Raw genomic sequence first — 57,671 nt, forward strand, 5'->3', positions numbered from 1 at the left:
AATCTAACTTTGCAGAATAGCGGGAAGCTCTAATAATTCTAGTAGGGTCTTCTAAAACACTTGATTCATGCAAAAAGTCCATTTCCATATTTTCAATTGCATCTGAACCTGAAAATAAATCTATTAGTCTATTATCTTTGAGTTCAATTGCCATCGCATTTATATTAAAATCTCTTCTTATTAGATCTTTTTTTATTGTTGATATTTCGACTATTGGATTTTCTCCAGGCATGGGATAAGTCTCTGCACGGGCAGTCGCAATATCAACTTTTAAGCCATTAATTATTACTTCTGAGGTTTTATAAGTTGCATTATCACGTATGACTTTTACTCTTTCTGCCCCAAGAACTTTTTGTAATTCTTTTACATAGATAGATGTCTCCCCTTCAATGATTAAATCTAGATCATTGAAGATAATTGCATAATCTTGATTTTTAGATTTTGTTATTAAGTCTCTTACAACCCCTCCAACTATCGCAATAGAGGTTATTTTAACTGAGATAGCTGCATCTAAAAGAATAGTGAGAATACCAATAGGTAATTCTTTTATCTCTTTTTCAATTGTCGATTTATCAAATAATTTCATTAGAAATATGATTTTAGTTAATTAATATTTTTTTAGATTAAATTTTACTCATTAATTAATTTTAATGGAGCTAGTCGTGGGTCTAAAATTTTTGGTCCCATTCCTGAGAATTTTACAGCTAGAGAGATTTTCTCTCCTGAACCAAAAACATGTGTGATTTGTCCTTCGCCAAATGAAGAATGCTCAACTTTATCGTTAACTGCCCATCTCTTCCCTGGGGAAGGACCAGAATATGTTTTTCTTAATGCATTTTCAGCTTCACTAGGAAAAGACTTTTTATTAGTTTGGCGATCAACTCTAGTCAGTCTATCTAGATTTTTTTCTCTTCTCAATGTCGCCCCACCAGATAATGGGATATCGCCTTTGACAAGTTCTTCTGGTATCTCGGATAGGAATATAGATGCGATAGCAGGTTCTCTCATTCCTCCCCACATTCTTCTCTCAGATGCATGAAAGAGAAATAGTTTTTCTTTCGCTCTAGTAAGACCTACGTAACAAAGTCGCCTTTCTTCCTCAAGTGAAGATGGATCATCAAGTGATCTATAGCTTGGAAATAAGCCTTGCTCCAGTCCCACAAGGCAAACAACAGGAAATTCCAAACCTTTACTGCTGTGAAGAGTCATTAATGTGACTCGATTTGACGCAGTATCTTTATTATCTGCATCACTTGATAAAGCAGCAGTTGATAAAAAACCTTCTAAATTTGCATCTTCACTTTCTTCCTGATATTGCAAAGCGGCATTAACTAATTCTTGAAGATTGCGTCTTCTTTCTTCTGCTTCATCTGTTCCTGTTGCTATTAATTCATTTAAGTAGCCACTTTTTTCTAAAACTAATTGAACTAACTCGGCCGGGCTTGAAGAAAGAAGATGACTTTGTAATTCATTGATAAGCTCACTAAAAATCAAAAGACCTTTAGCTGATCTTCCAGCTAGAGATCTGACAGCTTCGGGGTCATTTACAACTTCCCAAAGAGGAATTTTTAATTGACTAGCAGCATCACTCAATCTTTGAACTGTTGTTTTACCAATACCTCTTTTAGGGACATTTAAAACTCTTAGAAGACTGACACTGTCAGATGGATTAATTAAAAGTCTTAAATAAGCAAGTAGATCTTTAATCTCTCTTCGATCATAAAAACGTAATCCTCCAACCACAATGTATGGAATACTCCAGCGGACCAATGAGTCCTCAATTGCTCTTGATTGAGCATTAGTTCTATAAAGAATAGCCATATCTCCCCAATTTAATTCTGGATTTGAGGCATCTAAAATTCTTAGCCTATGAATAACTGCCTCTGCCTCTGCTATCTCATCGTCACACCTAGTTAATTTAATAGGCTCACCTTCTCCTCTAGTTGCTCTAAGAACTTTATCTATTCTTTCTTTATTGTTGGAAATTAGTGAATTAGCTGCTTCGAGGATGGTAGAGGTAGACCGATAATTTTCTTCAAGTTTTACGAGCGTAGAATCATTTGTATTGTCTTGGCTTTTCTTCCCAAAGTCCTCTTGAAAGCCCATTAGTATCCTAAAGTCCGCTGCTCTAAAGCTGTAAATACTTTGATCTGCATCGCCAACAACAAAAACTGATCGATTATTCCAATCTTTAAAAGAAGATGGATCTTTGCCATTGGTAACTAATTGTTTAATTAATTCGTATTGTGTCCAATTAGTATCTTGATATTCATCGACTAAAACATGTTTGAAACGATTGTGCCAATAAGTCCTAATCTTTTCATTTTGTTGTAGTAATTGAACAGGTATCAATAGTAGATCATCAAAATCTAATGCATTATTAGCTGCTAAAGCTTTTCTATAAAGTCTATAAGTTTCACCAACTAATTTACCTCTCTGACCCTCTTGACTCTTTGACAAATCATCAGGAAGTAAGCATTGATTTTTAGCATTACTGATTGCCCAACGGACTTTTTTGGGCTCAAATCTTTTAGGGTCTAATTGTAGGTCTTGTGTAACTATTTCTTTGATAAGACTTTGTGCATCTGTCTCATCGTATATTGAAAACTGTCTAGTCCAAGTTAACCCTTCAGGGTCTTTGAACTTGTCAATATCAAAGCGTAATAATCTTGCAAATAAAGCGTGAAAAGTTCCTATCCATAATTCACGACTGATTTCACGATATATACGATTACGAATTTGTCTTTGCTCTGCTATTTGTAATGCAGACCAAGGCTTACTGTAACTTACATTTGCCAACCTTTTTGCTAGAAGTAATTCAAGTCTATCTTTCATTTCTCTTGCAGCTTTATTGGTAAAAGTGACTGCAAGAATAGAGCTTGGATCAACTTTATATTCAATAATTAAATGCGCGATACGATGAGTAAGTGCTCTAGTTTTTCCACTTCCTGCACCTGCTATAACTAATAATGGACCATGAAAATGATCCACTGCTTGAGACTGAGCTTGGTTTAATCCATTTAAAAATATATTGTTTGACTTTTTCATTTTAGAGATTGAAAATACATTGATTTAAATTCAGTTTGTTAATATTAATAGAGATCATTTTATGTTGTTTAGGTAGATAAAATAAAGTTATGGTATTAAACTAGAAGTCACATTCTTTTTTTTGTTTAGTTAGTTTGGAAAGTATTATTTTAATTTGATTAAGTTCTGAATGCGAATTAATAATTGCGTTGATTTTTTTTTGAGGCATTTTTAACTTGTTTGAAATAGTTACCACCTCTTTTTCTAAACGATTTTTGTACTCGGTTAGTTCCTTTATTGATTCTTCTAACTCTTCTTCTATAGGACTTTGCATTTTTTTAATTCAACAATAGCTCAAATTAGTGATATCCCCTTTTCTTATAAGCTTTTTGAGATAACTCTATGAATGATTTTAGTAAAAATTCTTTTTACAGTTAAGAAGCATTGCGTTCTATAGGTCTCTTTCAATGAAACTTGACTGTAAGTCTTAAGTTAAATAGGTAATGACTAGAAAATCATTACCTATTTAATTTTTTACTTACAAAACCTAGGTAGTTAAAAGATGCTTGATGCGTTCTCAAGAACAGTTGTAAGTGCTGATGCCAAAGGTGCAGCAATTGGAAGTGAGGATCTAGCTGATTTAAGAAAGTACGTAGCAGATGCAAATAAAAGAATTGATGCAACCCTTGCAATAACTCAAAATGTTTCTTGCATCGCTGCAGATGCAGTTGCAGGAATGGTTTGTGAAAATACTGGACTTACTCAGCCAGGAGGACATTGTTATCCAACACGTCGAATGGCAGCTTGTTTAAGGGATGGAGAAATTATTTTGAGATATGTAAGCTACGCACTTCTTGCTGGGGATGCTTCTGTTCTTCAAGATAGATGCCTAAATGGTTTGAAAGAAACTTATTTGGCTCTTGGAGTACCCACTTCTAATGCGATTCGGGCAGTTGAAATAATGAAAATTGCCACAATTGCAATTATGACTGAAACAAATACAGGAAGAAAAATGTTTAAGGGAATTAATTCTGGCTCAGGAGCACAATGTCAAGATATCGCGTCGGAGGCAGCATCTTATTTTGATCTTGTGATAGAGGCTTTGAGTTGAATATTCAACTTTAATTTTAATTCCTCTTCTCAAATTACTTTAAACTAACTCTTATTTATTCACTATGAAATCTGCAGTTACAACCGTTGTTAGCGCAGCTGATGCAGCTGGAAGATTTCCTAGCATGAGCGATTTTGAGTCAGTGAAAGGTTCGTTTGATAGGGCAAAAGCTCGTTTGGAGGCTGCAGAAAAACTTGCTTCTTGTCTTGAAAAATTTACCAATCTTGCAGTAGATGCTGTGTATCAAAATGGCTCATATGAGCAGGCTAATAAAGATAAGTGCGTGAGAGATATTCATCATTACTTGCGTCTTATTAATTATTGCTTAGTAACTGGCGGCACAGGTCCTTTAGATGAATGGGGAATATCAGGTATGAGAGAAATTATTCGTATACAGCTATTACCAACAGCTGCATATATAGAAGCATTTATTTTTATTCGAGATGAAATTAAAATCAATGATGTTATGAGTCAGCAAGCTGAAACTGAATTCAAAGGACTATTGGATTATTTAATAAACGCACTTGCATAAAAATAAATAAATTTAATTAAAATATTTTTAAGCATTATAAATAATAATTTGAAATTATAATGAGTAATTCTTTAGATTTAAATAAATATATAGAACTTTATCAAGATTTTTTGCATCCAAATCCAAATATTAATTCTAAAGCATTTTTCATTTTAAAAAAAGAATTTGAGCTTAAATTTATGAATAATCTTTTGGCTAATCTCAAGGAAGAAGATATATTTGTAAGAAGAAAATCAATATTAGCCTTGGGTAGATTTGGAGAGAAAGCTTTACACTCAATCGTTCCATTATATATAGATACTAATAATACAATTGTTAAAGTTAGCTGCCTAAAAACGATGATCCAAGTTGTCGTTAATTTTAATTTAGAAGAATTAGATCAAGAGGAGATGTTAGTAGTTTATTTAGCACTGAAAGATAGCTCTCCTGAGATAATATTGACTGTTATTTCTCTTTTGAGGCAATTAGGGAAAACTGGTCGAAATATTTTGATCAAAACTTGTAGAGATAAAGACTTATTAAGAGCGAAAGCTTCTGTTAGCGCTCTTCTGGAAATGAAAGATCAGATTGTGGATAGCTTATTTGATGAATTGTTAAATGATAAATATATTGATAAAATGATAAAAGAAGATATTTTAAGAGACAGAAATATGTGATATTTTAGATTATTCTAAGTCTTTTAATTATTGAATTTTTTTATAGCTAATTTAATTATTGTTCTAACATTAGTATCCTCTTCAATCTTAAGGACTTCTTTAAGGGGATTTATAGCTTCGCTAATATTAAGTTGCATCAACGACAATACGGAAGCTTTTCGAATATCTGGACTTTTATTTTTTAATTTTAATATTAAGGTTGGAATTAAAGAATCTATTCTAGATAATTTACCAACTAATTTAATAGCTTCAATCTGAACATTTTCAGCAGTATCATTAATAGCACTTTCTACTAATTGAATTGCTTCTTGATCTTTTGACTGTCTAATGTGTTCCTCAAGTGCTGAAATTGCAGCTGATTTTACATTGGTGTTTTTTGATTTGGCTGCTTTTTTTATTGCAGTAGGGGCTTTAGCGCCAATAAATTCTAAGCACCAGGCTGCAAGACCATATTGCATTTCTGTATATTCTTGATTCTCTAAGACCATGATTAGATGATTAACAGCATCCTCTCCAAAAATTGCAATTGCACCAGCTGCGGAGAATTGCACTACATAATCTGAATCATTGGTAAGTGCTTTTATTAAATGAGGTAAAGCTTTTGGATCCTCAACTAACTTTAAAGTCTTAGCTGCCGCCCTTCTCTGGATTACGTTTTTACTACTCAGAAGAGCTTTAATTAACTCAGGTAATGCTTCAGCGCCAACCTGGGCTAATGCTTCCGAATGACTTCTTCTAATTAATCCATTCTCATCACTAAGGCCTTTGATTAACAACTTGATTTCGCTTTGATTTCTTTTTTTCTTACTCTTTATTTTTTTTTTAGCTCCCTTGTTTTTTTCTCTTCTTTCTTCAGTTGTTAGTTCTTTTTTTAAGTAATTATCCACTTTTTGCTATCCACTTGAAATCTTATTATATAGGCTAGATTAAAGTATTAGCTAGAATCTTATTACATGTATTTTCATAAATAATATCCTTTTATATTCAGCATGAATTTTATGCTGAATATAATTCTCTCATCTTATGTACTAAATACTGATCCTTATATTAAAAGTGCAATCCATCCCATTTAATAATCTACCGAAAATTAATAAAGTAGAAGCTATCAATATTCTTAGAAAACCAATTTCTGAGCTTAATCTTTTAGCAGATTACTACAAAGCTGTATTCCACTTAGCAAATTTTCCTTGTGAAGAATCAGAAATGACACTTCTTGACTTTATTAAATATGACTATGAACAACTTGAGTACAAGATAGCAAAAAGAAAAGCCATAGAGATACTGGCTATTTTCGATTGTCAAAAAGCCATACCAGTTATTGCAGACTTTCTTCATAATGATAATAGTGATCATTACCTTATTGAGACGGCTATTTGGTCATTAGGTAAGCTTAAATGTAATGATATTGATATTATAAATAAGATTTGTTCAATACTATATAAGCAATTTAGTAATAAAAGATTAGTAATACAAACCTTAACTAATTTAGGGGTTAGCAAAGAGATAGATAAGATCAGATCATTATCAAGAGATAAGCAATCATCCAATGGAGTTAAAGGAGCCTCTTTCGCGGCATTAATCAAAATTGCTGGTGAAGAAGATAAACTGAATGACTTGAAGTATTTCTTGAGGTTATCTAATCAAAATGATAGACATTGTGCAGTTCAGGATATTATAAATGCTGGTCATTTATCAGTTTTACCTGTTTTAATTAAGGCGCCAATTTCTCCATCATTTAAATTACAGGCAATAGACTCTCTTTGGATTAATGAAGTATTATTCTGGGAAAATATAAATCTACTTAATTGTATAGACTCAGTCATTGTTGATGATCCAAGGAAGATAGATACTTTAGAAATTAATAATTTTAATAATGATTTGATTTTTTTTATTGAGCAACTTTTTCATACAGACTTTAATAGATGTTATCAGTCAATCAATGAGTTGCTTAAATTCCCGGCAGATAAAGTTTTATATTATCTAAATAATAATTGGGATAGAGCTAAATCAGATTATGGAGCGATATACTTTTTTATTACTATGTATAAATTGCTATTAGATCAGCAATTATATGATGAATTGATTTTAGATAAAGTAGATTTTCTATTATCTGATAATTGGTCTAATTATATGAAATTTAAATCTTCAGCTATACAAATATTGGGTTTTGTGAATGAAACTAAATTTTATAATAATATAAATGAGTTTTCAGACGAGAGGCGTACACCTTATTGGAAAAATAGATATACAGCCTTGCTTGTATTAGAAAATAAGCAAATTCATATAAAGAAAGATTTTGCTAAGTTATTTTTGAAAGATAGTCATAGATTTGTAAGATTAAAGGCAAAAGAAATTAGTTCTTAGTTAATTTACTTTTCTAAAGATAAATTTAATTTCTATTCCCAGTTATCGTCAATAAAGGAATCAAAATTATCAATTTTCTTAAATATTAATGGCCCAAATTCTGATCCCCAAATTTTTTTATCAGTTTCTAATTCATATCCACAATCTTCAGTAATAAGAGTATTTTTATTAACTTTGACTTTACTTGTTACATAAGTCTTATCTTCCCCATATTGTATATAGCATTTACAACCTGATTCTATAGTCCCTGAATAATCTCCTGGGTTTCTTTCTTTAAAATGCATAGAACATCCAGACTTTTTATATAATTTATATTTAGATATATTCTCTAGAAGTGATATATCTAAAGCACCACCAGTGAATCTTTCTTGATTATCAATCTTATGATTACTTAAAATAAAACTTTCTTTTTCGTAGGATAATTTATTTATAGACTGTCTATATGGATTCCATATATCGTGTTGATATCTCTGCTCTGAGTAGAACGCAAAACATTTATAGGTTTTAAAAAATAACGGCCTAATATGTATTTGAATATGGGCAAAGTTTCTTGGATTATTTAAAGCTTGTTCCTTATTGCTAAATATCCCCGAAATTACCTTTGCAAATTCTAGTAGAATTTTTTTTCTCATCTTTTAGATATAATTTATTTGTTTAGAGAACGAATTTCCGATGCATAAGAGGTTTGTAATATAGCTGAAGAATCTATTGCTCTTGTTACAGAAGATCTACTCCTTAAATTGTTTGAAACAAACCATATTCTTTCTTCTGTAAAAGTATAGCTATAGTTTGAATAAATAATTAGTGTTCCATCTTCAAGAATTTTATATAATGATTCTACTTGTACTGCTTCAGCGTATCCAACGCTCCTAATTATCTTTCCTTCTGTTTTAGATATCTCTATTGGAACGATTATACTTTCGCCAGAAGATTTTTCTTTTTGATTCTCCTCACCCCATTCATTTTTTGCTTCCCAAGTAATTAAAAATGCTTTATTTACAGCTTTAGAATCAATTAAATTATCTTTTAAAAATTTAATCACTCTAGAATCGTTGCTCTTAGAAGGAACTATTTTTATTTTACTTCTTATTTCATCAAACTCTTGAAATGCAAGTGAATGTCCGCTTCTCATAGAGTTCCATTCCCCAACGCTTTTTAAGAAAAATTCTTCAATATTCATATACTTTATTTAAATTTGGATGAATTTATTTTTAGACAATTAAATAATTTGACAGATGTCACTTGTAGCAAAAGATTTTGTTATGGATGAACTTTCTAGAAAAACTTTTGTTTTAAAACCAATTGGAGAATTCCATGATCTCATGTATGGAACTATATCCTCGCCAAAAACATTATTATATTCATCAGAATCAATAAGAAAATCAATATGAGCTTCAAAGCCTTGCTTATTTATAATGTTAGTACTCTCAATTACTTCCCTTTGACTTTTGATGGGCCTACCAAGAATGTGTTTATATCTTAGCTTGATAGATTTATATTGGCTAATACTATCAAAGTAGAAATTTCGATAAGACCTTGATTTACAAATTCTCCTTGTAAATTCTTTTATAGTGAGGTCACCATTCCTAAGCCGCCTTTCAATATCAATTGGACGCTCTGATTGCATTAAATATAAGTTCCCATAGATATTTTTATATAATGCATTTATTGCTACAAGTAATGCATCATCATCATTTGGCACAAATTCATTGATTTGAGATATATTTATTTCATCACTGGTTTTATTTTTTGTTTTATAGTTATAACTTTTGATTTTATCTTGTTTGTAACGGCTCATGATTGTATTATTTAGTAAGTTTTCGAATTGCTTAGGCTTTGTTTTAGATGTGGTTGTGAATTTTTCTATTTCACCTGGCATAGATGCTCCTCTTATATGTAAATTATATGTTATATTTGTACTTCTAGATATTCTACTTTTATTATACTTGACTGGATTTTTATTAATAGTTTCTGCTCCTAGCTTGAGAGCTTTAAATGGAATAGTTAGCATACCAATATTTAGTACTAAGTAAGTTTAACAATATAAAGAGAGGATATAAAAAATTTTTCTTTTTAGTTATCTATATTATTTAATTTCTTAATATTAGTATCAAATGCATTAGCTTTTCTCTTGTTTTGCAGAGACTCTTTTCTTATTAAAACCAGCTATCGTTGCCAGTGCAAACATTCCAAGTAAAGCGGCGCCAAGCATTAGTCCAGCGCCCTGACTTACTCCTGCACCAACAGCAACAATAATTGAATCACTTATCAATAAACTGATTATTAAAGCAGGTGTAAAGACTCTCCAACGTGTTCCCCCTATACCTAGTGCGTAGCTTAAAAAATCAAACAGTCCAGTCATTAGAAGTCCAGTCATTAGAAAGAAATTTCCCTCTAGTTGATTTTGATTGAAACCTTCAATTCTTTTCATTGCTTTTACTCCAACTAATTTCCGAACAGGAACACGCCCGAAATTTCTTGCTATAAAAAATGCTATCTGACAAAAAATCAGGTCAGATATAAATATAGTTAAATAGCCCGTTTTAAAACCAAGTAATGATCCAGCTAAAAGTGAATAAACAGAACTAGGCAACGCTGGAAGAATCACACTGATTCCTCGAAGTATAAGAATTCCCAGAGGTGCCCAAATCCCCATTTCCTTAACGGCACTTCTTAATGGTTCAAGTCCATAGGTTTGAATCAGGAAGACAAGTAAGATGAAAGCACCTATGAAAAATGCAATAAGAAGGGACTTCTTTAATTTTTCTTTTTTCAAATCGAACTCCTTGCTATAGAGGATAAGCTCATAAAACTTTCCTAATTTAATTATCCTATTTGAAATGTGTTTATTGGAGTTAATGAATAAAGATTTACGTAAAATATAATCATCAATTTTATGACTTTTTGCAAGTTACAAAAGGAAATTATTAATGTTTAATTTAATTTGCATAATAAGAGTTAAATCGGATAACCCAAAATAATGTTCAATTAAGGATTAACAGTACGGGAGAGAATATTCTAATAAGAAAATAGCTTTTGAAAAAAATAAATACAGTAATTAACTAGTATGGATTTAAAAAGCTAATCAATTTAATGCTATAATGGTATTGAAAATATTTGTTTTTGTAAATTATAATAAAATCATGAATTCAAAGATAAATATTGATACAATACTTGTAACAGGTGCTGCAGGTTTTATTGGCTCAGCTTTAGTAAAAGCGCTTCTTGAATTGAATTTAAAAGTTATTGGTATTGATAACTTAAATGATTATTATTGTACTTCTTTAAAAAGATCTAGACTAACTGAAATTGAGAAAGTTTCTATAAACAATGGAGAATGGTTTTTTTATGAGATTTCGATAGAAGATAATAAATTATTGTTAGATATCATCAATACATACAATCCACAAGTGCTTATTCATCTTGCTGCACAAGCTGGTGTTCGTTATTCAATCACCAATCCTTCTGCTTACATACAAAGTAATTTAGTCGGTTTTGCAAATGTACTTGAAGGATGTAGGCAGAATAAGGTTCCTCATTTAATTTATGCATCAAGCAGCTCTGTTTATGGTGGTAATACAAATCTCCCTTTCTCTGAAGAACAAGCAGTCAATCATCCAGTTAGTTTATATGCAGCGACTAAGAAATCTAATGAATTAATGGCTCATACCTATAGCCATTTATATGATTTACCAACGACTGGACTTCGATTCTTTACAGTTTATGGTCCATGGGGAAGGCCAGATATGGCTCCTATGATTTTTGCAAGATCAATTTTAAATAATGAGCCAATTAAAGTATTTAATCAAGGTGAAATGCAGAGAGATTTCACTTACATTGATGATGTGGTGGAAGGTATAATTCGTTGTTGTTTCAAGAAAGCAAGTATTGATGATGACTTTAATCCGCTGATTCCAAACCCTTCAACTTCATCCGCACCTTTTCGGATTTTTAATTTAGGTAACTCCCATCCAATTCATCTTACATATTTTATAGAGCTATTAGAGATGAATTTAGGAAAGAAAGCAATAAAGAATTTGCTACCTATTCAGCCAGGAGACGTGGTTTCAACAGCTGCAAGGATGGACTTACTTAATTCATGGGTAGAATATAAACCCACAACATCTATTGAAAATGGTATTAAATTATTTTCTGAATGGTATTTAGATTATTTTAAAAATACTTTTTAAAGAAGGACTATGATTTTTTTGATTATTTAAAACTTAGGCAAGTCCTAATAACTTAATTCTAAATAGAGCAATTTTTTTTGATTGTATTGGATTTTCCATTAGAAAAGGGTGAGTTTTAATCTTCTCAAAAGTTATTCCAATTTTTTCATCTATTTTTAAATCTTTGTCATTTCCTAGATCATAATCCTTCCAGGCCGCATCAAATGCCATTGCAAAACTATCAGCATTATTATATAAATTTTCATTAGCTGCTTCTAAATTCATAAGAATAAAATCAAATTTTTAAGTAATTTTAACTCCTGAATGGGAGGTTGAAAAAGACTAAGTCTTTTAAATTTATTTAAGCATTGTTTGATTTGGTCGATAAAGCCTCTTAAAGTAGAATCTCTGATATGAAAGCTAAATAATTAAATTAGAGATAAATAATATGAAATCCAACATAAATTATGATTATTGTTTAAGATATGTCTGGTTAGCAATTATCGACTTTGCCAGATATTAACGATCTTTTAGTCTTACTTATTATTATTTTCATATTAATTGTCAACTTCTTTCGAAGAACTCGAGATTAGGATATTAAAATACTTGTTAAAAATTTTAAAATATTATTATCTTAGTATTTGGGAAATCTCAACACGAGTACAAGAAGTTAATATTTAACTTCTTGTACAGATGGAAACTATGAGTCTCTAAGAGTTGTTCCAAGTCTCAAAGCTAAAACCCCAGCAAAAATAACCATTAAAAATGATATCCCAGCAAGATCAGGCGAATTTATACCTAGGCCTGAGGAGAAATCTACTTTGGATAGATCAAATGTACTTGGAACTCCGAATAAAAAGTTCATAATCTCATGACTACTAATTTCATTTATGCTAACCCAAGATTGAAATGATCTTTTGGTTTTTGAGATTCTAGTATTAACTCTTATGCAGTTTTGTAATAATTAAAATTAGCTTTCTTACTTCTTACCTTGATCATGATTCAAGCATCTGCAAGAGATTTCACCGGTTTTGCGCAGTAACAGTAATTTACAGGAATTTTTTTGCCTCCTATTTGCAAGTGTGATGGCAGAAGTTCTTGAGTTCCTATAGGCAAAGTGATGCCAGAGAAGAGTCCGCAATTGCATATAGAATGAGGGGAGTATTGAGAAGCACTAAAGAATAGAAGAGAAAAAAATAGACCTACTGAAAAATTTGACAATCAAGAACAGAAGGGATGATAAGAAATAGTCTTACTAAAGGAGATTTTTCAAAGAAAAGCAACCAGTTAAATCATGAGCCTTGGAGTTTTTGCGTAAAGATTCAAATCAATAGATTTTTAAGCAACTTCATCACATCAACCAATTTCAAGTATACGCTTTATTTAAGTAGTAAAATCAGATCAAACTCAAGAGAGAAAAGATAAGAGAAGATGGATGGTTCTAGTCAAGAAGGAGAAGTAAAGCAAAAAGTCACTGAAGTAAAAACATACCCAGTTCCATATGCTTTAGAAGCAAACAAAGAAAATATTACTGTTAATACCAATACTCCTGCCACACCCTCTAAAGAGCAAATAATTAATCAAGCATTTAGGTTTCATTCACAAGGAAACATTTCAGAAGCAGCAAAATGTTATCAGCATTGTATAAATAAAGGTTTTAATGATCACCGAGTTTTTTCTAATTATGCAGGAATTTTACAAGGTATTGGCAAATTAGAAGAAGCAGAAATCTCATTACGAAAAGCAATTGAAATCAAACCTGATTACGCAGAGGCGCATTCCAATCTGGGAAACATATTGAAAGATATTGGCAAATTAGAAGAAGCAGAAATCTCATTACGAAAAGCAATTGAAATCAAACCTGATTACGCAGAGGCGCATTCCAACTTGGGAAACATATTGAAAGATATTGGCAAATCAAAAGAAGCAGAATTGTTATACCGTAAAGCAATTGAAATCAAACCTGATTACGCAGAGGCGCATTCCAACCTGGGAAACATATTGAAAGATATTGGCAAATCAAAAGAAGCAGAATTGTTATACCGTAAAGCAATTGAAATCAAATCTGATTTTGCAGAGGCGTATTACAATCTGGGAAACATATTGAAAGATATTGGCAAATCAAAAGAAGCAGAATTGTTATACCGTAAAGCAATTGAACTTAAATCAGATTTCGCAGATGCGCATTACAATCTGGGAAACATATTGAAAGATATTGGCAAATCAAAAGAAGCAGAATTGTTATACCGTAAAGCAATTGAACTTAAATCAGATTTCGCAGAGGCGCATGCTAATTTAGGCGGCATATTGATTAATCTGGGGAACTTAAAAGAAGCAAGATTATGTTCAGAAAAAATTATGTCTTTAAGGTCATGGTCAATTTCCGGTTCATATGGTTTTAATTATGAGATGAGATTAGATTGATTTCATAATTCATAATTGGACAGACTTGGAAGATCACAGGTTGAGGTGATTAACCGTTTACATGAACTTCAAGCACAAGGAATAAATGTCCGTACTTTGGACGGTCTGGTCAATACATCTGCTTTGGCTAAGTTCGCTCCTGTATTGATTGGTCTTTTATTTGGACTGGCAGAAGTGGAAAGATCGCTGATAAAGGAACGCGCAAAAGAATCTGTTGAATACAGAAGAGCAACAGGTGGAAACTTAGGTGGACGACCAAAGACTTCTGACAAGAAGGAGAAACTTGTTTTGCGACTACGTGAAGAAGGTGATTCGTTAAGAACCATTAGAGATCAGACAGGTCTCGCCGTTGCCAGCATTCGCAAGGTCATTGATCGCAATAAAGTCCCTGCATGATTTATCTGATACGAATTCAATAGCACAAAGATTCAATTGCAATAAAAAATTGCAGGAAGTGAAAGAAAGACATCCTCAACTAGGAGGTGTGGTTGATAAATGTTTAGAAAGTTACTGCAATTAAAGCGATCTTGGTTCTTCATTTCTTTGATCTTTAGTCGCTAGGTATTGGTTGATAATGGTCTGAAAATTATGGCACTAAAAATATATCTTGCTTACCGACTAATTCCGTTGATTTGGTTGTGGTGTCCATGCACTAAAAAACCCTTGTATTAACAAGGGTTTTAGAGATATCAATTGTTGAAATTGATGGTGCCAGGACCCAGATTTGAACTGGGGACACGGCGATTTTCAGTCGCCTGCTCTACCAACTGAGCTATCCCGGCTTTATCCTCTAATAATCTACCAATTCGTAAGTACCTTATTGAAAAACAAATTGAAATCGCCTTAATTTTTTTTGCCCAATCGCTAAGGCGACTTGAAAATCAATAGAGCGCTAGATTAATATTGATTTTCTTGGAGCCAAATTTCATAATGCAGGAATAGCTTTAGTCATCCTTACCAATGTTTTATGAGCATCTGAACAGTCTTTGAGAATATGATCAAATTTTATTTCTACTGTCTGTTCATCAATTTTAAGCTGAATAGATACTGGAGATAAGCTAATCATTTTTGCTGATTTAAAAGCTTTAATTTTTCCATAATATTTGGCATATGCAATGACTGCATCCTTATGATCTTGGTTCATATGATTACAAATTCTTGTACTTGACTCTTGTGTGATTGGCTCGGGATTCATAAAATTTTTTAAGGTAGTGACTTTAGAATCTAATGAATAAGTTAGTTCGAGTTTAAGAAATTTAGATTAACAAATTCACACAGAATTTAATGCTTTACTTTTATAATCCTTGCAAAGCGATACTTGCGACTCCTGCTGCGGGGGGACTGTTGCAAATTTTTATTGGTATACCGATTTCTCTTTCTCTTATTTTTTTCCAAGTAATATTTTTTGCACCTCCTCCAATAGTAATTATTTGGCTAGGTAAATCAGCTCCTAATTTATTAAGTTTTTGCCAGCCTCTTGCTTCTATTTTTGCCAACCCTTCAAATAATGCATGAAGATAAAGAGAATCACTAACTGGTCTTGGTTCAAGTATAGGTTTTAAATTGGGATCATCTATTGGAAATCTTTCTCCTTGATTGGATAGTGGAAGAAGATTTAATCCTGTCGATTTATTAGGATTTATTTGTTTGCTTAATTCTTCAATATATTCAAGATTAAATAAATCTAATAGTATTGCAGCCCCTGCATTGGATGCTCCACCAGATAGCCAATTTCCTAATAATCTATGATTAGAGATGCCTTTACCTGAAAGGGCATTATTAACAAATTTCTTAATTACAATTGTGCTGCCAAGGATTGTTACCCCATCATTTTTTTTAGGGAAAGTTGCTAAAACCCCAGCATTTGAGTCTGTAGTTCCTGCTATGACTTGAAGGTCTTTTGGTAAATTTAATTCATTGGCTTTTTTTGTACATATAATTCCCATTATTTCACCTGAAGGAATTATTTTAGGAAGACATTTTAACCATTTTAAATTTTTAAAATTTTCTGGCCATGAACTATTTGATATTTCCCAACCCATCCTAATATTATTACCTTCTTCACCATACTCCCAATTATTTATAAGCCACCCACTTATCCAATCTGCTTGATGCCTTAAGATTATTTCATGACCGTATAAAGCTAAAAGTCTTAGTGCTCTTCCAACACTTCCACTTATGCTTGAGCCAGCACAATCATTTCTAAATAGCTTTTCAATTTCGAAAGAATATTCCGAACATGATAAAAAATAAGGTAAAGCTTTTCCTAAAGGTGCTCCATTTTTCTTGCATGCTAAAAGTGTTCCAGATGTACCCGCTACTGCACAAGAAACCAACTTTTCTTTTAGATCTTTTGGAATTTCTTGTATTAAGGTTTTGAGACTATTTGTCCAGTCTTCTGATATCTCAAGACCTTTAGAGTATCTGCTTGAGGATGTGAAGAGGAGTTTTTTTTTAGTATTAATGATTGCAATTCTTACGCCTGATGTACCAAGATCTATGCCAAGTACAAGAGAATTATTTAACATTTTTTTGATTAAAATCTTTTCATACAAGAAAACTTAGTTCTTTTGCTTTTTGAGATACGTCTTCCCATGGAAGAGCAATATCAGTTCTTCCAAAATGACCATAAGCAGCAATATCTCTATAAAAACGTCCTCCTCGTAGTCTAGGTAGTTCTTGCAGGTTAAAAGATTTAATAATTGCGCCTGGTCTTAAATCAAAGTGTTCTTGAACAATTTGGGTTAATTCAACGTCTGAGACTTTACCGGTGCCATAAGACTCAACAAGTATTGATACTGGTTTGGCTACGCCAATTGCATAACTTAGTTGAACTTCAACTTTTTTTGCAAGTTTTGCTTCAACCAAAGCTTTCGCCACAAATCTTGCTGCATAAGCTGCGGATCTATCAACTTTTGTAGGATCTTTGCCAGAAAAAGCCCCACCACCATGGCGAGCATATCCACCATATGTATCTACGATAATTTTTCGACCTGTGAGTCCTGCATCTCCTTGAGGTCCTCCAATGACAAATTTCCCTGTTGGATTAACTAGAAAACGTGTGGTTTCTAATGAAGGTTTTAAGGCTAGATCCTCTGTGGCTGGCTCAACAACTAGTCTCCATAGGTCTTTCGCAATTCTTTTTTGGATTTCCCCTTCATGAGTTATTCCGTCGATTTCTGATTTGTGCTGAGTAGAAATCAGTATCGTGTCTATGGAGCAGGGGACTCCGTTTTCGTATGAGACACTTACTTGAGTTTTTCCATCAGGCAAAAGATAATCAATTGATTTTTGATGCCTAACTAATGCTAATTGTCTGGCTAATCGATGCGCAAGACTAATAGGTAATGGCATTAGTTCTGGAGTCTCATCACAAGCAAATCCAAACATAATTCCTTGATCACCAGCACCAACTTGATCTAGTGGATCTGTTGAATGGTCCTCAGCTTCATTTACTCCTTGAGCAATATCTGAAGATTGTTGATCAAGTGCAACTAGTACTGCGCAACTATTAGCATCAAAGCCACCCGCACTTGCACTTTCATAGCCAATGCTTTTTATGACTTCTCTAACAAGCTTATTGAAATCAACCTCCGCTTTAGAAGTTATTTCTCCAGTTATTAGACATAAGCCAGTATTGACTACTGCTTCACACGCGACTCTACTTGTTGGATCTTCAGTTAAGAGAGCATCTAAAACAGCATCACTTATTTGATCGCAAATTTTATCAGGATGTCCTTCTGTTACCGATTCAGAGGTGAAAACGTATCTACTCATTGGAAATCTGAATTGAATACTACTTTAGGTGTTTATCTGAATATTTAATTCATTTAATTTTTTGATAATGAATTGTTTTTCAGTAAGACTTGGAGGATTTTTCCATCCACCAGTAAAGCCTATTATTATTGCTATATCAGCTTTTTTGGCCATTTTTAAATCAGTATCCGCATCTGAAATGAGTGCGCATTCTGAAGGATTTATCTTCATTCTTTTGCAAAGTTCTATAACTGCTTTTGGGTTAGGTTTTGACGGTTTATTCTCAGCACTCCATAGATAATCAAATAAACCTTCCAATTTATTGCTGTTAATAAATTCTTCTATTCCGGCTTGGGTATCATTTGTCATTAATGCAATACTTACTCCATTGTTTTTTAGAGCAAGTAATAGTTCCAATGCCCCTGAAATTAAAGTCCTTTTTTTTTGTATATTGTCTTGATGATTAGAAATGTAAATATCTACTTCTTCGAAGATTGTTTGACTTATTGAAAGTGATTTAGACCAATCCAAACCAAATAACGTGAATATTGTTGCTGTAGATATTATATTTTGCTCTTTCGAAGCTATAGCTAGACATGCGTTAGCCGAAAGAGTGTGATTTTTAATTCCATAAACAGAATTAAGCAATTTCCTTAACAAAAAAATTTTAAAATTGTTTATATTTAATTTTTTAAATTTAGCAACCGCATAATCTACTCTGAATTTCGCCAGTTCTAATAAGTATTCCTCACTATTGGATAATGTTCCATCCTTATCAAATATTATTGCCTTAATAAAACCAACAGAACTATTTTTTATTAACAGCTCTGCCATTTCTAAAAAAGTAAATAATCAAATAGTCATTACTGCAATAGGATCTTCGCCTTCTTCGGCTTGTTCTAGGAGCATTTGTTTATACCTGGCTGCCATCTCTTCAGCTTTATCAAAAACTTTTTGAGGGTCAGTCAGCATATCTCCAGGTTCTGGTTCAAGTGCTTTTGTAGAAAGGGAAATTCTTCCTCTTTCAGCATCTAGGTCTATTATCATGACCTTCATTTGGTCATTGACGTTTAAAACTGAGTGAGGAGTTTCAATATGCTCATGACTTATTTCGGAAATGTGAAGCAGTCCACTGACACCCCCGATATCAATAAACGCTCCATAAGGTTTAATTCCTCTTACAGCTCCTACAACAACTTCCCCAACTTCAAGACGATTCATTTTCCTTTCAACCAGAGCCCTTCGATGACTGAGAACCAGCCTATTCCTTTCTTCGTCAACTTCTAAGAATTTTAAAGGTAGGAAATCAGCAACTAGCTCTTCTTTGGCCTTTCTAGTGCTTATATGGGATCCAGGGATAAAGCCTCTAAGCCCCTCAACTCGAACAAGTGCACCACCTCTATTCGTTGCAAAAACCTCTGAATAAATTGTGGCATCTTCTTTTTGTAATTGTCTAACTCTTTCCCAAGCTCGTTGGTATTCAATTCTTCTGATTGATAAGGATAATTGACCATCCTCATTCTCTTCAGTCATTATAAAAAACTCTCTAATTTCAGAAGGCTGTAAAACATCACTCAGGCCTTCAACTCTATTTATTGATACTTCTTGCATTGGCATAAAAGCAGCTGTTTTGGCACCAATGTCAATCATTGCTCCTTTGGATTCAAGGGCAAAAACAGTACCATTGACTATATCGCCAGGTTTAAAGTTGTAGTCATATTTGCTTAGTAAAGATGCAAATTCATCAAGAGTGAAACCTGCACTTTCAAGATCACTCTTATTAATTCTGCTTGAAGAGTTATCAGCAGAAGGAATATTTTTTGGAATATCTTCTTCTTTTAATCCATCAATGGAATTCTCCTCAAATTCTGCATTTACGGAATTTGAGATGTTTTCTTCAGATATTGATGTTTCTTTTTCAGGATTCTTTTCTTGAACTTTGCTCGCTGGATTTTCAGACATGCTTGAATGGCGGTCTGCCTTTTGAGGACAGTGCGATAGAAACTCAATATGGCCCGCCGACCATATTGAGTTTAGATTCTACTTTACTGATAGGTCTTTCTAGTTAAACAACTGAGGCCAATTGTTCTTTTTTTATTGGTTGAAGGGATTCAAGGGTTTTCATGAAATCATTTATTCCATCAAATTGTCTATAAACAGAGGCAAATCTTATATATGCAACTTCATTAATATCTTTTAAATGTGTAAGAACCATTTCTCCAATTTCATTCGCTTTTACTTCTTTGCGAATTCCTTGATGGAGTTCTACTTCTATTTCATTTACAATAAATTCAATTTTTGATCCATTTATAAGTGTTTTTTCACATGCTCTGCTTAAACCATTAATTATTTTACTTCGATTAAATAATTCTTTTGCTCCGCTTCGTTTTAAAACAATAATTGGTGTCGTTTCAACTCTTTCATAAGTAGTAAATCGGAAGTCGCAATTTAAGCACTCCCTTCTTCTTCTTACGCTTCTTCCAGAATCTGCGGAACGAGATTCAAGAACTCGACTGTCTGTATTTTGACAAGATGGGCACTGCATGCAGCCCTTTTCAATGATTTAACTAACTTTAAACATTTATTTGGCTTCTGAGAAGGGGTAGATTAAATAAAAATACTTTTTACTTATAAAAAATTATATTTTTATTGAAGACTAAATTAATAAATTTTTTTAAATTAAGGTCCAGACATAAAAAAAAGCCCTGATATTTCAGGGCTTTTTTTATGTTTTTTACTTATCGTATTTCGGAGGATCACGAAATGCGACAGCAAAGAAGAGCGTTACAAGTGCCAAAGTAAGGATTAGCACGTAGGAGAAAGCTTCCATCTAAGTTCTCGGAATAAGGGGGTAAAGAATCCTGATTTAGGCTCGACCAGGAACTCGGCGGGTTGATTCGTCTCCAAGTTTTTTGAAGAGACCAAACTCAACCTGATCCCCAAGCTCTGGATCGATACCTGAGAATCTGTCGCCAAAGAGAGTTCTTGCGGCGTGCCACCAGTGCCCGAAGAGGAATAACAAGCCAAAGCATAAGTGTGCATAGGTGAACCATGCTCTTGGAGAGCTTCTGAATACACCATCTGACTTGTAGCGATCTCTATCAAACTTGAAGGCTTCTCCAAGTTGAGACTTTCTAGCTAGACGTTTTACTATTACTGGATCAGTAAATGTTTGTCCATTTAATTCGCCACCATAAACAGTAGCTGTGACTCCAGTTTGTTCTATGGAGTACTTAGCTTCGGCACGACGGAAAGGAATGTCAGCTTTAACGTTCCCATCTTTGTCTTCAAGAATGACAGGGAAGTTTTCAAAGAAATTTGGAATTCTTCTTACTTCTAAGTCATTACCATCGCTATCAGTAAATGAAATGTGACCTTGCCATCCACTTGGAACTCCATCGCCATTAACCATTGCTCCTACTCTGAAGAGACCTCCTTTCGCAGGACTATTTCCAACATAGTCATAGAAAGCTAGTTGTTCAGGAATAGCTCCATATGCATCAGCTTTTGAGGCACCATCGTTCATTGATTCTTGAACTCTGCGGTTGATTTCAGTTTTGAAATACCCAGAATCCCATTGATATCTAGTAGGACCAAATAACTCAACTGGTGTTGTTGCTGATCCATACCACATGGTTCCAGCGACTACGAAAGATACAAAAAGAACAGCAGCTAGAGCACTTGCAAGAACGCCTTCCAGGCTACCTAGCTTTAAAGCTCTATAAAGCCTTTCTCCAGGTCTATTGGTGATATGGAATATTCCACCAATTATTCCTAAAAGTCCTGCCCCAATGTGATTAGCGACAATTCCTCCAGCATTGAATGGATTAAATCCTTCTGCACCCCAAACTGGAGCAACTTTTTCTACATGACCAGTTAAGCCGTATGGGTCAGAAACCCATATGCCAACGGTTGAGCAATGAAATGCGCCAAACCCAAAGCATGTCAAGCCAGCTAAGAAAAGATGGATACCAAAGATTCTTGGAAGATCTAAAGCTGGTTCTCCAGTGCGGGAATCTTCCCACAATTCAAGGTCCCAGTATGTCCAGTGCCATACAGCAGCGAGCATCAAGAGACCACTGAAAACTATATGAGCTGCAGCAACACCTTCGAAGCTCCAGAAACCGGGGTCAACTCCGGTTGCACCGGTGATATCCCATCCGTTCCAGCTGCCTGTGATTCCAAGGCGGGCCATGAAGGGCATGACATACATGCCTTGGCGCCACATTGGATTAAGTACTGGATCCGAAGGATCAAAAATGGCCAATTCATATAAGGCCATAGAGCCGGCCCAGCCGGCTAACAAAGCAGTATGCATGAGGTGCACGGCCAAGAGGCGGCCAGGGTCGTTAATAACGACTGTGTGCACCCGATACCAGGGCAATCCCATGGGTCAGGTTCGTATAACGAAGCTGCTTAATGCAGCAAGACTCGCATGATCGTAAATGGTATTGCTTGAGTTAATCCACAAGATGTAGAGACCTGAAATGACTTTTGACACTCTTGGATAACATTTGGCTCGTTTTCGGCGGCTTGAATTGGCAAAAATACAGTGGTGCACAAGAAAAAATAAAAAAAAAAAGAAAAAAAAGAATTTTTCAAATTTCAATCGATTTTGTAATTTTTCAGTTTTTTTTATCTAAGCAGTTAAAAAAAAACGAAAATTTATGGATTAAATTCACTTCACATCGATACTTTTATAAATTTTTCAAAACTATTCAAATTCGAATAATTAAAAAAGACGAATTCAATTGATTATTTTTCGGCAAATTACAAAATCTCAGACTCTGTGATTTAAATCTCGGTTTTTCTGCTGAAGGGATATATAGTTTGTTTCAGTAAAATTTGTTCTGAGTAAAAATCTCGGTTATGGAAACCACTAGTTTTGGCTTTGCCGCAAGTCTTTTATTTGTTGGAGTACCAACGATCTTTCTGATTGGTTTATTTGTTTCTACCAGTGAGGGTGAGAAATCAAGCTTTTATTCAGATTCCAGCAAGGGTAGATTGAGTCCTGAGCCTAAAAAGTAATTTAGGACTTTTTCTAATCAAAGATCTCAAGAAATACTTGAGATCTAAATTACTAATGAGGTTTTATCTTAGAAAGGTATTACTTCAAAACTTTTTTATTCAATTAAAGAATTAAGATATTTGGTCATTATTTCTGATGAGCTCAATAAATAATCATTGGAAATTAATAAAAACGGTTCTTCCACAGCACACTGATCATGCTGGTGTTATGTGGCATGGTTCTTATTTGAGCTTTTTAGAAGAGGGTAGAATTGATGCCTTGGATAAAGTTGGACTTTCATATTCAAAATTATCAAAAAATGGTTTTGAAATACCAGTGATTTCAGTCCAACTTAAATATAAAAAATCTTTTATTCATGGAGAAAAAGTTTTTTTAATGAGTCAATTTAAGCTTGAAAATAAAATACGAATTATATGTAAAACTTTATTTTTAAAATCAAATGGTGATGTTGGCGCAGAAGCACAAATTGAACTTGTTGTTGTAAAAAAAATAAATGACTCAATAAAGTTAGTAAGAGAATTACCAGTACAAATTGAAAATATATTATTAATGCTAGAAGAAGGCCCAAAGATTTAAGAAATTGAATAATTTATGATTTTTAAATCCATTACTGGTGAGGCTTTTCTTCAATGGAGAAAAAAAATGATATTAAAAGGCGGAAGGAAAGTTGATTTTGATTGGCTTTTAGATATGGCGGCTGGAGTTTCTTGGGCTGAATTGCAAAGCATTATTTTGAACCCTAAGAATTTTATCTCCTTAGCAATCTCAACTGAAGAATTAGAAGTTATTTGGGAATCTCATTTAAAAGATCAAACCCCACTTCAATATTTGATTTCTAAGTGCCCCTGGAGAGATATTGAGTTAGAGGTTTCAGCAGATGCTCTGATTCCTAGACAAGAAACAGAATTTTTGATTGATTTTGCTTTGAAAAAAGTGACTAATATTGATTTTGGAAGATGGGCTGATCTAGGTACAGGCTCTGGACCTATTGCAATATCTTTGGCTAAATCTCTTCCTGATTGGAACGGACATGCATCTGATATTAGTAAGGAAGCATTAGAAATAGCAAAAAGAAATTTAAAATCTATTGTGCCAAATGCGAATGTGATATTTTCTTTGGGTGATTGGTGGGGACCTTTGAAAAGATGGAGGGGAAGCTTTGATTTGGTTTTAAGTAATCCTCCTTATATACCCTCCAATTTAATTGAAGAGCTAGACCCAGTTGTTAAAAATCATGAGCCACTTATTGCTTTGGATGGCGGAGCGGATGGAATGAATGCTTCTAGGAAAATCATCCTTGGGGCATTAGATGGACTTGCCAAAGGAGGTTGGTTAATTCTTGAACATCATTATGATCAAAGTGAAAGGATAATTAGTTTTATGAAGAATATTGGAATGAAAGACGTTTCTTTTGAAAAAGATTTAAGTGGAATCAAGCGCTATGCAATTTGTCGAAGAAATTGAAATGATCTCCAATCAATTTGGAATTTCTGACTTGGCTTTAAAGTTGAAAAAGGGATCTTTAGCTTTGTTCCCTACTGATACTTTGCCAGCACTTTGTTCATACCAAAAATACTCAAAAAAAATATGGACTATTAAGAAAAGGCCTTTAAGTAAGCCACTTATATTAATGGGAGGTTGCTTGGATGATTTGTTTGAATTTGTTCATCCTTGTGCTGTGGAAGAAGGCTTGAAATTGGCAAAAATCTATTGGCCTGGAGCTTTAACAATGGTTTTGCCAACAATAGGAAATTTTTCTGAGCATTTGAATTGTAATTCTAATTCTGTGGGTTTTAGAGTCCCCGCGCTAAGACTTGCAAGAGATTTGCTTATTAAAACTGGTCCTCTTGCAACTACAAGTGCAAACATTTCTGGAGAAGAACCTGTTAAAGATGCGATAGAAGCTTCGATGAAATTCCCTGGGATTCCAATACTTTCTCCTGTCCCTTGGCCAAAGGCCTCTGGTCTCGCAAGCACAGTTGTTGAATGGAAGGACGGGGAATGGAATTTGTTAAGAGCAGGTTCAGTTGTGGTGAATTAAAAGCAACGAATGATTTATCTTTTTGTAATCGTTTTATTAGTGCAGTCTATTTTTTGGTGGATTTTTCGATTTCCCATAATTGGTTTTGATTGGATGTATCAATTAAAATTTTTCAACCTCTTAGTTATTGCGTTTTTAATTTGGGTTATCTCTGGTGAATCTAGATAGATTTGTCTGATTAGGATTTTTAAAATGCCGGCTAACAGATTTGAACTGATGACCTTCGCTTTACAAAAGCGCTGCTCTACCGCTGAGCTAAGCCGGCAATTTTTCTATATTACCTAAGAAAGTAAACTAAAAGTTAATCCATATTAAAAATTTGTTGAAAATACTTTTAATCTCATAAAACAAATTAATTCCATCTTTCGATTGATTAAGAATTTTGATCTGTGCCTTCAGTTTCTTGAGAATTTTCTTCTGACTGATTCTTAGGCTCTTTCAGTTTAATTTGACCAGTCATAGTTCTTTTTATTGGGAGGTTTGCCACTAATGCAGTCATGCGATCTTCTGTCTCAAGACTTACTGCACCTTCATCGACATCTATCTCTACATACTTTGCTACTACCTCAAGTATTTCTTTTCTCATTTGATCTAAAAGTTCTGTACTGAGATCTGATCGGTCATGAGCCAAAACAAGTTGCAATCTCTCTCTCGCAGTGCTAGCACTAGCCCTCTGTCTACGAAGTAACTTGTTGATAATGTCCCTAAGTGTCATTGCCATTGGTTTAGAAAATTTTTGTTTGCATTAGTCTTCTAAATTTTGCACCAAATCCCGAACTCTCCTCTGCGGGATCAATAAGCGGAATATCTTCTCCTTGTAATCTCTTGGCAATATTTAGATAACATTTAGCTGCTGGGGAATTAAGGCTATTTAAAGTTAGAGGTTCACCTCGGTTTGTACTGACAATTACCTGCTCATCCTCTAGCACAAGACCAAGTAAAGGTAAGGCTAAAATATCAGTAACATCATCGATAGACAACATTTCTTGGTTGGCCATCATCTTTGGCCTAACTCTATTAAGAACTAACTGGACTGGTTTGATAGCATTTGTATTAAGCAAACCAATAACTCTGTCTGCATCTCTTACTGCCGATACCTCAGGATTGGTAACTACTATCGCTTCTTGAGAGGCTGCCATAGCATTCTTAAATCCATCTTCAACACCTGCAGGACAATCAATTAAAACGTAATTGAACTGTTCTTTTAACATCTCAACTATGCGCTTCATATCATCCGGTTTTAACCAATCAAGCATTCTTGGATTCCCCGCAGGCAGTAAAGATAGATTCGATTCTTGCTTGTGCTTCACTAAGGCCTGATCAAGTCTGCATTCCTCCTCAAGAACTTCTTGTGCCGTATAAACAATTCGATTTTCAAGACCTAATAGTAAATCCAAATTTCTCAGACCAAAGTCTGCGTCTAAAACAGCAGTGTTTAAACCCTGTCTTGCCAGTGAAATGCCAAGATTTGCTGTAAGGGTTGTCTTGCCGACACCGCCCTTCCCTGAGCAAATAAGAATGACACGGGTATCTGTCGCCACGGACCTCCTTGGATTCGACAAACTTTAGTTCGATTTTGATGAAGAAAAAAGCTTTATTGCTAGATCGGTTGAATTGGGTTTGCTTTTGAAGACATCTCTTAAGTTTTAAATAGTAATTTCTTCTTGCTTTTCATTTGAAAACCCTATTTAGTTTGACTTCTCGAACTATGTTCTATGTTGTCTCCAGTGGGGAAATTATAATTTCTTCAGAATCTATTCTTGCTTGTTCTGCAATACAAAGTTGAGGTTTCTCCTTAGGCCCTCTAGCAACTTTTTTAGCGATTCTTAGTTGAACAGGTCTAAGTTGAAGTGCGGATATAGTTGCTTTAGAATTGCCTTCACTTCCTGCATGAGCAATTCCAAGAAGTCTACCCCAGATAATTATATTTCCCGCTGCACTAACTTTTGCACCTGGATTAACATCTCCAAGGATTAGTAAATCCCCAGAGCTCTCAAGATACTCTCCTGACCGGACAGTTCCTTGATGAAAGTGAGTTTTTGAAAAAGGTGAATTTTTATCATTAACCTTGAAGGTATTTTTTGAAGAATTTTCAATAGTAAATTGAGATTTAATTCCTAGTGATTGAGAACTTACTATCGTCTTTAAAGATGTTGAGCAAAAACTGATTATTTTACAATTATATTGATCTGCAATTGTTATTATTTCTGATATTTCTGTACATGAAAGGCCGATGTTATTAGCATTGATTTCTATATTGCTTGACTCCAGAATTTTTAATTTGTTTTTTAAACACAATTTCCAATTTAGATATTCACTATCCTCGAGATCGATTATTGTTTTTTGATTATTAAAATACATTTTTAGTTATCTTTAATTTTTAGTTTTTCAATCTCTATTTTTAATTCAATCTCTATTTCTTTTGGATAAATTAACCATGAAGATTGATTAGGCTCTGTTAATCTCTCTACTAATGGTGAAACTTTCTCTAGAGCTTGTAATCTTTCCCCATCCCATAAACGAAGACCATATTTGTAAGGATGATAACTTTTAACTATTTGTTCTCTTAAGCCGCAGGAGATATCTGGCTCAATGCAATATTTTTCTGATAATATTCTGGCTTTTGCTAGGGCTTCTAGTCTTATCTCTAATGACAATGAGGATATGTTTAATGCTTTTAATAAATTTCTATGGATAAAACGTCTGCATAGATTAGATAACTCTTGAGAATTAGAGTCTTGCCATTGATGAATATGGTATCCAGTTACTATGTCATCATTGGATAGAAAACTTTCAAGACTCATTTCTTTGTGATTCCATAGCCATTCAGACATGTTTTTATCTGCCCATATTTTTTTGGGACCAATCTTTCTTGCTGTGCTTATAATTTGCTCTAACAACCAATTGCAAACTTCATTTAATCGATGGTTATATACGCTTCTATACATTAGATTTCTTATTACTAAATAATGCTCGACTGCCGTTAATCCCTTAGGGTGTATTGCTAAATCTCCATCTGGCGCAATTGTCATTGCCGATATTATTCTATCAATATCTAACTGCCCATATCTAGCCCCTGTTGTATAACTATCTCTCATTAGGTAATCAAGTCGATCGCAATCAAGCTGACTACTAATTAAAGAAATTATAAATTTTTCGGGAGCTTTCCTTGAATGAATTAAATCTGAAATAGATTTTGAATTTCCTTTGCCATATTTATTAAGGATCTTAGTGATTTCTTTATTTGAATTTATTAATTTTCCTGTCCATATTTCATGATTTATTTTGAAAATTTCTTCACTTGTATGACTTAATGGACCATGACCCAAATCATGTAAAAGAGCAGCTCCATAGAGAATGAATTTGTACTTTTTTAATCTAGAATCGAACTCAGATAAATGATTTATCGCTCTTCTTGTTATGTGAAATACACCAATAGAATGAGTGAATCTGCTTGATTCAGCACCATGAAAAGTTAAATATGCAGGACCTAATTGTTTGATTCTTCTTAATCTTTGAAATGGGGATGAATCTATTAATTCCATCACCATTTTTTCCTCGGGCTTTGAGCTGTTTAGTGTGATTGATTTATGCAGAGGGTCATAATAAGTTCTTGTTGACATGACTTACTAAATTTAATTGCTAATAGATTGTTCTTCTTTTTCTTGAACTTCTTTTGATGATTTCTCTGAAACTTCTTCTTTATCCAAAGTGGCTTGCATGATCAGCTCTGCATCTAAAAGCCATCTGTCTTCATCGGAACCTGGATTGAGTGGCTCTGGCATTTCTAAGAGGCGATCAGGAACTATTCCAAGATTCTGTATGTCTCTTCCATTTGGAGTTAAATAGCTAGCAACAGTGACTGCTAAACCACTGCCATCACTTAAATTCGTCAAGGATTGAATTAGACCTTTCCCAAATGTGTTATTACCTATAAGCTCAGATCTCTGATTGTCCTGTAAAGCTCCGGCAAGAATTTCACTAGCGCTTGCTGTTCCAGCATTTACAAGCGTAACCATGGGTCCATCATAAAGAGTTTCTATACCAGAGCTGATCGGATCATTTATAGAATCTCTTTTTTTTGTTTCTACAATGGGCATATTGCTGAGGAAGTCATCGGCAACTGCAAGTCCGGAACTTACTAGACCTCCAGAGTTATTTCTTAGGTCCAAAATCAGTCCATCAATATCTTTCCCCGATAATTCTTGCAATGCTTCCTTGACTTGATCAGGAACTCCCTCGCTAAATTGTGTGATTCTCAAGTAACCAAATGTATGAGATTCATTTCTTATTCTCTTTGTCCTAACTGGTCTTAAATCAACACTTCTTCTTTCTAGAGAAATTTCTTTAATTTCATTGTCAGGTTGTTCTATCTCAACAATTACTTGAGTTCCGGTTTGTCCTCTCAATTTAGCTGCTGTTGCTTCAAGTCCCAATTGTTTTGGAGATTGCCCATTGACTTTTTTTAAAATTGTTCCACTTGTGATACCAGCATCCGAGGAAGGGGATCCTTCAAGAGGAGATATGACAACTATTTCTCCATCTTCTTTTCTTGCTCCCAACTGAAGGCCAACACCGTTGATTTCACTTCCTATGTTGCTTTTTTTCATCGCTTCGTAATCGTCTGGCCTCAATAAGCGCGTATAAGGATCTCCAAGAGGAAGAAGCATTGCTTCTATAGCTGAGTAGGCTTGCTGTGAATTATTAATTGGTTTTTCTAGGGCTTTTTGGCGAAGTTTTTTCCATTGAATTTCATCAAATTTCTTTGGATCTAGGTAACCTGCATTAACTAGATTCCAGGCCTCAATAACCAGTAATTGTCCATCATTGAGGGCAAAAGTGGGCTGAGTAAAGACTTGAAATAAAATTCCAAAGCATATTAATACTGCAAAAAATCTTTGCAGTAGCTTAGTTAAAGATTTAACAGATGAAAGCATTGGATTGATCTTTTGCGGCGACCAAGGGGCACATCGAGTAAGATATTTGAAAGTACAGTGCATAAGTGGATGGCGAACTCTTCACCGGTTTATGACTGGTTCCAGGAACGTCTTGAGATACAGGACATAGCTGATGATGTCACTTCAAAATACGTTCCCCCACATGTCAACATTTTTTATTGTCTGGGTGGGATAACACTGGTTTGTTTTTTGATTCAATTTGCGACTGGATTCGCGATGACCTTTTATTACAAACCTACAGTAACTGAAGCTTATAGCTCCGTTAGTTATTTGATGACAGATGTGAGTTTTGGTTGGTTGATTAGATCAGTTCATAGATGGAGTGCCTCAATGATGGTACTCATGCTTATTTTGCATGTTTTTCGAGTTTATTTAACTGGTGGATTCAAAAGGCCTAGAGAATTAACATGGATAACTGGCGTGGTCATGGCAGTTATAACAGTTGCTTTTGGAGTTACTGGCTATTCATTACCTTGGGATCAAGTTGGATACTGGGCGGTTAAAATTGTTTCCGGAGTACCTGCAGCTATTCCAGTAATTGGAGATTTTATGGTTGAACTTCTTAGAGGCGGTGAAAGTGTTGGGCAGTCAACTTTGACAAGGTTTTACAGTCTCCATACTTTCGTAATGCCATGGCTATTAGCCGTTTTCATGTTGATGCACTTTCTAATGATTAGAAAACAAGGGATCTCAGGACCATTATAATTGAAATTAATTATCGAATAAGCCTTAATTATCTTCAAAAATCTTCTTAAACTATGTCTACTCTTAAGAAACCTGACTTAGCCGATACCAAATTAAGAGCAAAACTTGCTAAAGGAATGGGTCATAATTATTACGGAGAACCAGCATGGCCAAATGACCTATTATATATTTTCCCTGTTGTTATTCTTGGGACCATTGCATGTGTTGTTGGTTTAGCAGTTTTAGATCCAGCATTCCTTGGAGATAAAGCAAATCCATTTGCTACTCCTTTAGAGATTCTTCCTGAATGGTATTTATATCCTGTTTTTCAGATTTTACGAGTTGTACCTAATAAATTACTTGGTATTGCTCTACAGACATTGATACCTCTAGGTTTAATGATTCTTCCCTTTATTGAAAATGTAAATAAATTTGCTAATCCTTTTAGAAGACCAGTTGCAATGTCATTATTTTTATTTGGAACTGTTTTGACAATGTATCTCGGTATTGGAGCATGTCTACCTATTGATAAATCTCTAACGTTAGGTTTGTTCTAGAAGTTTTCCTCTAAATCCAACATCAATACATCATCAGGCTCAGCTCTTAGCAAATGATGCATTAATAAAAATCCAACAATCGTCCAGGTTTGATAAGTTCTAGATTGTTGTCCTACCCATGTGCCAGTTGGGCCATCAAAATATTCTGCCCATTTTTGTCTTGGGAGTTGATTCAATTGACTCCAATAACATTCTTCAATAAGAGCTCTCATCTGTCCCATTAGTAAAACATCAGCTTTTGGATAACGTTTTTCATGAAGCAAAATAGAGGCACCAAAAAACCATAAAAGACTAGGCCAATGCCCCCCATTGTGATAACTCCATGGCCAGTTTTTGGGGTCTGATCCTGTTTTGTTTTGCCATTCTTCAATATCCATAGGTGGATGACATATCCTCATTGGCATTTGCGCCATGAGGTGTTCACGGTTGTGAAGAACAAGACGAAATAATGCTCTCTGTTGTGGGGCTGTCAATACACCAAACATGCAAGCTAATGAATTTCCTAAGCTATAAAAACGGAAATCTGGTCTGCCTGTTCTTATATTTCCAATTAGGTATCCACCTCTATTCTCGAGCCAATCTTGAAGCCATGAAGGGACTACTTGCGGCTGGACATTGAATTCATTTTGATGTTGATCTTCTCCGTATTGCTCAGTAGGCCTTCTTCTTAGAACTTGCATCGTTTTGCTTGTTACCCAATAGTGCTTTAAAAGAAATTGTCGAAGATCATGCACCCACTGACGAGTTAAAACAAGCCTTTGATCAAGCAATCGACTTTTTTGATGCTTTCTGCTTAATTCCATTAGTTGAATGCAGCTTTTTAAACATGCATGCAACAACACCTCCACTTCAAGAGGAGCGCCCCAAACATCCATAGGTCGATCGATCATAAAGGAGCAATCAGGAACGAACAGAACTGGATTGCCTTCAAAAGTTGGATGAAGAACTAAATCAAGAAGAAGTTGAACACCTCGTTGAACCTGTTGACTTGTGCCAAAACTTTGATCGCCACTTTTTTTGACATAAAGCCAACATAGGATTGGCCACCAAAGGCTTGCATCGGCAGAGGTTATTCTTCCTATAGATCTCTGACCATAATCTGCTATTAATTTTCCTTTTTCTTCTATAAAGCTTGTTGGGAAAACTCCTCTGGTCTGATAGGTAGTACTTTGCAAATCAAGGCTTACTGTCAGGAATTTTTTGACTATGTCAAATCTTTTTTGAGTTAATAAATAAATCATTACGGGGACATTGTCCCTTAAAAAAATCTCTCCATAATTGAGAGCATCGTTTTTCGTTGGATGTTCTAAGGCCGCAACACTACCTGCAATATTTCCTGAAACTTCAATGAGAGTTTTTTCAAAATGTTCTTTAGCTCTCGCAACAACTTTGTCTTCATTCGAGTTGGGGCGAACTCTTTGGTGCTGTTGGCTAAAACGTGCGGGCATTAAAATAATCTGATGCCATCGCTAAAAGCTAGTTATGGCTTACTCATTTAGTATCGATAGTAGAAGGTAAAACATTTCATTTGCAACTTTGTTGCATCTAAGTACGTTTAGGGTCTACAATATTTTTCTGCGCGAAAGTCAATCTGGAGCGTACTCAGTTAGCGAAAATCACGAAAGTTTTTTAGTTAAGTGGGAGTTTTACAACAATTGAAGACTAAACCCTTCTGTGTTGTAAGCTGAAAAACGGTCGAAAGATCGAAAAATGTTCTTGGCTTTTAAGTCAAAAACATTGCACCTCGACAACTTAAAAGTTTAGGAACTGACGCTTTTATCGCGTCCAATTATTTAATAATTGGATGTATTTGCGATAAAGGTGTGAGGTCCCGTCAAAAGAAATTAGTTGCATAGTTCTGTCACTATTTTGAATTGGAGTTTCACGGCTCCATTTTGATATTAGGTGTTACAGAATTAGGGCAACGACGGATCTGAGATCCGGGAAAGTCACGAAGATAAAACTAAGTGCACTCTTTAGAACCCTTATTAAAAATAAGGTGGCAACAATCACAATCAGTACGCCAGTGCTGTAATTGGTGGGAGAAGCAAATCAGACTGAGTAGAATTAATTTTTACAATAGGGCCTGACTACAACGGAGAGTTTGATCCTGGCTCAGGATGAACGCTGGCGGCGTGCTTAACACATGCAAGTCGAACGAACCTTCGGGTTAGTGGCGGACGGGTGAGTAACGCGTGGGAATCTGCCCTCAGGAGGGGGATAACGGTTGGAAACGACCGCTAATACCCCATATGCCGAGAGGTGAAATGAATTTCGCCTGAGGATGAGCCCGCGTCTGATTAGCTAGTTGGTGAGGTAAATGCTCACCAAGGCTTCGATCAGTAGCTGGTCTGAGAGGATGATCAGCCACACTGGGACTGAGACACGGCCCAGACTCCTACGGGAGGCAGCAGTGGGGAATTTTCCGCAATGGGCGCAAGCCTGACGGAGCAACGCCGCGTGAGGGACGAAGGCCTCTGGGCTGTAAACCTCTTTTCTCAAGGAAGAAGATATGACGGTACTTGAGGAATAAGCCACGGCTAATTCCGTGCCAGCAGCCGCGGTAATACGGGAGTGGCAAGCGTTATCCGGAATTATTGGGCGTAAAGCGTCCGCAGGCGGCCTTTCAAGTCTGCTGTTAAAGCGTGGAGCTTAACTCCATCATGGCAGTGGAAACTGATTGGCTTGAGTATGGTAGGGGCAGAGGGAATTCCCGGTGTAGCGGTGAAATGCGTAGATATCGGGAAGAACACCAGTGGCGAAGGCGCTCTGCTGGGCCATTACTGACGCTCATGGACGAAAGCCAGGGGAGCGAAAGGGATTAGATACCCCTGTAGTCCTGGCCGTAAACGATGAACACTAGGTGTCGGGGGAATCGACCCCTTCGGTGTCGTAGCTAACGCGTTAAGTGTTCCGCCTGGGGAGTACGCACGCAAGTGTGAAACTCAAAGGAATTGACGGGGGCCCGCACAAGCGGTGGAGTATGTGGTTTAATTCGATGCAACGCGAAGAACCTTACCAGGGCTTGACATCCTGCGAACCTTTAAGAAATTAGAGGGTGCCTTCGGGAACGCAGTGACAGGTGGTGCATGGCTGTCGTCAGCTCGTGTCGTGAGATGTTGGGTTAAGTCCCGCAACGAGCGCAACCCACGTTTTTAGTTGCCAGCATTTAGTTGGGCACTCTAGAAAGACCGCCGGTGATAAACCGGAGGAAGGTGTGGATGACGTCAAGTCATCATGCCCCTTACGTCCTGGGCTACACACGTACTACAATGCTACGGACAAAGGGCAGCAAACTCGCGAGAGCTAGCAAATCCCATAAACCGTGGCTCAGTTCAGATCGTAGGCTGCAACTCGCCTACGTGAAGTAGGAATCGCTAGTAATCGCAGGTCAGCATACTGCGGTGAATACGTTCCCGGGCCTTGTACACACCGCCCGTCACACCATGGAAGTTGGCCACGCCCGAAGTCGTTACTTTAACCCTTGTGGAGAAGGACGCCGAAGGTGGGGCTGATGACTGGGGTGAAGTCGTAACAAGGTAGCCGTACCGGAAGGTGCGGCTGGATCACCTCCTAACAGGGAGACAATTAATCGATTGTGATGTCTAAGTAATTATCTTAGGCCGCAATCCTGTCACCTTAAGGTCGATCGGTACCTCAGATTTTTGAATTAATTTTATAATTAATCCTTTAATTTCAGTTCCTAAACTTGTCTAGGTCACACCCAACAAGGGTTTCTCCTGGGCCATTAGCTCAGGTGGTTAGAGCGCACCCCTGATAAGGGTGAGGTCCCTGGTTCAAGTCCAGGATGGCCCATTCGTTGTTGGGGGTATAGCTCAGTTGGTAGAGCGCCTGCTTTGCAAGCAGGATGTCAGCGGTTCGAGTCCGCTTACCTCCACTGAAACCTACCCTGGTAACTAAATTCCGGAGAAAAATTGTTGATGTGACTTGACATTGTCTATATGAATGAACCTAGCTTCTTGTCATCTTCTAATAGTTGATAATATGCTGGGCTCGCATGGATTTATTTCATGAGAATTCAGTAGAACCTTGAAAACTGCATAGATTAGAAAGAATAAAGCATCTCATGGATGCATAATTCTGTATATATAAATTGGTATTAAAACCAAATTCTATAAATAGAATTCATGTTTAATTCTTGAGTAATAGCCGAGCACAATTGATTTTGTGATTGTATTTAAGGTCAAGCTATAAAGGGCTCATGGCGGATACCTTGGCACACAGAGGCGATGAAGGACGTGGTTACCTGCGATATGTCTCGGGGAGCTGGATACACGCTTTGATCCGGGAATTTCCGAATGGGGCAACCCTTAGAACGGCCAGCTGAATATATAGGCTGGCACGAGCCAACCCAGCGAACTGAAACATCTTAGTAGCTGGAGGAAAGGAAAGTAAATAACGACTCCCTAAGTAGCGGCGAGCGAACGGGGAATAGCCCAAACCGATAGTTTCGACTATCGGGGTTGTGGGACAGAAACGTGGACTAACAAACCTAGAAGAAGCGCTTGAATGGCGTGCCACAGAGGGTGAAAGCCCCGTAATCGAAAGGAGAGTTAGCCTATCTGTATCCCGAGTAGCACGGAGCACGTGGAATTCCGTGTGAATCTACGAGGACCACCTCGTAAGGCTAAGTACTCCTGTGTGACCGATAGTGAAACAGTACCGTGAGGGAAAGGTGAAAAGAACCCCGGGAGGGGAGTGAAATAGAACATGAAACCATGAGCCTACAAGCAATGGGAGCCCGACTTATCGGGTGACCGTGTGCCTGTTGAAGAATGAGCCGGCGACTTATAGGCACTGGCGGGTTAAACCGAAAATGGTGGAGCCATAGCGAAAGCGAGTCTGAATAGGGCGTTTTGTCAGTGTTTATAGACCCGAACCCTGGTGATCTAACCATGGCCAGGATGAAGCTTGGGTGATACCAAGTGGAGGTCCCAACCGACTGACGTTGAAAAGTCACCGGATGAGCTGTGGTTAGGGGTGAAATGCCAATCGAACCAGGAGCTAGCTGGTTCTCCCCGAAATACGTTGAGGCGTAGCGTCTAGTGCTCCAGCAGGGGGGTAAAGCGACCATTTCGGTGCGGGCTGCGAGAGCGGTACCAAATCGTGATGAACTCTGAATACCCTGTGTGTAGCTAGGCAGTCAGACTGTGGGGGATAAGCTCCATAGTCGAAAGGGAAACAGCCCAGACCGCCAGCTAAGGTCCCAAAATCAACACTAAGTGATAAAGGAGGTGGGATTGCCCAGACAACCAGGAGGTTTGCTTAGAAGCAGCCATCCTCAAAGGAGTGCGTAATAGCCCACTGGTCGAGCGATCCTGCGCCGAAAATGAACGGGGCTAAGTGTTGTACCGAAGCTGCGGATTTATTTATAAATGGTAGGGGAGCGTTCTATGTGGGGTGAAGCGTTAGCGTAAGCGGGCGTGGACTGCATAGAAGTGAGAATGTCGGCTTGAGTAGCGAAAACATGGGTGAGAATCCCATGCCCCGAAACCCTAAGGGTTCCTCCGGCAGGCTCGTCCGCGGAGGGTTAGTCTGGTCCTAAGGTCAGGCCGAAAGGCGTAGTCGATGGATAACAGGTCAACATTCCTGTACCAGTTATGTTTTGGGAAGGGGGACGGAGAAGGCTAGCCAATCCAGATGTTGGTTACTGGTTCAAGCGTTCGAGGCTTTGAGGAACGGAGAAAACGTTCTGAGCTAAGGCGTGAGTACGAGCTGCTACGGCAGCGAAGTTGGTGACGTCATGCTTCCAAGAAAATCCCTATACCCGTTAAGGCATAATTGCCAGTACCCGAAACCGACACAGGTGGGGTGGTAGAGAATACCGAGGGGCGCGAGATAACTCTCTCTAAGGAACTCGGCAAAATGGTCCCGTAACTTCGGGAGAAGGGATGCCAGCGCAAGCTGGTCGCAGTGAAGAGGCCCAGGCGACTGTTTACCAAAAACACAGGTCTCCGCTAAGTCGCAAGACGATGTATGGGGGCTGACACCTGCCCAGTGCCGGAAGGTTAAGGAAGCTGGTTAGCGTAAGCGAAGCTGGTGACTGAAGCCCCGGTGAACGGCGGCCGTAACTATAACGGTCCTAAGGTAGCGAAATTCCTTGTCGGGTAAGTTCCGACCCGCACGAAAGGTGTAACGATCTGGGCGCTGTCTCGGAGAGAGGCTCGGCGAAATAGAATTGTCTGTGAAGATGCGGACTACATACACCCGGACAGAAAGACCCTATGAAGCTTTACTGCAGGTTGGTATTGTTCTCGGGCTCTGAATGCGCAGGATAGGTGGGAGACATTGATGTAGTGCTTTTGGGTGCTACTGAGTCAACGGTGAGATACCACTCTTTCAGAGCTAGAGATCTAACGTTTACCCGTTATCCGGGAAACGGACAGTATCTGCTGGGCAGTTTGACTGGGGCGGTCGCCTCCTAAAAGGTAACGGAGGCGCACAAAGGTTTCCTCAGGCTGGTTGGAAATCAGTCGTCGAGTGCAAAAGCAGAAGGAAGCTTGACTGTGAGACCTACAAGTCGAACAGGGACGAAAGTCGGTTTTAGTGATCCGACGGTTCTGAGTGGAAGGGCCGTCGCTCAACGGATAAAAGTTACTCTAGGGATAACAGGCTGATCTCCCCCAAGAGTTCACATCGACGGGGAGGTTTGGCACCTCGATGTCGGCTCATCGCAACCTGGGGCTGAAGTCGGTCCCAAGGGTTGGGCTGTTCGCCCATTAAAGCGGTACGCGAGCTGGGTTCAGAACGTCGTGAGACAGTTCGGTCCATATCCGGTGTATGCGCAGGAATATTGAGAGGATTTCTCCCTAGTACGAGAGGACCGGGAGGAACGCACCTCTGGTGTACCAGTTATCGTGCCAACGGTAAACGCTGGGTAGCCATGTGCGGAGTGGATAACCGCTGAAAGCATCTAAGTGGGAAGCCCACCTCAAGATGAGTATTCCCATGGTTTAAACCAGTAAGATCACGGGAAGAACACCCGTTGATAGGCTCTACGTGGAAGTCTGGCAACAGATGCAGCGGAGGAGTACTAATAGATCGAGGGCTTGACCTTCTTTTGCTTTTACTTAAATTATTGCTTTATTTTTTCTGATTATTTTTAATAATTTCTATGCAGTCTTCAGGGTTCATAAATAACACTTTCCTGGTGTTCATGGCGATGTGGAACCACTCCGATCCATCTCGAACTCGGTTGTGAAACGCATCAGCGGCGACGATATTTGGGGGGTAGCCCCCTGAGAAAATAGCTCAATGCCAGGTAAAATATTTAAAAAGGGTCCTTATGGACTCTTTTTTAATGTTCAATTATTTTTGGCAATTTGGACACCAGTGAGTGCTTCTGCCACAGATCTTTTCTCGCAATATCTTCTCTCCACATTTCTTACAACTTTTACCACTTCTTCTATAGACCAAGGCTTGTCCACCATAATTTCCATTAATTCCCTCTAAATCTCTAAAGTCACTAAAAGTAGTTCCTCCCTCTCCGATACTTATATTTAAAATTTTGACCAGACTATTGCAAATCTTTTTTAATTCAGAGATATTCAAATTATTGCTTTTAGTTTTTGGATTAATACCTGCATCAAATAATGTTTCATCTGCATATATATTTCCAACACCAGCAACAGTTTCTTGATCTAATAAAGCAGATTTAATCGAGCGCGTTTTTTTCTTCAAATATTCTTTTAAATAAGAACTATTGAAATCAGCACTAAATGGTTCAGGGCCTAATCTTTTAATTCCAGAGACTACTTCTGGTACTGATTTAGACGTTGGTACGTACCACATTTGTCCGAAATTTCTAATATCTATAAAACGAAGTTCTTTTCCTTCCTTTTCAATAAATCGCACTCTTGTATGTTTGCATGGGAGTATTTGTTTCTCTATTAATTTGAATTGGCCTGTCATTCTAAGATGAACAACTAAAAATCCTTTACTATTTTTCTCTTTTGTATGGAGGGCCCCTATTAAATATTTACCTCGCCTTTCCCAATTACCTAAAAAACTATTTTTAATATTTTTTATGAAATATGCAGATCCGCCAATATTTGCAATTGATCTTTCTTTTAATACTTCTATTTTTTTAATATAAAAATTATTTAGAAGTTTCTCAAGTCCTTTTCTAACAGTTTCAACTTCAGGTAATTCTGGCAAAAGTAATAATACTGCTAATTTGCTGCAGCTTCTAATTCTTTTACTGAAAATTGACTGGTATTGGCACCACCATCAACACCACTAAAAGCTTTGAAATCACATTTTTCAAATTTGACAGTTACTGGGTATCTCATTGCTGGAGATTTATCGATAGAGACTATTTCTCCAATTTGATTGAACCAGTATGATTCTTGACGCAAAATGCGAACCTTGTCTTTTCTCGCAAAGCTCATCTGACTCCCCTAAATTATTTTAATATTCTTATTATCTATCAGAATAGGAGATATTTTGTATTTGTGTCACAGACTGTCGCTGGTTTTTTAGAAAAGTAGATCGCTGTTAAAAGATTTATTACTTTCAGAGGAAATTAATTCATATTGATTTTAGGGCGAATTTTCTATTAACTTTGAAGTGTTGAGCCTTAAAAGATTTTATTTTTTGTGATATCACAGCCATCTTTAGACCCCTCTTCTCTTAGTTTTGATTTGCCTGATCCTGAGCAAGACGAGTTAAGTAATATTGATTTCATTGCGAAACTAGAGAATGCGTGGTCAATTTGCGAGCAGTTTGATTTGCAAACCGAAATTTGGCGAGGAAGGATTTTACGTGTTGTAAGAGATAGAGAAAAGAGGGGTGGGGATGGCAGAGGTACAGGCTTTTTGCAGTGGTTAAGGGAGATGGAAATCAGTAAAAGCAAAGCATATTCTCTTATTCAATTAGCTGATTCCTCGGATAATCTTGTGGTTGATGGAATTCTTGAGGAATCAAGTATAAATAATTTTTCTAAAAGAGCTTTTATCGAAACCGCACAAGCTGAGCCAGAAATTCAATATTTGATCTCTGAAGCTGCTAATGAAGGAAAGGACATTACGAGACGACAAGTAAAGAGTTTGACTGACGAATTTATGGCCGCAACAAGCTCTCTTTTACCTGATGAAATTAGAGAAAAAACGCAATCAAATTTATTGCCAGCTAAGTTTGTTGCACCATTGGTGAGAGAATTATCTAAGTTGCCGCCTATTCAGCAAGAAGAAATCTGCGAAACTTTAAGAGAGAAACCTGAAATTGATTCGGTAAAAGATTTGACGAATACTGCGAAATGGATGGGCAAGTCTTTAGATGCGTCTCTAGCCTTAAGAGCTTTTCAAAATAAAAATTTAAATTTAGAAAAAGCTACTCAAGAAGCTGTCAGGTTGGATTCTTTAGGATTACTTTCAGATGCTTTTGGTCAAGCAAAAACCATAGAGAGTTCTATCTTAAAGTTTCATTCTGCTTGGAAAAGATTAGAAGGCTTGCAAGAGAGACTATGGATCGAGTCTGGTAGTAGTACTCCTTATTTAAGAGAGCTATTAGACACGCTTCAAACGCTTACTGGTTCAACAATAAAAGTTTCTCTCGGAGAACTTTCAGGGGGGAAAAGGTTGAGATTGCAACTTGTTGAGGAAGATTCTGAAAGATTAGAACCTCCATCTCGTGAAATGAATATATAATTTAAAATTTAAAATCTTGATCACAAAAATCATTAATTAATTTAAATTCAAAATCAGTCTTAGGAAAATACCAGTCTGTCCAGTAAGAATCATTTTTTAATGTATTATTTAATACTCTTTTTTTGCAGCTAAGAGCTAAATAAAAAGATGTATTTTTCTTTGTTTTTGCTTGAGCAATATAATTGCCATCAAAATATGTCCAGTCTGACCAGTTGACAATTATTGATCCGTATTTTAGCCATTTTGAAGGTTTATTTCTTCTTAGTTTTAATTTTATATTAGGATTTACTTTTATGGGATCATTTAGTTTATTCAAAGTATTAATTTCTTCTGTTGAGATTTTATGAATCATTGCGATATTTGAGAGATACTCTGTCTTAGAAGTTTTATGATAAAAAACTTTTTTACTTGCTAATTTAATTGTTTCTCCACCAGAAACTTTGCTATATATAGCTTTCTTTGGTAATAAGATAATTTGATCAATCTTAAGAGATAAATCATTTCCTAGATTGTTGATAGAAATAATATCTCTTATATTTAAGTTGTAATCTCTTGCGATCTTATAAAGAGTATCTCCTTCAATAACTTTATAAGCAAGATGTTCATTCTTTTTGATTTCACCATTTTCTTGAAGAGGTATTAATATAACTTCTCCTTCTATTATTTTGTTGGCACTATTGAAATTATTTTTGTACATAAGCTCTTTCAAAGGAACTCCATATTGCCTGGCTATTTTTAAAAGTGTATCACCACTTTTTGCTATAACCTTTGTTTCTGCATTAGCAGCTAAAGTGAATATTGATAATAGAAAAATAATATTGTTAATATAGAGCAAGCCAGAAGTTATTTTTATCTTTTTAATCATCTATAGCCTGAATTATCAATTTATCTCGTTGATATTAAATATATTTTAACCTAATAATTTGTCAAGTAAAGATAAATCTAGATTATACGGGGGATATCTGAAATTTAGATCCAGCCAAAAAGGTCTTTTTAGGACTGATTTATAATGAGTAAAGTTATCAAACCCTGCTTTCCCGTGGTATTTTCCCATGCCACTTGCTCCCACACCTCCAAATGGAAGTTCTGGTATCCCAGCCTGTAAAACAACATCATTAAAACAAACACCTCCAGAAGATGTCATTGAAAGGACTTTTGATTGTTCTTTCTCACCCCCTCCAAAAAGATATAGCGCAAGAGGTTTAGGCATTAACTTGAAGTCTGAAATGGCCTGGTCGAGATTTGAAATGCACAAAATAGGTAGCAATGGCCCAAAAAGTTCTTCCTTCATTAGTGGATCATTTCGATTCTCGATTTTGATTAGAGTAGGGCTGATTTTTTTTTCTTTTTCATTGACATCTCCCCCATAGATTATTTGGCTATTTTTTTTAGCTTCTTTTAGTAAATTATTAAGTCTATAAAATTGGTTTTGATTGATAATGCTCCCCAGATGTTTTGATTCTAAAGGCGTATTTCCGTAAAAATTATTAATCGAATTTTTTAAATTAGAAACTAAAGAATCAAAAAGTTTATGCTCAATTAGTAAATGATCGGGAGCAATACATGTTTGACCAGCGTTTAGACTTTTTCCCCATATAATTCTCTTTGCAGTGACTTCTAGATTTGCACCATCGATAACAATAGCTGGGCTTTTCCCTCCTAGTTCTAAAGTTACTGGAGTAAGGTTTTTTGAAGCAGCTTCCATGACTTTTTTCCCTATATTCTCTCCACCTGTAAAGAAGACGTGATCAAATTGATGAGTCATTAAATTAGCAGCAATAGATCCATCTCCTTCAAAAACTTGCGCAATCGCTGGTGGAAAATATTTCTCTATGAGTTTTTTTATTAGAGTTGATACATTAGGTGCATGCTCTGATGGCTTTAAAACAGCAGTATTCCCAGCAGCTAAAGCTCCCACAAGTGGTTGAAGAGTAAGTGAAAAAGGATAATTCCATGGACCAATTATCAGAATGCAGCCCAACGGGTCTGGCTGGACCAATGCTTGAGCAGGCCTAAGAGAAACTGGAACATTGATTTTCTTCACTTTCATCCAATTGGATAAATTTTTTTGAGCCAGTTTTATTTCTTGTTTGACGGCAATAATCTCAAAGAATGCTTCTGTAGCAGGCTTTCCTAAATCCTGATTTAACGCATTTAAGATCTCTTGCTTATGATTCTCTAATAAATTTGATAGAGCTTTGAGCTGGTTCCTTCTCCATTGCTCATTTCTTGTTTTCCCTGATAAAACTTGATCTTGTAATTGTTTAAGTTCGCAATTTTCTATTGACATTGTCTTTACGATTTTTATTCCTTCTAGCAAAATAAAACATTAGTTGATGTTAAGACCTAGCAAAAAGTCCGATAAGTATTTTAACTCAGCTTTTGAATTCGGTGAGATCAATAACGGCATTACTGTTGTGCTTATGATTTGGACGAATAGTAATGAAAACTATCAAAGGCAATAATCATTATTTTCAACATAATAAGAAGAGGTGTTTTGAGTATTATTTACGAGTTACTTTTTTTTGAGACTGAGACTAAAATATTAATCCCTAGAAGTGAAAGATTGATTAATCATTTGTTTGTCATTCTTTTTTTCGCTATGGCTTTTATAGGTATTGCCGAGGTGATGTACTGGTCATATAAAAAAGAATATCTTAGGGCGAAAGCTAAATATCTAAGAGAATTAATAGATCAGAAAAATGATTTAAGTAGTCTAAATGAACCTTTTTATACATGTGTATATGAGAAATGGAACTCTGGAGAAATGCCTTTAACAGAAGCTAATACAATGTGCAGCTTAAAGTTTGAAAAGAATTAGTGATTTTTCTAGCAATATATAAATAATTTCATTAAGATAATTTTAAAACAGAATTAGAGTTGGTTTGAAAAAATAATTCATGGCTAATAAGTTAATCATTAGTAAGTATTTTAAGTATCTAATAATATTTTTCTTTGCTGTTTTTTTGAGTACGACTCTTTTTTTCTTTGACTATGATATATCTGATTTTTTTTATTCTGTTGTTAGTAAATTAAATTCTAATAACTTTTTTAGCTTAATAGTGATCTTTCTATTATTTATATTGAGATCTATCAGTATAATTATACCAGTGTTACCAGGAACAGTATTTTCAGCTGCTGCTGGTTTTCAGTTTGGCTTTGTGCAGGGATTAGTTATTATATTTTTTGCGGATTTTATATCTTGTTCAATATCATTTTTATTGGCTAGAAAATTAGGAAGAAATTATATTAGTAAATTACTTGGTTCAAGACAAATGAGAAGAGTTGAAAGCATTAGTCAAGATTATCTAGAAAAGAATTATTTCCTTATGACAGCTCTATTAATGTCAGGCTTTTTTGATTTTGTTTGTTATGCAATAGGACTAACAAAAATAACATTGAAAAGGTTTTTACCAGCTTTGATTTTTAGCATTATAATCTCAGATTCACCTTTTGTCGCTAGTGGTTTTGCTGCAAGGAAAATAAAGGATATTGGATTGAATAATTTCTTGCAAAAAGTATTAAATGGCGAATTAGATATGATTTCTGGAAATTATCTTTTCCTATTTTTAGCATCTTTTTTTATAATTTTCACCTTGGCAATGATAAATATATATTTAAATAAAAGATCTAAGATGATTAAGTAATTTTTTATTCGACAAAAAAAAAGCCCTTGAAACCAAGGGCTATAAAATATAAAAATGTTTGCTAGCTTTGGTAAGACTTACCTCGATAAGTAAGTAGCACGTGTTGCTTTGCTACAACTGCTTTTTGCTGATTGTACTTAAGACCTCTGTAGGTTAAAGACATTTCTTTCTCCGGAATATGCTCAAGTCCCCGTTCCTTGGCTTGAGGCAAACTGCGGCTCATCACTTGATGAGTTGAACGTTTTTTGTAGTTTTTGCTACAAAACAAATATAAACAAAATATCTTTTCCTTGGTGTTCAGCTTGTTACATCTAAATTATTGTCTTTTCTCTACCTGTGCTTTTTAAATTCATTTGATCTGTGACAGTTGAAAAACTTTACTGCTTGGCAACGTTATTTGTTTTGAGCCCATTAGGTTGTAATTGTGAGGAGTTGGGATCCTCCAGCAGTGGAAACAAGGAAACACTTGCCTGCAGATCCTAAAAAAAGCCACCTTTTAATAGGTGGCTTTTTTGTGTTTATTATTTAATAGCTCTTAAGTTTTAAGTACCTTCGTCGATTTTTTATTTGATTGTGATTGTCTTATCTCTGATTGCTGTTAAGAGGATATTTTTCTGATTTCTACTTCAGAATTGTAGTAAAAGGAGAGCAATCGACCTACCCATCTGTTTTTTTGAATACTTCTAAAAGTAATTTTAATGGGCTTTTCTAGTCTCAGATTTGATTAGAACAGAAAACACAACTTCTCCTCAATAAAATAAATTCTTTCAGCAAAGGAATGAGCCTCAAGGTCGGCTGAAGCAGTAGGTGGTTTTCTTAATCCAAGAAATAAAAGACTCCATTACTTTTTCCACTCGCCTCGCAATTTTATGGGAGATGAAAAGTTAATGAAACCTCTCTTTCCCTTTTCTCAAGCTAATAGCGCTCACAGACTCTAAAAGGTATAGTGCCTCATAATGAGTAATGGATGTTCATCTATCTGATTTCTACATCAATTTCTTCTTTATTTCTTATTTGTAAACTTCTTTTTTTTTATATACTCTCTCATCCTGATTCCTTCCTTATCGTCAGGATATTTTTTCGTTTAGTTTGTTTTTCAAAAAATAAATATAAATCTTTTATGGGCTAAAGAAGAAATCAATTATCCTGTATAATATCAATATTGAATACAAAATTTTGTATTATAAATTAGATCTAGCAAAAACACTCTTTCAGAAAAATAAATATCAGGAAACAATCGATGCTTGTAATGATATACTAGACATTGAAATTAACTCCATAGAAGCTTTAAAACTAATCGTAAAATCTTTATTTGCATTGGGAAAAATAGAAGATGCTCGTATACATTTACATAAATTACTAAATATTAATCCTGATGATTATGAAGTAATTCAAGATCTAGCCAATACCTATTTTGCTGCTGGTGATAATATAACAGCTAAAGATTATTATCGAAAAGCAATCTCAATCAAGAGTGATTATGCTCCTGCATTAACGTATCTTGGAGGTATTGAACTTAATATTGGTAACAAACAAGTCGCATTATCTTTGCTTATTAAAGCGACTGAATCTGACCCTAAATTAGCTTCTGCTTGGCTGAATTTAGCAAGTGCTTATTTTCAATTAGATAATGTGAAAGCAGCAGCGGTAGCTTGTCGTAAATCAATAGAACTTAACCCTAATCTATTTAACTCTCATTTTCTTCTTGCAAACATTCTGATTAACCAAAATAAGCTTCGCGAAGCAATTGAACCTCTTCGTAAAACTATTGAATTAAAACCAAACTTCTTTCAAGCCAATTCTGCACTTGGAGCTTTACTCGGCAAATTTGGTAAATTAAAAGAGGCTGAAACATTAACAAGAAAAGCTATTGAAATCAATCCAGATTCTGCAATTGCACACTCTAATCTAGCTAACATATTAAAAGATATTGGTAAATTACAAGAAGCGGAAGTATTCGCCCTTAGAGCTACCAAGATACAACCTGATCTTGCCGAAGCTCATTCTAATCTAGCTAACATATTAAGAATGCTTAGTAAATTAAAAGAAGCAGAAATATCAATCCATAAAGCTATTGAAATTAATCCGAATATTGCTGAATCTTATTATAATTTAGCGGGGGTTTTAAAAGATCTTGGCAAGATAAAGGAAGCAGAGTCCTCAATCAGAAAGGCTATTGATCTAGAGCCTAAATCTGCTATTTATCATTATAATTTAGGTCTGATTCGAATTGGTTTAGGGGAAGAGGTAACCTATGAATTCGAAAAAGCTTCTAAATTAGATCCTAAAAATCTATCATTTAGAATAAAAAGCAAGCTATATATATCAGAGATACCTTTTAGTCAGGAGCAAACAGATTTCGAAAGGAATCAATTTAAGGAACAACTAGCTATAATTGAAAAAGATAAAAGCTTAGAATTCAAAGGTGATTTATTTTCTACATGTGCATTTTATTTAGCTTATCATAATGCATCTGATGACTTGGAAATTTTAAAACTATTAGGTAATGTTTTAAGAAATTCAAAAGGATTAATTAATACTAAATTTAATCAAGAAAAAGGAATAATAGAATCTCAAAGAAGAAACTCTATTAGGCTTGGTATTTGCTCTGAGTATTTAAAGAACCATTCAGTTTGTATGTTTTTTGGAAACATTATCAAGCAAATAGCATCTTCAGATGTAGAGGTCATAATATTTCGAACTCCTTATTACAAAGTAGATTCACTTAGTCAATCGATTGATTCACTTGCATCAGAGGTAATAATGATGCCAGAATCTATACAAGAGGCATCCGATTTAATATTAAATCAATCAATTGATATACTTTTTTATCCTGATATTGGGATGTCTAATTATACATATCTTCTGTCATTATCAAGACTAGCTTTGGTACAATTTACCACCCTTGGGCATCCAATGACGTCTGGATTACCTGAAATTGACTATTTTATTTCTTGTGATAATTATGAAACTAAATATTCTAATGAATTTTATTCTGAAAGATTAATTAAACTAAATAGAATACCTGTGAATTATTCTAAACCGATAAATAAAGGAAATACATTCAATAAATCTAAGTTAAATATATCTGAAAAATCATTCTTAATTGGAATACCTCATGCTCCTTTCAAATTTCATCCAGATTATGATAAAATCCTTGATAAAATTCTAGAAAACATTCCAAATTCTTTTCTTTTCTTTGCAGATGGTCCTAAAAAATTACAGACAGATAAGTTAAAGGAAAGATGGGCAAAAACTACAAAATTAGTTTTGAATCGAACAATATTTTACCCACGAGTCTCATTTGGCGATTTTTTAGAAATAGTAAAAATGTTAGATATAATAATTGATCCATTTTATTTTGGAATGGGTAACACCTTTTATCAGGCAATGGCTTTTAATACTCCTGTAGTAACAATGCCAACAAATCATATGAAATCTAGACATGCATTTGCAGGATACAAGCAAATGGATATCAAAGGTGCACCTATCGCTAATTCACCAGATGAATATATATCAATATGCAAGAAGCTAGCTTTTGATAAATCATATAGAGAAAATATCGAAACCCAAATAAATGAAAAGGCAAATAAATATCTTTTCAATGATGAAACTATTTTTGAAGAATATATTCAGTTCCTAAAGGATTCACTTTCTGCTGCTCAAAATAATACTTTATTGCCAGAGAACTGGAAGCCAAAATCTAATTTTAGTTGATCATTATTTGATCGCTTATTGAATTCGGTTTCTTTTACTTCTCTGAATGCTTGAGGTGGATTAGATCTGATTTGTAAGGAGTCTAAAGGGAAATATGAAGAGTATTTCCCAGCTTTTTAACAGCTGCATGCAAGCGCAAAGTTTTCCATTTTTGACCTTAATGTCGCTTCAATTGGACAAGTGCTTGCCACCTGCTTCCTTTTCTGTGAATGGCCTAAAAACAACAAAAGTGGACCCAAAAATGGACGTCCACTTTCAAAGATTTGCGATCTTAGTGCCTCAGATCACTTGCCCTGGTTAAGCTTCCGACGATGCCCTCGTCGGGACTTGAACCCGAGACCTCTCCCTTACCAAGGGAGTGCTCTACCGCTGAGCTACAAGGGCTTGTGGAAAGATGGGCCGGGTTGGATTTGAACCAACGTAGGCGTAGCCAGCGGATTTACAGTCCGCCCCCATTAACCACTCGGGCACCGACCCGATTTCTTTCCACGCAGCGTGGCATCTTTGCTTGACGCCAATCGAATATATCTCTGATGAGACGACTTGCCAAATCTTTTTTAGGGAGTGCTGTGATCTGTGTTTAGTCCACTTTTTAGGGGGTGTGATCCATTAAAAAATAAGTTACATTTGATACAAATAGATTGAAGTACATCATTTTGGCCGTCAAACAAAAGGCTTCAAAAAAGGATTATTCGAAAGTTACGATTAACCTGCCCAACAACTTGATTGACTTTGTAGATGAACTCAAAATTGAATGGGGATTGAAGAGTCGAGAAAGTGTTTTTACACGACTCCTTGAAACGATTTCAGAAAACGACTAAGACAAAAAATAGATTTAAACGTGTTTTTAGACCTTTCTCTTTGTGTTTGAGTCTTCTTAAATTGTTTCACTAGCATGGGTGAATGAAGAAGCTCACCAAAGACCAGAAGCACTACAGAAAAAAGAAGAAGGATGGTTTAAAAGATTTTCGGCAAGAGATCAAAGACGATGGCAGTAAGAGAGTTCGAGTTACGCGTAAAACGATCAATGTAAGTATCAGCTCAGATGCTTTTAGTAGGTTGATAGAGCTTTCTGAGACCTGTCAGTTAACTCGCTGGGAAATGTTGTCGAGAATAATTCTAATTGGATTACCTCGTTATGCTTCTCTTTCTAATAGTCGCAACCCAACGCAGCGATATTTATGGGATGAAAGTCTCTTGACTCCTACAGATAAGAAGATCAGTTACAAAGGAACTGAAGGAGAAAAACAAGTCACCTATCAAATTACTAGTACGGCATATAAAAAGCTCGAGTGCCATAAAAATGCGATTGCTCAATCAAAGGCTCGCATCATTCAGTCATTGATCTTGAACTACACGCCGATGACTGAAGAGCAAAAAGAAAAACGTAAGGCTTATCTCAAAGAAGAACGAAAGAGACATCGATCTGTTGATCAAGGGATGCTGCGCCAAGACATTTTGCCGTCAGAGAAACCACCAAAATTTTTCAGAAAAGAAGGTATTGTTTTTCATTCAAAAGGTGTCCAACCCGAGAGGTGGGATGACGATGAACTTGAAGAGTACGAGAGAATGGTCGGAGGACCCAGCTGACAAAGAAAATCATAGAAGGTTATCGCCTATGGCAAATCAACTTAGACCGCTTTATTAGAGGGGAAAAGAATTCAACCACCACATAATACACGGGGAAGCTTGGAATTAGTTATTGCAAAAGACAAGAAAAAGGCTGGGATCCCAGTATTTACTAAGCGAGCGCATTGATCGATAGGTGTTTAATGGCGAGCGAAGCGAGTCATTCACCTTCTTTATCAATTCACATTCACTACATCAAGAGCTTGTGCTATCTCATCAGCTCGACGAAGTCGAGTCATGAGACTGCACTAGGTACCTATAGGGGGGGAGTAAAAAGAGAGATCTTTCTTTTTCTTGTCCACTGATGAATTGATAACGAGTAAAGGTAGTCATTACGTCCAACCTCCCTGAAGACGTTAAAAGCTGAGAGATTAAAACTATTCACGCAGAAGAGAGGCCAAGACTGGTCTCTCTTTTTTTATGCGCATTAACCACAATCACGAATTAACCATGAGAACTATTAACGAATTACTTAACTCTGGAAAAACACTGACCAAGAGAGAGCGAGAAGCAGTTGAACGTCACATTGAGGCTCATTCAGAAAAGATATCTCTAAAAGAGCTAAACGATATGAAATGCTTGGCTGCTATCAGAAAAAGATCAAAATATGGCCCTTATGGATAAAGGGATCTGAGGGCATGAGTTCTGAAAATCGAGGCTATAAGGTGGCTGGTTTTTGATGGATGACCTATGACATGAAAGATGAATTTGGAATAGATACAGGTGGCTAATCAAATAATAAATAGATAAAAGGTAATGGTAAAATTATTATTAACAATAACCAGAATTTAGGAGTATAAACTATAGACCAAAAGAATGGAATCAAGTCAATGAAAGGTAGGCTAATTATATGACTCAAGACGTTATCATTCCCACCTAAAAGACTAGGTGCAGTACCTTCCACCCACCAACATTGACTCATGCCCCAAGCACGAGTAATAGTAGTTCCATCATTCTCTTTTGGTTTGATCTCATTGCTAATCTTTAGATAAGAAATGTTCTCTACAAAAGCAGCTCTAAAACAGGAGTCTTTTAACATATCAAAATGGAGCAAGCTTGGAGTTGCTAAATTGATATCGTACCTATCTGCTGTTGCTAATATCGGCCAAATAGAAACAATTTCCTTGGGATATCTTTTGGGATATTTATCAAATATTTTAGGAAAAAATAAGCTGTTTGGCTTAACTCCAAGAGCTCTCATTCTCTCTTTTACTTCTATTTTATTTTGATCGTAAAAGGTCTCATATCTTCTCCATTTTGCAAGATCATAAACACTAGCAACTGTAATGATTAGGGTTACGGTAGATGCAATTATTTTCGAAGTTTTCATTGACTTTTCTTTAGCCTTTTTCTTTAATTGTTCTTTTTCTTTTTGCCGTGCCTCTTTGAGATTAGGGAACTTTTGATTTATTTCTTTTATTTCTCTTTCTATTTCTTGCTGTCTAGTTTCGTTCGTTATTTCTATATTGTTATAAATTTCTTCTTTTTTAATTAGTTCTTCTTCTGCAATTTTCGTGTCCTGACGATCATTTTTTAAATCCTCTACGATTGTTTTTTGATATTGCCAGCTATCCCAAGCAGAAATAATCTCTATTGAGATATCTGAAAATTCTTCCTCTAGTTCTTTGATGTGCTTTTGGGCAGCTATCTCTTCTTTGTTCACTTGGAAAATGCTGCGTCTCTTGGGCTTCTAAATATGCCGTCTCTGGAATAGCACTGCAAGTAGGTCATTATGCGGCATGGATTTTCAAGCCTGTTTATACGTCTGAGCTAAAACTCTTCACCCCTTATACCCCAGATGATAGTGGCTGTAGCTCATCAACATTCTTAGATCTTTGTGGCCACTTGCTTCTGAGATCTGTAGTGCATTCATCCCTGCTGGAGATAATTAAAACTATAGTAGTTTGTATTGCAAAGTTAATAGGAGTTTTTTTGGATAAAACAACTACTTGGCTTGTAAGAGTTGCCGCGACTGTAGTTATTGGTGCAGGCATTATGTTCTCCCTAGGCTTTTTAAGTAAGTTGCCTTTTGGTTTTGGTTCTTCTAAGCCGAGTACACGAGACATGGCTTATCAAGAAATAAAAAGAAAATATGATGCCGCTTTGGCTCGGTCAGAAAAAATGATGGACCTGTATCAGTTAAGTGGAAAAAAAGAGCATTGTAATGCTTCTTTTTTTAGTATCCTTAAGGTTGGGAGATATGCGCTAGAAATGGGGGAATATATGAATTGGCAGGGGTTGGAACGATCAAAAAAAGATGAAATCAATCAACAAATCACTGAAGCGGAGAAGACAAGATTACGAGTTTGTAGAGATGCTTTTTAGTTGATTTGAATTAATCTTGTTTCTTTACTAAAGCTTCAATTTCCTTTTTTTTAATCATTTTTTTCTTTAAAATTTAAGATGTTTGGGAGTTGCCATTAGGAACAATTTCTGAGGATATATCTATTTTATATTTTACGGTTTGTTTTATCTCATGTTCCTACACCAAGCGGCTTTATCAGATGCCAACCATCGTTTTTCTGATTTACTCCCAAGTTCTATAGCCTTTTTATAATCTCGACATGCACCTTTCTTATCACCTAGTTCAGCTTTTATAATCCCTCGATTGGTATATGCCTCAAGGTAATTTGGATTAATTTCAATGGCTTTGCTGTAATCATTTAATGCTCCGGAATAATCTTTTAATTCTCCTTTATTCCATGCACGAGCAAAATAGGCTGATATGAATTTGGGATCAATTTCGATTGCTCTATTGAAATCTTTAATTGCTTCTGGATAATTTTCTAATTGCTCATTATTCCAGCCTCTTCGGTAATATGCCTCTGAATCCGATGGGTTTTTATTGATAATCCTGCTGTATTCAATAATTGCTTCCGAATACCTTTTCTCTTTTACGTAATTTTCTGCCTTTAAAAATCTGGATTCCTTTTTATTCTTATTAGGATTATTCCATTTCAAAGTAATACTTTTGTCATTAACTACTTTTTTGGGCATATAACAAATCTTTTTACCTATTGGACCTTTTAAAATCTTTATTGATTCCTTACTTCCAAGTGATGCTGCCTTCGTTGAATCCTTGCAGGATCTGTCGAAATTACCATTTAAATAATACAGTTTTGCTCTATTATTATAAGCAGTAGGATCTTTTGGATCAATATCAATTGCCTGGCTTAAATCGTTTATAGCAGCATCATAATTCTTTATGCTTAAATTACTAAAAGATCTATTAACGTAAGAAGAGTAAATATGATTTGACTCGCCAATAGTAAATTCTGAAACTAAGTTTGAGTTTATTTCTAAGGCTTTATTAAAATCATTTATTGCTTCCTCATGATTACCTAGCTTAGCTTCTACAATTCCTCTATTGAAATACATCTCCTCAGGACGAGGGGGACCTGCAAACCAACCATTTATTGCGATAGTGAAATCAGATTTTGCTCCTGAGAAATCTCCTAACTTCTGATTAGAAAGTCCACGAATATTATGAAGGTCTGAATCAACAACGTTACTGCGATAGGCTTTTTGCTCAAGTGCATTACCTTCAATTGCTTTCGATGTATCTTCTAAAGCACCTTGGTAATCTCCTGATTGATATTTGGCCCTTCCACGTTCTCGATATGCATTCCAATGATTAGCTCTTATATCTATTACTTTATTGAATGATATAATTGCATCTTTATAATCTTTATTGTCAATATTTTTTAACCCTTGCTTGTAATTGAAGCCCATAAATTCTGTAGCTAACTTTTGAAATTGCTCATCATCAGAAAGTGCCCCAGAATAATCACCTATCATTCTCTTGGAATTAGCCCGACCGTAATAAGAAAGATAGGAATACTCTGAATTTGAATTTTTATTCCTCTTAATTTGCATACTAAAATCATTAATTGCACTTTGATAATTAGCTAATTGATGTTGGATAATTCCACGTCTGAAATATGCTTCTTCATCCTTTGGATTGATTTCGATTACTTTGGAGAAATCAGAAATCGCACCAGAATAATCTTTTAAGTTTGACTTTGCTAAAGCACGGTTAAAATATGCCACCACAAGAATTTTTTTTGGCGGCTTTCGATTTATTGCTCTTGAGAAACTCTCAATAGCTTTAGGGAACAAATCATTGTCTAAATAAGAATTTCCGATATGAAGATCAGTACCTGCCTTCCAATGTTTATTTTGCTTTGATTTGTTTTTGTCAATGCTTTCTGATTTAACCTTCTCAGGAATAGAGATCATTAACCCTGCACTATTCAAAGCAGTACCTGTGATTATTGGTAGTGGGCCTTTCAGTTGAACTAAGGATAAGAAAGCAGCAATAGCAATAAAATTCTTTTTCATACAAGCTGCTCAAAATATAAAAAATATTTTAATTTAATCATTGAATGATTCAGTCGATGGATGATTGATTGTTGTTAAGCTTTTCGTCGCAAAAATAAAAAAGAGCGTCTTCACCACCTCCTCTCCATCCTCCATAGCCTGAAAGCATTCTTGATGCTTCTCTCTCAGTCAATTTCCCTGAAAAAAGACTTTTGCATACCCGTTCGATTTTTGAGGGGAAGATAGAGAGAATACTTCCACCAATAGCAATAAAAACTATTAGAGAAAGCCAAGTTAAAAGACCTATTTTTAAATAAGGATTGATTCTAGGGATTCTAAATTTTCTTTTAATCATTTATAGATTTTTTTCTTCTAATCTATTTGTTTGAAACTCTAGCTTGTTCTTCCTCGCTATAAAATAAACGGCAACTCCGCAAATAATTTGAGTGGAGAATTTGATTGCTAGGGGCCGAGGATAGAAAGGAGCAAAAATCAGGAAATTAGAGCAAAATATAATCCAGATAATACTTGCAACCATTTGCCATGATCTTTGTCTGATTGCATAAACAATAGAAGCAATAAGAGGCGAAACACATGCAACTAATACCCCTATTAACCAAGGCTTAGAATTTTTTCTTCTCTCTTCAAATCGTCTTAGCTTTTGATCTTTATTGTTGCTAGGTTCGATAGAAAGAGAATAAGCAAAAAAGAAAAGAATAGATACTATTATTAAACCTGCTCCGATCCAACCAGCAGCACCAATGAATCTAAAGGTCCAAGGTGATGTTCCGTCATAATTAATATTAAAAAGATATCGAAGATTTAATTCTACCCATTGAGCAGAAATATACATGATTATAAGGCTAATTATTGAATAAAGAGTTCCTCCTTCTTTGAATAATTTCTTTATAAAGTTAGGAGATTCATCCTTATTTCCCTTAGGCCTCTCTATCTTCTTTTCAGTCTTAAGTGTTTCAAGCTCTGATAAAATCCGCTTTATGCCATACTCAAATAAAGGGTCAAATGCTTTGAAAAAGTCACATAAATTCTGAGCATCTTCCTCGGAAAAAATCTCACTCAGGCGTTTAATCTCTCTGAAAATCTTTTCTTTTTTTATACTATTTTTGTTGATAGAGGTGAAAAGATTTAAGCATCCATCACTTTCAATAACTGATCTTATGATACTAATATCCTTATCATCAGACCCTTGTAGGCTGGCTAATAATCCGATCCTTTGATCAGAATTTAGATCTGGTATCTTCTCCAAGCTTTCCTTGAATCGAAGCCCTAACTCTGTGATATTCATTTTCTTCTTTAAGCCTTGATTATATGGATCATAAAGCCGTTGCGAACATGATTTCAAATTGACCTGATTTTTGAGAGATAACTCTGAATTGCTTTATACGTCTTGGGCGAAACTCTTCACCCCCCATACCCCAGCTGATAGTGGCTGTAGCGCATCAACATTCTTAGATCTTTGTGGCCACTAGCTTCTGAGATCTGTAGCGCATTCATTCCTGCTGCCCACATATTGCTAATGGCGATATGGCGCAGGTCATGAAAACGCAAATGATTCAAGCCTGCTGCTTTTCTGGCTCGATTAAAGCCATGACGAGCTGCTCCAATAGTTAAGTCGATCACTCTTGGGTTGGTTTTGGGATAGTTCTTCAGGAGTGCAATTGATTGCGGTGATAGTGGCACGAATCTCTGACTGCTTTGTCTTCCTGTCGCTGCGCAATCTTTGCGGCTCAGATGGACCAATTTGTTTTTTAAATCCAGATCGCTCCATTTAATGGCCAGTAATTCTGAGCGACGCATTCCTGTGGCAAGTGCTAATTGCGTCAGTCTTTTGTGATTAGGGTTCTTCGATTGGCCTAATGCAGTTAGTAATTTCTTTTTCTGTGCTGGTGTGAAGTAAGGGAATCTGGCATCGCTGACTCCTCGTACTTTTAATTCCCTCGCTGGATTGGAGCTCAGTTGGCATCCCAGTTCATCTTTGGCCCAATCCAATAGAACTCTCAAGATTCTGAGCTCTCTCATGATTGTGTTGGGCTTGACCTTGATCAATCGTTCATCTCGCCAGAGAGCAAAATGTCTGATGGAAAGTTCTTCCAAAAGAACGCCACCCATCCAGCTGTTGGCCAATGCTTTTAATGGATATTGTTCGTTAGCCCCGCTGAGGTGATCTTGCAGTGGCCCTTGGATATACAGATCGATTGCTTCTCGTAAGATTTGAGGTGGTTTTAGATCAAGTTTTGCTGGCGTTTTAAGAGAACTTTCAACAGCATTTGCCCACAGTTTTGCAGCTGCTTTGGAGCTAAAAGTTTTGGATGTTTGGCCCTGATATTTCTTCTTTCTAATGAGTGCTTGCCAGCCACTTCCGCTTCTTCTAATCGTTGCCATTTTTTGGGTTGCATCAGGTCAGATGCATCAAGCAAAAATGGTCTAAAAACAACAAAAGTGGACCCGAAATCGGACGTCCACTTTCAAAGATTTGCGATCCTAGTGCCTCAGATCGCTTGCCCTGGTTCAGCTTCCGACGATGCCCTCGTCGGGACTTGAACCCGAGACCTCTCCCTTACCAAGGGAGTGCTCTACCGCTGAGCTACAAGGGCTTGTGGAAAAGATGGGCCGGGTTGGATTTGAACCAACGTAGGCGTAGCCAGCGGATTTACAGTCCGCCCCCATTAACCACTCGGGCACCGACCCGATCCACCTAATGAGATTAACAGTAAATGGTGCCATTTTTCTCGAATTTGTTGGTCCTTTGTGGCGGGAATCGATACGATCATGAAAGATGTTTGATTTGTAAGGAATATGGATCTTTTATTCATTAATGGTCCGAATTTGAATCTTGTGGGAAAAAGGGAACCATCAATATATGGCGCGCAAACTTTAGAAGATATTCAAGAAGAGCTATTGACTTTAGCTAGTGAACTTGATGCAAATCTCAAATTCTTTCAAAGTAATTCAGAAGGCGAGATGATTGATTGCATTCAAAACAGTGCTGGTTCTATTGACGGAATATTAATTAATGCAGGTGCTTATACACATACCTCTATTGCTCTTAGGGATGCTTTATTAGGAGTTGCTATTCCTTATGTAGAAGTACATTTAAGTAACATTTATTCTAGGGAAGAGTTTCGCCATAAATCATTTCTTTCAGATAAAGCATTGGGTTTGGTTTGTGGCTTTGGAGCACATAGTTATCAACTTGCTTTGCAAGGGATGGTTTCTTATTTAAAGAGAGTCTGAGGAGTTTATGAGTAATTCAAAAACTAAAATTTTTGAGCAATCAAAGATTTGCTGGCTAATAAATAAGACTAGTGAAGCTTGGATAGATCTTGCAATCTCTAATCCAATGGAAATACTTTTGGATCAT

Annotated in this window: 55 protein-coding genes, 8 tRNA genes, 3 rRNA genes and 1 pseudogene (2 of these 67 cut by a window edge); 27 read left to right on the top strand and 40 right to left on the bottom strand. The window is 35.9% G+C overall.

Features of this window, described 5'->3' with window-relative positions:
- The 3 genes from O5639_RS09375 to O5639_RS09385 form a co-directional block, all read right to left on the bottom strand.
- Positions 1 to 586 carry the 5' portion of a CCA tRNA nucleotidyltransferase gene (locus O5639_RS09375; protein ID WP_269624258.1) on the bottom strand. Its footprint begins 671 nt before the window's first position, so only the first 586 of its 1,257 coding nucleotides appear in the window; its start codon is at positions 584 to 586; its stop codon lies beyond the left edge, outside the window.
- A 44-nt stretch (positions 587 to 630) separates the two neighbouring features.
- The gene (locus tag O5639_RS09380; RefSeq protein WP_269624259.1) at positions 631 to 3,048 is read right to left on the bottom strand and encodes a UvrD-helicase domain-containing protein; all 2,418 of its coding nucleotides are present in this window, start codon (positions 3,046 to 3,048) and stop codon (positions 631 to 633) included.
- Positions 3,049 to 3,148: 100 nt separating this feature from the next.
- Positions 3,149 to 3,361, bottom strand: coding sequence for a hypothetical protein (locus tag O5639_RS09385; RefSeq protein ID WP_269624260.1), 213 nt, complete (start codon positions 3,359 to 3,361; stop codon positions 3,149 to 3,151).
- A gap of 228 nt (positions 3,362 to 3,589) precedes the next feature.
- On the opposite strand from O5639_RS09385, the gene O5639_RS09390 reads away from it, so the two are divergent.
- From O5639_RS09390 to O5639_RS09400, 3 genes are all read left to right on the top strand, one after another.
- Positions 3,590 to 4,138, top strand: a complete 549-nt coding sequence (locus tag O5639_RS09390) for a bleomycin hydrolase (RefSeq protein ID WP_269624261.1) — start codon at positions 3,590 to 3,592, stop codon at positions 4,136 to 4,138.
- Positions 4,139 to 4,202: 64 nt separating this feature from the next.
- Positions 4,203 to 4,670: a bleomycin hydrolase gene (locus O5639_RS09395; RefSeq protein WP_269624262.1), complete on the top strand. Its 468-nt coding sequence runs from the start codon at positions 4,203 to 4,205 to the stop codon at positions 4,668 to 4,670.
- Between the two features lie 59 nt (positions 4,671 to 4,729).
- The gene (locus tag O5639_RS09400; RefSeq protein WP_269624263.1) at positions 4,730 to 5,326 is read left to right on the top strand and encodes a HEAT repeat domain-containing protein; all 597 of its coding nucleotides are present in this window, start codon (positions 4,730 to 4,732) and stop codon (positions 5,324 to 5,326) included.
- A 23-nt stretch (positions 5,327 to 5,349) separates the two neighbouring features.
- On the opposite strand, the gene O5639_RS09405 is transcribed toward O5639_RS09400, so the two are convergent.
- Positions 5,350 to 6,213, bottom strand: a complete 864-nt coding sequence (locus O5639_RS09405) for a HEAT repeat domain-containing protein (RefSeq protein WP_269624264.1) — start codon at positions 6,211 to 6,213, stop codon at positions 5,350 to 5,352.
- Between the two features lie 166 nt (positions 6,214 to 6,379).
- On the opposite strand from O5639_RS09405, the gene O5639_RS09410 reads away from it, so the two are divergent.
- Positions 6,380 to 7,690: a HEAT repeat domain-containing protein gene (locus O5639_RS09410; protein WP_269624265.1), complete on the top strand. Its 1,311-nt coding sequence runs from the start codon at positions 6,380 to 6,382 to the stop codon at positions 7,688 to 7,690.
- 32 nt (positions 7,691 to 7,722) lie between these two features.
- Here O5639_RS09410 and O5639_RS09415 read toward each other — a convergent pair whose 3' ends face one another.
- The 4 genes from O5639_RS09415 to O5639_RS09430 all read right to left on the bottom strand — a co-directional run bounded on the left by O5639_RS09415 (position 7,723) and on the right by O5639_RS09430 (position 10,466).
- Entirely contained in the window at positions 7,723 to 8,322 is a 600-nt protein-coding gene (locus O5639_RS09415; RefSeq protein ID WP_269624266.1) for a chromophore lyase CpcT/CpeT, read from the bottom strand.
- 14 nt (positions 8,323 to 8,336) lie between these two features.
- The gene (locus O5639_RS09420) at positions 8,337 to 8,870 is read right to left on the bottom strand and encodes a phycobiliprotein lyase (protein ID WP_269624267.1); all 534 of its coding nucleotides are present in this window, start codon (positions 8,868 to 8,870) and stop codon (positions 8,337 to 8,339) included.
- 39 nt (positions 8,871 to 8,909) lie between these two features.
- Complete coding sequence (locus O5639_RS09425; protein ID WP_269624268.1) at positions 8,910 to 9,701, bottom strand: phycobilisome rod-core linker polypeptide; 792 nt, start codon at positions 9,699 to 9,701, stop codon at positions 8,910 to 8,912.
- Positions 9,702 to 9,809: 108 nt separating this feature from the next.
- The gene (locus O5639_RS09430; RefSeq protein ID WP_269624269.1) at positions 9,810 to 10,466 is read right to left on the bottom strand and encodes a TVP38/TMEM64 family protein; all 657 of its coding nucleotides are present in this window, start codon (positions 10,464 to 10,466) and stop codon (positions 9,810 to 9,812) included.
- A 367-nt stretch (positions 10,467 to 10,833) separates the two neighbouring features.
- Between O5639_RS09430 and O5639_RS09435 the strand changes: the two genes are divergently transcribed.
- Positions 10,834 to 11,880, top strand: a complete 1,047-nt coding sequence (locus tag O5639_RS09435; protein WP_269624270.1) for an NAD-dependent epimerase/dehydratase family protein — start codon at positions 10,834 to 10,836, stop codon at positions 11,878 to 11,880.
- Positions 11,881 to 11,913: 33 nt separating this feature from the next.
- Here the strand turns inward: O5639_RS09435 and O5639_RS09440 are convergent, their stop codons facing one another.
- A complete protein-coding gene (locus tag O5639_RS09440; RefSeq protein ID WP_269624271.1) occupies positions 11,914 to 12,144 on the bottom strand; it encodes a hypothetical protein in 231 nt (76 codons plus the stop codon).
- A 415-nt stretch (positions 12,145 to 12,559) separates the two neighbouring features.
- A complete protein-coding gene (locus O5639_RS09445; RefSeq protein ID WP_269624272.1) occupies positions 12,560 to 12,724 on the bottom strand; it encodes a photosystem I reaction center subunit XII in 165 nt (54 codons plus the stop codon).
- Positions 12,725 to 13,290: 566 nt separating this feature from the next.
- Between O5639_RS09445 and O5639_RS09450 the strand changes: the two genes are divergently transcribed.
- Together O5639_RS09450 and O5639_RS09455 are read left to right on the top strand one after the other, a co-directional pair.
- Positions 13,291 to 14,283 carry a tetratricopeptide repeat protein gene (locus tag O5639_RS09450; RefSeq protein WP_269624273.1) on the top strand — a complete coding sequence of 331 codons (993 nt, stop codon included), beginning with the start codon at positions 13,291 to 13,293 and terminating at the stop codon, positions 14,281 to 14,283.
- A 15-nt stretch (positions 14,284 to 14,298) separates the two neighbouring features.
- Positions 14,299 to 14,679: pseudogene (locus O5639_RS09455) on the top strand (recombinase family protein); the annotation flags it as partial.
- Between the two features lie 310 nt (positions 14,680 to 14,989).
- Here O5639_RS09455 and O5639_RS09460 read toward each other — a convergent pair.
- The 9 genes from O5639_RS09460 to psbB form a co-directional block, all read right to left on the bottom strand.
- Positions 14,990 to 15,065 (bottom strand) — tRNA-Phe (locus O5639_RS09460).
- Between the two features lie 143 nt (positions 15,066 to 15,208).
- Positions 15,209 to 15,478: a DUF2470 domain-containing protein gene (locus tag O5639_RS09465; protein ID WP_269624274.1), complete on the bottom strand. Its 270-nt coding sequence runs from the start codon at positions 15,476 to 15,478 to the stop codon at positions 15,209 to 15,211.
- 100 nt (positions 15,479 to 15,578) lie between these two features.
- Positions 15,579 to 16,811: an FGGY-family carbohydrate kinase gene (locus O5639_RS09470; protein ID WP_269624275.1), complete on the bottom strand. Its 1,233-nt coding sequence runs from the start codon at positions 16,809 to 16,811 to the stop codon at positions 15,579 to 15,581.
- Between the two features lie 19 nt (positions 16,812 to 16,830).
- Positions 16,831 to 18,060: a methionine adenosyltransferase gene (metK, locus tag O5639_RS09475; RefSeq protein WP_269624276.1), complete on the bottom strand. Its 1,230-nt coding sequence runs from the start codon at positions 18,058 to 18,060 to the stop codon at positions 16,831 to 16,833.
- Between the two features lie 24 nt (positions 18,061 to 18,084).
- Positions 18,085 to 18,873 (bottom strand): HAD family hydrolase, encoded by a 789-nt coding sequence (locus tag O5639_RS09480; protein ID WP_269624277.1) that lies wholly within the window; start codon positions 18,871 to 18,873, stop codon positions 18,085 to 18,087.
- Between the two features lie 18 nt (positions 18,874 to 18,891).
- Entirely contained in the window at positions 18,892 to 20,001 is a 1,110-nt protein-coding gene (locus tag O5639_RS09485; RefSeq protein WP_269624278.1) for a 30S ribosomal protein S1, read from the bottom strand.
- Between the two features lie 103 nt (positions 20,002 to 20,104).
- Positions 20,105 to 20,584 (bottom strand): transcriptional regulator NrdR, encoded by a 480-nt coding sequence (gene nrdR / locus O5639_RS09490; RefSeq protein WP_269624279.1) that lies wholly within the window; start codon positions 20,582 to 20,584, stop codon positions 20,105 to 20,107.
- Between the two features lie 189 nt (positions 20,585 to 20,773).
- Positions 20,774 to 20,869, bottom strand: coding sequence for a photosystem II reaction center protein T (locus O5639_RS09495; RefSeq protein WP_011294325.1), 96 nt, complete (start codon positions 20,867 to 20,869; stop codon positions 20,774 to 20,776).
- A 36-nt stretch (positions 20,870 to 20,905) separates the two neighbouring features.
- Complete coding sequence (gene psbB / locus O5639_RS09500; protein WP_269624280.1) at positions 20,906 to 22,429, bottom strand: photosystem II chlorophyll-binding protein CP47; 1,524 nt, start codon at positions 22,427 to 22,429, stop codon at positions 20,906 to 20,908.
- 479 nt (positions 22,430 to 22,908) lie between these two features.
- Between psbB and psbM the strand changes: the two genes are divergently transcribed.
- From psbM to O5639_RS09520, 4 genes are all read left to right on the top strand, one after another.
- Positions 22,909 to 23,067: a photosystem II reaction center protein PsbM gene (gene psbM, locus O5639_RS09505; RefSeq protein WP_269609630.1), complete on the top strand. Its 159-nt coding sequence runs from the start codon at positions 22,909 to 22,911 to the stop codon at positions 23,065 to 23,067.
- A 136-nt stretch (positions 23,068 to 23,203) separates the two neighbouring features.
- On the top strand, positions 23,204 to 23,644 hold the full coding sequence (locus tag O5639_RS09510; protein WP_269624281.1) for an acyl-CoA thioesterase: 441 nt from the start codon (positions 23,204 to 23,206) through the stop codon (positions 23,642 to 23,644).
- A 66-nt stretch (positions 23,645 to 23,710) separates the two neighbouring features.
- Positions 23,711 to 24,532, top strand: coding sequence for a peptide chain release factor N(5)-glutamine methyltransferase (prmC, locus tag O5639_RS09515; RefSeq protein WP_269625547.1), 822 nt, complete (start codon positions 23,711 to 23,713; stop codon positions 24,530 to 24,532).
- Position 24,533: 1 nt separating this feature from the next.
- A complete protein-coding gene (locus O5639_RS09520; protein ID WP_269624282.1) occupies positions 24,534 to 25,109 on the top strand; it encodes an L-threonylcarbamoyladenylate synthase in 576 nt (191 codons plus the stop codon).
- Positions 25,110 to 25,302: 193 nt separating this feature from the next.
- Here O5639_RS09520 and O5639_RS09525 read toward each other — a convergent pair.
- The 6 genes from O5639_RS09525 to ctpZ all read right to left on the bottom strand — a co-directional run bounded on the left by O5639_RS09525 (position 25,303) and on the right by ctpZ (position 30,046).
- Positions 25,303 to 25,374: transfer RNA gene (locus O5639_RS09525), tRNA-Thr, on the bottom strand.
- Positions 25,375 to 25,482: 108 nt separating this feature from the next.
- Positions 25,483 to 25,830: a cell division topological specificity factor MinE gene (minE, locus tag O5639_RS09530; RefSeq protein ID WP_269624283.1), complete on the bottom strand. Its 348-nt coding sequence runs from the start codon at positions 25,828 to 25,830 to the stop codon at positions 25,483 to 25,485.
- Between the two features lie 4 nt (positions 25,831 to 25,834).
- Complete coding sequence (minD, locus tag O5639_RS09535) at positions 25,835 to 26,650, bottom strand: septum site-determining protein MinD (RefSeq protein WP_269624284.1); 816 nt, start codon at positions 26,648 to 26,650, stop codon at positions 25,835 to 25,837.
- 172 nt (positions 26,651 to 26,822) lie between these two features.
- Positions 26,823 to 27,470: a septum site-determining protein MinC gene (minC, locus tag O5639_RS09540; RefSeq protein ID WP_269624285.1), complete on the bottom strand. Its 648-nt coding sequence runs from the start codon at positions 27,468 to 27,470 to the stop codon at positions 26,823 to 26,825.
- Between the two features lie 2 nt (positions 27,471 to 27,472).
- Positions 27,473 to 28,732 carry an HD domain-containing protein gene (locus O5639_RS09545; protein WP_269624286.1) on the bottom strand — a complete coding sequence of 420 codons (1,260 nt, stop codon included), beginning with the start codon at positions 28,730 to 28,732 and terminating at the stop codon, positions 27,473 to 27,475.
- A 12-nt stretch (positions 28,733 to 28,744) separates the two neighbouring features.
- Positions 28,745 to 30,046 carry a carboxyl-terminal processing protease CtpZ gene (gene ctpZ, locus O5639_RS09550; protein ID WP_269624287.1) on the bottom strand — a complete coding sequence of 434 codons (1,302 nt, stop codon included), beginning with the start codon at positions 30,044 to 30,046 and terminating at the stop codon, positions 28,745 to 28,747.
- A 69-nt stretch (positions 30,047 to 30,115) separates the two neighbouring features.
- On the opposite strand from ctpZ, the gene petB reads away from it, so the two are divergent.
- Both petB and petD read left to right on the top strand, forming a co-directional pair.
- Entirely contained in the window at positions 30,116 to 30,772 is a 657-nt protein-coding gene (gene petB, locus O5639_RS09555) for a cytochrome b6 (protein ID WP_011294336.1), read from the top strand.
- A gap of 53 nt (positions 30,773 to 30,825) precedes the next feature.
- Complete coding sequence (petD, locus tag O5639_RS09560; protein ID WP_269624288.1) at positions 30,826 to 31,308, top strand: cytochrome b6-f complex subunit IV; 483 nt, start codon at positions 30,826 to 30,828, stop codon at positions 31,306 to 31,308.
- Here petD and O5639_RS09565 read toward each other — a convergent pair.
- On the bottom strand, positions 31,305 to 32,756 hold the full coding sequence (locus tag O5639_RS09565) for a glycoside hydrolase 100 family protein (protein ID WP_269624289.1): 1,452 nt from the start codon (positions 32,754 to 32,756) through the stop codon (positions 31,305 to 31,307). The two genes, petD and O5639_RS09565, sit on opposite strands and share 4 nt — an antisense overlap.
- 644 nt (positions 32,757 to 33,400) lie before the next feature.
- Between O5639_RS09565 and O5639_RS09570 the strand changes: the two genes are divergently transcribed.
- The 5 genes from O5639_RS09570 to rrf all read left to right on the top strand — a co-directional run bounded on the left by O5639_RS09570 (position 33,401) and on the right by rrf (position 38,592).
- A 16S ribosomal RNA gene (locus O5639_RS09570) occupies positions 33,401 to 34,885 on the top strand.
- Between the two features lie 165 nt (positions 34,886 to 35,050).
- A tRNA-Ile gene (locus O5639_RS09575) sits at positions 35,051 to 35,124 on the top strand.
- Between the two features lie 9 nt (positions 35,125 to 35,133).
- Positions 35,134 to 35,206: transfer RNA gene (locus tag O5639_RS09580), tRNA-Ala, on the top strand.
- Between the two features lie 304 nt (positions 35,207 to 35,510).
- Positions 35,511 to 38,386, top strand: a 23S ribosomal RNA gene (locus tag O5639_RS09585).
- 89 nt (positions 38,387 to 38,475) lie between these two features.
- A 5S ribosomal RNA gene (rrf, locus tag O5639_RS09590) occupies positions 38,476 to 38,592 on the top strand.
- The 16S, 23S and 5S rRNA genes sit together here with 2 tRNA genes alongside, the layout of an rRNA operon.
- Before the next feature lie 45 nt (positions 38,593 to 38,637).
- Here rrf and O5639_RS09595 read toward each other — a convergent pair.
- Together O5639_RS09595 and O5639_RS09600 are read right to left on the bottom strand one after the other, a co-directional pair.
- Positions 38,638 to 39,486, bottom strand: coding sequence for a DNA-formamidopyrimidine glycosylase (locus tag O5639_RS09595; protein ID WP_269624290.1), 849 nt, complete (start codon positions 39,484 to 39,486; stop codon positions 38,638 to 38,640).
- Positions 39,487 to 39,500: 14 nt separating this feature from the next.
- Positions 39,501 to 39,719: a photosystem I reaction center subunit IV gene (locus O5639_RS09600; protein ID WP_269624291.1), complete on the bottom strand. Its 219-nt coding sequence runs from the start codon at positions 39,717 to 39,719 to the stop codon at positions 39,501 to 39,503.
- 207 nt (positions 39,720 to 39,926) lie between these two features.
- On the opposite strand from O5639_RS09600, the gene O5639_RS09605 reads away from it, so the two are divergent.
- Positions 39,927 to 40,976, top strand: a complete 1,050-nt coding sequence (locus tag O5639_RS09605; RefSeq protein ID WP_269624292.1) for a hypothetical protein — start codon at positions 39,927 to 39,929, stop codon at positions 40,974 to 40,976.
- A 1-nt stretch (position 40,977) separates the two neighbouring features.
- Here the strand turns inward: O5639_RS09605 and O5639_RS09610 are convergent, their stop codons facing one another.
- Together O5639_RS09610 and O5639_RS09615 are read right to left on the bottom strand one after the other, a co-directional pair.
- Positions 40,978 to 41,841 (bottom strand): LysM peptidoglycan-binding domain-containing protein, encoded by an 864-nt coding sequence (locus O5639_RS09610; RefSeq protein ID WP_269624293.1) that lies wholly within the window; start codon positions 41,839 to 41,841, stop codon positions 40,978 to 40,980.
- Between the two features lie 45 nt (positions 41,842 to 41,886).
- Positions 41,887 to 43,266, bottom strand: a complete 1,380-nt coding sequence (locus O5639_RS09615) for an aldehyde dehydrogenase family protein (protein ID WP_269624294.1) — start codon at positions 43,264 to 43,266, stop codon at positions 41,887 to 41,889.
- Between the two features lie 207 nt (positions 43,267 to 43,473).
- On the opposite strand from O5639_RS09615, the gene O5639_RS09620 reads away from it, so the two are divergent.
- A complete protein-coding gene (locus O5639_RS09620) occupies positions 43,474 to 43,797 on the top strand; it encodes a hypothetical protein (protein ID WP_269624295.1) in 324 nt (107 codons plus the stop codon).
- Between the two features lie 79 nt (positions 43,798 to 43,876).
- Positions 43,877 to 44,623: a TVP38/TMEM64 family protein gene (locus O5639_RS09625; protein WP_269624296.1), complete on the top strand. Its 747-nt coding sequence runs from the start codon at positions 43,877 to 43,879 to the stop codon at positions 44,621 to 44,623.
- 61 nt (positions 44,624 to 44,684) lie between these two features.
- On the opposite strand, the gene O5639_RS09630 is transcribed toward O5639_RS09625, so the two are convergent.
- A complete protein-coding gene (locus O5639_RS09630) occupies positions 44,685 to 44,846 on the bottom strand; it encodes a DUF4278 domain-containing protein (protein WP_269624297.1) in 162 nt (53 codons plus the stop codon).
- A gap of 953 nt (positions 44,847 to 45,799) precedes the next feature.
- Here O5639_RS09630 and O5639_RS09635 point away from each other — a divergent pair.
- The gene (locus tag O5639_RS09635; protein WP_269624298.1) at positions 45,800 to 48,340 is read left to right on the top strand and encodes a tetratricopeptide repeat protein; all 2,541 of its coding nucleotides are present in this window, start codon (positions 45,800 to 45,802) and stop codon (positions 48,338 to 48,340) included.
- Between the two features lie 312 nt (positions 48,341 to 48,652).
- On the opposite strand, the gene O5639_RS09640 is transcribed toward O5639_RS09635, so the two are convergent.
- A tRNA-Thr gene (locus O5639_RS09640) sits at positions 48,653 to 48,724 on the bottom strand.
- Positions 48,725 to 48,735: 11 nt separating this feature from the next.
- Positions 48,736 to 48,817, bottom strand: a tRNA-Tyr gene (locus O5639_RS09645).
- Between the two features lie 426 nt (positions 48,818 to 49,243).
- Between O5639_RS09645 and O5639_RS09650 the strand changes: the two genes are divergently transcribed.
- Together O5639_RS09650 and O5639_RS09655 are read left to right on the top strand one after the other, a co-directional pair.
- The gene (locus O5639_RS09650; protein WP_269624299.1) at positions 49,244 to 49,930 is read left to right on the top strand and encodes a hypothetical protein; all 687 of its coding nucleotides are present in this window, start codon (positions 49,244 to 49,246) and stop codon (positions 49,928 to 49,930) included.
- A 489-nt stretch (positions 49,931 to 50,419) separates the two neighbouring features.
- Positions 50,420 to 50,593, top strand: a complete 174-nt coding sequence (locus O5639_RS09655) for a hypothetical protein (protein WP_269624300.1) — start codon at positions 50,420 to 50,422, stop codon at positions 50,591 to 50,593.
- Positions 50,594 to 50,696: 103 nt separating this feature from the next.
- Here the strand turns inward: O5639_RS09655 and O5639_RS09660 are convergent, their stop codons facing one another.
- A complete protein-coding gene (locus O5639_RS09660) occupies positions 50,697 to 51,632 on the bottom strand; it encodes a hypothetical protein (RefSeq protein ID WP_269624301.1) in 936 nt (311 codons plus the stop codon).
- A gap of 269 nt (positions 51,633 to 51,901) precedes the next feature.
- On the opposite strand from O5639_RS09660, the gene O5639_RS09665 reads away from it, so the two are divergent.
- Positions 51,902 to 52,294, top strand: a complete 393-nt coding sequence (locus O5639_RS09665; RefSeq protein ID WP_269624302.1) for a hypothetical protein — start codon at positions 51,902 to 51,904, stop codon at positions 52,292 to 52,294.
- Between the two features lie 144 nt (positions 52,295 to 52,438).
- On the opposite strand, the gene O5639_RS09670 is transcribed toward O5639_RS09665, so the two are convergent.
- From O5639_RS09670 to O5639_RS09695, 6 genes are all read right to left on the bottom strand, one after another.
- Positions 52,439 to 54,310: a tetratricopeptide repeat protein gene (locus O5639_RS09670; protein ID WP_269624303.1), complete on the bottom strand. Its 1,872-nt coding sequence runs from the start codon at positions 54,308 to 54,310 to the stop codon at positions 52,439 to 52,441.
- A gap of 49 nt (positions 54,311 to 54,359) precedes the next feature.
- Complete coding sequence (locus O5639_RS09675; RefSeq protein WP_269624304.1) at positions 54,360 to 54,644, bottom strand: hypothetical protein; 285 nt, start codon at positions 54,642 to 54,644, stop codon at positions 54,360 to 54,362.
- Positions 54,645 to 55,595, bottom strand: coding sequence for a hypothetical protein (locus O5639_RS09680; protein WP_269624305.1), 951 nt, complete (start codon positions 55,593 to 55,595; stop codon positions 54,645 to 54,647).
- Between the two features lie 116 nt (positions 55,596 to 55,711).
- A complete protein-coding gene (locus O5639_RS09685; protein ID WP_269624306.1) occupies positions 55,712 to 56,692 on the bottom strand; it encodes a tyrosine-type recombinase/integrase in 981 nt (326 codons plus the stop codon).
- Between the two features lie 140 nt (positions 56,693 to 56,832).
- A tRNA-Thr gene (locus tag O5639_RS09690) sits at positions 56,833 to 56,904 on the bottom strand.
- Between the two features lie 12 nt (positions 56,905 to 56,916).
- Positions 56,917 to 56,998, bottom strand: a tRNA-Tyr gene (locus O5639_RS09695).
- A gap of 108 nt (positions 56,999 to 57,106) precedes the next feature.
- Here O5639_RS09695 and aroQ point away from each other — a divergent pair.
- Together aroQ and O5639_RS09705 are read left to right on the top strand one after the other, a co-directional pair.
- Entirely contained in the window at positions 57,107 to 57,544 is a 438-nt protein-coding gene (gene aroQ, locus O5639_RS09700; RefSeq protein WP_269624307.1) for a type II 3-dehydroquinate dehydratase, read from the top strand.
- 7 nt (positions 57,545 to 57,551) lie between these two features.
- Positions 57,552 to 57,671, top strand: partial view of a tRNA-(ms[2]io[6]A)-hydroxylase gene (locus tag O5639_RS09705; RefSeq protein ID WP_269624308.1) — the 5' end (the start) only. The gene runs 495 nt beyond the window's last position; 120 of the gene's 615 nt are visible here — the first part of the coding sequence; the start codon lies at positions 57,552 to 57,554; its stop codon lies beyond the right edge, outside the window.

It is taken from the genome of Prochlorococcus marinus str. MIT 1214 (assembly GCF_027359355.1).
In the GTDB taxonomy this organism is placed as follows: domain Bacteria; phylum Cyanobacteriota; class Cyanobacteriia; order PCC-6307; family Cyanobiaceae; genus Prochlorococcus_B; species Prochlorococcus_B marinus_F.

Coding starts and splice junctions, on each gene's coding strand:
- ctpZ (WP_269624287.1), bottom strand. CDS start 30,046: ATGCTTTCATCTGTTAAATCTTTAACTAAGCTACTGCAAAGATTTTTT.
- O5639_RS09450 (WP_269624273.1), top strand. CDS start 13,291: ATGGATGGTTCTAGTCAAGAAGGAGAAGTAAAGCAAAAAGTCACTGAA.
- O5639_RS09380 (WP_269624259.1), bottom strand. CDS start 3,048: ATGAAAAAGTCAAACAATATATTTTTAAATGGATTAAACCAAGCTCAG.
- O5639_RS09390 (WP_269624261.1), top strand. CDS start 3,590: ATGCTTGATGCGTTCTCAAGAACAGTTGTAAGTGCTGATGCCAAAGGT.
- O5639_RS09440 (WP_269624271.1), bottom strand. CDS start 12,144: ATGAATTTAGAAGCAGCTAATGAAAATTTATATAATAATGCTGATAGT.
- nrdR (WP_269624279.1), bottom strand. CDS start 20,584: ATGCAGTGCCCATCTTGTCAAAATACAGACAGTCGAGTTCTTGAATCT.
- O5639_RS09385 (WP_269624260.1), bottom strand. CDS start 3,361: ATGCAAAGTCCTATAGAAGAAGAGTTAGAAGAATCAATAAAGGAACTA.
- O5639_RS09470 (WP_269624275.1), bottom strand. CDS start 16,811: ATGTTAAATAATTCTCTTGTACTTGGCATAGATCTTGGTACATCAGGC.
- O5639_RS09680 (WP_269624305.1), bottom strand. CDS start 55,595: ATGAATATCACAGAGTTAGGGCTTCGATTCAAGGAAAGCTTGGAGAAG.
- O5639_RS09425 (WP_269624268.1), bottom strand. CDS start 9,701: ATGCTAACTATTCCATTTAAAGCTCTCAAGCTAGGAGCAGAAACTATT.
- O5639_RS09435 (WP_269624270.1), top strand. CDS start 10,834: ATGAATTCAAAGATAAATATTGATACAATACTTGTAACAGGTGCTGCA.
- O5639_RS09650 (WP_269624299.1), top strand. CDS start 49,244: ATGAAGAAGCTCACCAAAGACCAGAAGCACTACAGAAAAAAGAAGAAG.
- O5639_RS09625 (WP_269624296.1), top strand. CDS start 43,877: ATGGCTAATAAGTTAATCATTAGTAAGTATTTTAAGTATCTAATAATA.
- O5639_RS09520 (WP_269624282.1), top strand. CDS start 24,534: ATGATCTCCAATCAATTTGGAATTTCTGACTTGGCTTTAAAGTTGAAA.
- O5639_RS09615 (WP_269624294.1), bottom strand. CDS start 43,266: ATGTCAATAGAAAATTGCGAACTTAAACAATTACAAGATCAAGTTTTA.
- O5639_RS09675 (WP_269624304.1), bottom strand. CDS start 54,644: ATGATTAAAAGAAAATTTAGAATCCCTAGAATCAATCCTTATTTAAAA.
- O5639_RS09400 (WP_269624263.1), top strand. CDS start 4,730: ATGAGTAATTCTTTAGATTTAAATAAATATATAGAACTTTATCAAGAT.
- psbB (WP_269624280.1), bottom strand. CDS start 22,429: ATGGGATTGCCCTGGTATCGGGTGCACACAGTCGTTATTAACGACCCT.
- O5639_RS09485 (WP_269624278.1), bottom strand. CDS start 20,001: ATGTCTGAAAATCCAGCGAGCAAAGTTCAAGAAAAGAATCCTGAAAAA.
- O5639_RS09415 (WP_269624266.1), bottom strand. CDS start 8,322: ATGAGAAAAAAAATTCTACTAGAATTTGCAAAGGTAATTTCGGGGATA.
- O5639_RS09510 (WP_269624281.1), top strand. CDS start 23,204: ATGAGCTCAATAAATAATCATTGGAAATTAATAAAAACGGTTCTTCCA.
- minE (WP_269624283.1), bottom strand. CDS start 25,830: ATGGCAATGACACTTAGGGACATTATCAACAAGTTACTTCGTAGACAG.
- O5639_RS09600 (WP_269624291.1), bottom strand. CDS start 39,719: ATGAGCTTTGCGAGAAAAGACAAGGTTCGCATTTTGCGTCAAGAATCA.
- O5639_RS09465 (WP_269624274.1), bottom strand. CDS start 15,478: ATGAATCCCGAGCCAATCACACAAGAGTCAAGTACAAGAATTTGTAAT.
- petD (WP_269624288.1), top strand. CDS start 30,826: ATGTCTACTCTTAAGAAACCTGACTTAGCCGATACCAAATTAAGAGCA.
- O5639_RS09670 (WP_269624303.1), bottom strand. CDS start 54,310: ATGAAAAAGAATTTTATTGCTATTGCTGCTTTCTTATCCTTAGTTCAA.
- O5639_RS09395 (WP_269624262.1), top strand. CDS start 4,203: ATGAAATCTGCAGTTACAACCGTTGTTAGCGCAGCTGATGCAGCTGGA.
- aroQ (WP_269624307.1), top strand. CDS start 57,107: ATGGATCTTTTATTCATTAATGGTCCGAATTTGAATCTTGTGGGAAAA.
- petB (WP_011294336.1), top strand. CDS start 30,116: ATGGCGAACTCTTCACCGGTTTATGACTGGTTCCAGGAACGTCTTGAG.
- metK (WP_269624276.1), bottom strand. CDS start 18,060: ATGAGTAGATACGTTTTCACCTCTGAATCGGTAACAGAAGGACATCCT.
- O5639_RS09495 (WP_011294325.1), bottom strand. CDS start 20,869: ATGGAAGCTTTCTCCTACGTGCTAATCCTTACTTTGGCACTTGTAACG.
- O5639_RS09480 (WP_269624277.1), bottom strand. CDS start 18,873: ATGGCAGAGCTGTTAATAAAAAATAGTTCTGTTGGTTTTATTAAGGCA.
- O5639_RS09630 (WP_269624297.1), bottom strand. CDS start 44,846: ATGAGCCGCAGTTTGCCTCAAGCCAAGGAACGGGGACTTGAGCATATT.
- O5639_RS09610 (WP_269624293.1), bottom strand. CDS start 41,841: ATGATTAAAAAGATAAAAATAACTTCTGGCTTGCTCTATATTAACAAT.
- O5639_RS09655 (WP_269624300.1), top strand. CDS start 50,420: ATGAGAACTATTAACGAATTACTTAACTCTGGAAAAACACTGACCAAG.
- O5639_RS09420 (WP_269624267.1), bottom strand. CDS start 8,870: ATGAATATTGAAGAATTTTTCTTAAAAAGCGTTGGGGAATGGAACTCT.
- O5639_RS09565 (WP_269624289.1), bottom strand. CDS start 32,756: ATGCCCGCACGTTTTAGCCAACAGCACCAAAGAGTTCGCCCCAACTCG.
- minC (WP_269624285.1), bottom strand. CDS start 27,470: ATGTATTTTAATAATCAAAAAACAATAATCGATCTCGAGGATAGTGAA.
- O5639_RS09445 (WP_269624272.1), bottom strand. CDS start 12,724: ATGAACTTTTTATTCGGAGTTCCAAGTACATTTGATCTATCCAAAGTA.
- psbM (WP_269609630.1), top strand. CDS start 22,909: ATGGAAACCACTAGTTTTGGCTTTGCCGCAAGTCTTTTATTTGTTGGA.
- O5639_RS09545 (WP_269624286.1), bottom strand. CDS start 28,732: ATGTCAACAAGAACTTATTATGACCCTCTGCATAAATCAATCACACTA.
- O5639_RS09685 (WP_269624306.1), bottom strand. CDS start 56,692: ATGGCAACGATTAGAAGAAGCGGAAGTGGCTGGCAAGCACTCATTAGA.
- prmC (WP_269625547.1), top strand. CDS start 23,711: ATGATATTAAAAGGCGGAAGGAAAGTTGATTTTGATTGGCTTTTAGAT.